Origin of the sequence: Erwinia sp. E602 (genome assembly GCF_018141005.1) — a bacterium.
Lineage (GTDB): Bacteria > Pseudomonadota > Gammaproteobacteria > Enterobacterales > Enterobacteriaceae > Erwinia.
This window is the reverse complement of record NZ_CP046582.1, coordinates 4,518,643-4,576,313: the sequence shown is the minus strand read 5'-3', so window position 1 is coordinate 4,576,313 and position 57,671 is coordinate 4,518,643. Positions and strand designations below refer to the sequence as shown.

The 57,671-nt window shown below is 58.5% G+C and carries 46 protein-coding genes, 6 tRNA genes and 4 rRNA genes (2 of these 56 only partly in view); 41 read left to right on the top strand and 15 right to left on the bottom strand.

The window, feature by feature from the left end; genetic code table 11:
• The 4 genes in view from hemY to hemC are tightly spaced (at most 26 nt apart) and all read right to left on the bottom strand, a layout consistent with a single transcriptional unit that may run on beyond the window.
• Nucleotides 1-292, bottom strand: partial view of a protoheme IX biogenesis protein HemY gene (gene hemY / locus GKQ23_RS22560; protein ID WP_212409479.1) — the start only. Its footprint begins 899 nt before the window's first position; 292 of the gene's 1,191 nt are visible here — the first part of the coding sequence; its start codon is at nt 290-292; its stop codon lies beyond the left edge, outside the window.
• Nucleotides 293-294: 2 nt separating this feature from the next.
• Nucleotides 295-1,479: a uroporphyrinogen-III C-methyltransferase gene (gene hemX / locus GKQ23_RS22555; protein ID WP_212409478.1), complete on the bottom strand. Its 1,185-nt coding sequence runs from the start codon at nt 1,477-1,479 to the stop codon at nt 295-297.
• A 26-nt stretch (nt 1,480-1,505) separates the two neighbouring features.
• Nucleotides 1,506-2,252 (bottom strand): uroporphyrinogen-III synthase, encoded by a 747-nt coding sequence (hemD, locus tag GKQ23_RS22550; RefSeq protein ID WP_056234746.1) that lies wholly within the window; start codon nt 2,250-2,252, stop codon nt 1,506-1,508.
• Nucleotides 2,249-3,190 carry a hydroxymethylbilane synthase gene (hemC, locus tag GKQ23_RS22545; RefSeq protein WP_212409477.1) on the bottom strand — a complete coding sequence of 314 codons (942 nt, stop codon included), beginning with the start codon at nt 3,188-3,190 and terminating at the stop codon, nt 2,249-2,251. The genes hemD and hemC overlap by 4 nt, the downstream gene beginning before the upstream one ends.
• 301 nt (nt 3,191-3,491) lie before the next feature.
• On the opposite strand from hemC, the gene GKQ23_RS22540 reads away from it, so the two are divergent.
• The 8 genes from GKQ23_RS22540 (at nt 3,492) to corA (ending at nt 13,114) form a co-directional block, all read left to right on the top strand.
• On the top strand, nt 3,492-6,044 hold the full coding sequence (locus GKQ23_RS22540) for a class I adenylate cyclase (protein WP_212409476.1): 2,553 nt from the start codon (nt 3,492-3,494) through the stop codon (nt 6,042-6,044).
• 225 nt (nt 6,045-6,269) lie between these two features.
• Nucleotides 6,270-6,464, top strand: a complete 195-nt coding sequence (locus GKQ23_RS22535; RefSeq protein ID WP_212409475.1) for a lipoprotein — start codon at nt 6,270-6,272, stop codon at nt 6,462-6,464.
• A 27-nt stretch (nt 6,465-6,491) separates the two neighbouring features.
• Nucleotides 6,492-7,316 carry a diaminopimelate epimerase gene (gene dapF, locus GKQ23_RS22530; RefSeq protein ID WP_212409474.1) on the top strand — a complete coding sequence of 275 codons (825 nt, stop codon included), beginning with the start codon at nt 6,492-6,494 and terminating at the stop codon, nt 7,314-7,316.
• On the top strand, nt 7,313-8,029 hold the full coding sequence (locus GKQ23_RS22525) for a DUF484 domain-containing protein (protein WP_212409473.1): 717 nt from the start codon (nt 7,313-7,315) through the stop codon (nt 8,027-8,029). The genes dapF and GKQ23_RS22525 overlap by 4 nt, the downstream gene beginning before the upstream one ends.
• The gene (gene xerC, locus GKQ23_RS22520) at nt 8,026-8,934 is read left to right on the top strand and encodes a tyrosine recombinase XerC (RefSeq protein WP_212409472.1); all 909 of its coding nucleotides are present in this window, start codon (nt 8,026-8,028) and stop codon (nt 8,932-8,934) included. The genes GKQ23_RS22525 and xerC overlap by 4 nt, the downstream gene beginning before the upstream one ends.
• Nucleotides 8,934-9,650: a 5-amino-6-(5-phospho-D-ribitylamino)uracil phosphatase YigB gene (yigB, locus tag GKQ23_RS22515; RefSeq protein WP_212409471.1), complete on the top strand. Its 717-nt coding sequence runs from the start codon at nt 8,934-8,936 to the stop codon at nt 9,648-9,650. The genes xerC and yigB overlap by 1 nt, the downstream gene beginning before the upstream one ends.
• A 54-nt stretch (nt 9,651-9,704) precedes the next feature.
• Nucleotides 9,705-11,867, top strand: coding sequence for a DNA helicase II (gene uvrD, locus GKQ23_RS22510; protein ID WP_056234781.1), 2,163 nt, complete (start codon nt 9,705-9,707; stop codon nt 11,865-11,867).
• Between the two features lie 293 nt (nt 11,868-12,160).
• Entirely contained in the window at nt 12,161-13,114 is a 954-nt protein-coding gene (gene corA / locus GKQ23_RS22505) for a magnesium/cobalt transporter CorA (RefSeq protein WP_056234783.1), read from the top strand.
• A 127-nt stretch (nt 13,115-13,241) separates the two neighbouring features.
• On the opposite strand, the gene rarD is transcribed toward corA, so the two are convergent.
• A complete protein-coding gene (gene rarD, locus GKQ23_RS22500; protein WP_056234786.1) occupies nt 13,242-14,141 on the bottom strand; it encodes an EamA family transporter RarD in 900 nt (299 codons plus the stop codon).
• 63 nt (nt 14,142-14,204) lie between these two features.
• Nucleotides 14,205-14,675, bottom strand: a complete 471-nt coding sequence (locus tag GKQ23_RS22495) for a thioesterase family protein (protein WP_056234867.1) — start codon at nt 14,673-14,675, stop codon at nt 14,205-14,207.
• 173 nt (nt 14,676-14,848) lie between these two features.
• Here GKQ23_RS22495 and pldA point away from each other — a divergent pair, with 173 nt between their 5' ends.
• Nucleotides 14,849-15,727, top strand: coding sequence for a phospholipase A (pldA, locus tag GKQ23_RS22490; protein ID WP_056234787.1), 879 nt, complete (start codon nt 14,849-14,851; stop codon nt 15,725-15,727).
• A 306-nt stretch (nt 15,728-16,033) separates the two neighbouring features.
• A complete protein-coding gene (gene recQ / locus GKQ23_RS22485) occupies nt 16,034-17,866 on the top strand; it encodes an ATP-dependent DNA helicase RecQ (protein WP_056234790.1) in 1,833 nt (610 codons plus the stop codon).
• 81 nt (nt 17,867-17,947) lie between these two features.
• Here the strand turns inward: recQ and rhtB are convergent, their stop codons facing one another.
• Nucleotides 17,948-18,571, bottom strand: coding sequence for a homoserine/homoserine lactone efflux protein (rhtB, locus tag GKQ23_RS22480; RefSeq protein ID WP_056234792.1), 624 nt, complete (start codon nt 18,569-18,571; stop codon nt 17,948-17,950).
• A 113-nt stretch (nt 18,572-18,684) separates the two neighbouring features.
• Here rhtB and pldB point away from each other — a divergent pair, with 113 nt between their 5' ends.
• Nucleotides 18,685-19,662, top strand: coding sequence for a lysophospholipase L2 (gene pldB, locus GKQ23_RS22475; protein ID WP_212409470.1), 978 nt, complete (start codon nt 18,685-18,687; stop codon nt 19,660-19,662).
• A 33-nt stretch (nt 19,663-19,695) separates the two neighbouring features.
• Nucleotides 19,696-20,496 carry a sugar/pyridoxal phosphate phosphatase YigL gene (gene yigL / locus GKQ23_RS22470; RefSeq protein ID WP_101506076.1) on the top strand — a complete coding sequence of 267 codons (801 nt, stop codon included), beginning with the start codon at nt 19,696-19,698 and terminating at the stop codon, nt 20,494-20,496.
• Between the two features lie 150 nt (nt 20,497-20,646).
• Here the strand turns inward: yigL and glpT are convergent, their stop codons facing one another.
• From glpT to metR, 3 genes are all read right to left on the bottom strand, one after another.
• On the bottom strand, nt 20,647-21,999 hold the full coding sequence (glpT, locus tag GKQ23_RS22465; RefSeq protein WP_056234797.1) for a glycerol-3-phosphate transporter: 1,353 nt from the start codon (nt 21,997-21,999) through the stop codon (nt 20,647-20,649).
• Nucleotides 22,000-22,449: 450 nt separating this feature from the next.
• The gene (locus GKQ23_RS22460) at nt 22,450-22,920 is read right to left on the bottom strand and encodes a DUF1456 family protein (protein WP_212409469.1); all 471 of its coding nucleotides are present in this window, start codon (nt 22,918-22,920) and stop codon (nt 22,450-22,452) included.
• Nucleotides 22,921-23,038: 118 nt separating this feature from the next.
• Nucleotides 23,039-23,980, bottom strand: a complete 942-nt coding sequence (gene metR, locus GKQ23_RS22455; protein WP_212409468.1) for an HTH-type transcriptional regulator MetR — start codon at nt 23,978-23,980, stop codon at nt 23,039-23,041.
• Nucleotides 23,981-24,201: 221 nt separating this feature from the next.
• On the opposite strand from metR, the gene metE reads away from it, so the two are divergent.
• On the top strand, nt 24,202-26,472 hold the full coding sequence (gene metE, locus GKQ23_RS22450; protein WP_212409467.1) for a 5-methyltetrahydropteroyltriglutamate--homocysteine S-methyltransferase: 2,271 nt from the start codon (nt 24,202-24,204) through the stop codon (nt 26,470-26,472).
• A 174-nt stretch (nt 26,473-26,646) separates the two neighbouring features.
• On the opposite strand, the gene GKQ23_RS22445 is transcribed toward metE, so the two are convergent.
• Complete coding sequence (locus tag GKQ23_RS22445) at nt 26,647-27,483, bottom strand: dienelactone hydrolase family protein (RefSeq protein WP_056234807.1); 837 nt, start codon at nt 27,481-27,483, stop codon at nt 26,647-26,649.
• Between the two features lie 285 nt (nt 27,484-27,768).
• Between GKQ23_RS22445 and udp the strand changes: the two genes are divergently transcribed.
• The 9 genes from udp (at nt 27,769) to tatD (ending at nt 36,159) form a co-directional block, all read left to right on the top strand.
• Complete coding sequence (udp, locus tag GKQ23_RS22440; RefSeq protein WP_056234809.1) at nt 27,769-28,530, top strand: uridine phosphorylase; 762 nt, start codon at nt 27,769-27,771, stop codon at nt 28,528-28,530.
• Nucleotides 28,531-28,914: 384 nt separating this feature from the next.
• Nucleotides 28,915-30,435 (top strand): DNA recombination protein RmuC, encoded by a 1,521-nt coding sequence (gene rmuC, locus GKQ23_RS22435; protein ID WP_212411940.1) that lies wholly within the window; start codon nt 28,915-28,917, stop codon nt 30,433-30,435.
• 74 nt (nt 30,436-30,509) lie between these two features.
• On the top strand, nt 30,510-31,265 hold the full coding sequence (gene ubiE, locus GKQ23_RS22430) for a bifunctional demethylmenaquinone methyltransferase/2-methoxy-6-polyprenyl-1,4-benzoquinol methylase UbiE (RefSeq protein WP_101506052.1): 756 nt from the start codon (nt 30,510-30,512) through the stop codon (nt 31,263-31,265).
• 12 nt (nt 31,266-31,277) lie between these two features.
• Nucleotides 31,278-31,883 (top strand): SCP2 domain-containing protein, encoded by a 606-nt coding sequence (locus tag GKQ23_RS22425; RefSeq protein ID WP_212411938.1) that lies wholly within the window; start codon nt 31,278-31,280, stop codon nt 31,881-31,883.
• The gene (ubiB, locus tag GKQ23_RS22420) at nt 31,880-33,517 is read left to right on the top strand and encodes a ubiquinone biosynthesis regulatory protein kinase UbiB (RefSeq protein WP_056234822.1); all 1,638 of its coding nucleotides are present in this window, start codon (nt 31,880-31,882) and stop codon (nt 33,515-33,517) included. Before GKQ23_RS22425 ends, ubiB begins: the two co-directional genes overlap by 4 nt.
• Before the next feature lie 118 nt (nt 33,518-33,635).
• Nucleotides 33,636-33,887 (top strand): twin-arginine translocase TatA/TatE family subunit, encoded by a 252-nt coding sequence (gene tatA, locus GKQ23_RS22415; protein WP_056234825.1) that lies wholly within the window; start codon nt 33,636-33,638, stop codon nt 33,885-33,887.
• Nucleotides 33,888-33,890: 3 nt separating this feature from the next.
• Nucleotides 33,891-34,538, top strand: a complete 648-nt coding sequence (gene tatB, locus GKQ23_RS22410; RefSeq protein WP_212409466.1) for a Sec-independent protein translocase protein TatB — start codon at nt 33,891-33,893, stop codon at nt 34,536-34,538.
• A 2-nt stretch (nt 34,539-34,540) separates the two neighbouring features.
• Nucleotides 34,541-35,302, top strand: coding sequence for a Sec-independent protein translocase subunit TatC (gene tatC, locus GKQ23_RS22405; protein WP_056234828.1), 762 nt, complete (start codon nt 34,541-34,543; stop codon nt 35,300-35,302).
• A gap of 77 nt (nt 35,303-35,379) precedes the next feature.
• A complete protein-coding gene (gene tatD / locus GKQ23_RS22400) occupies nt 35,380-36,159 on the top strand; it encodes a 3'-5' ssDNA/RNA exonuclease TatD (protein WP_056234831.1) in 780 nt (259 codons plus the stop codon).
• Nucleotides 36,160-36,200: 41 nt separating this feature from the next.
• Here the strand turns inward: tatD and rfaH are convergent, their stop codons facing one another.
• Nucleotides 36,201-36,692, bottom strand: a complete 492-nt coding sequence (rfaH, locus tag GKQ23_RS22395; protein ID WP_056234834.1) for a transcription/translation regulatory transformer protein RfaH — start codon at nt 36,690-36,692, stop codon at nt 36,201-36,203.
• A 228-nt stretch (nt 36,693-36,920) separates the two neighbouring features.
• On the opposite strand from rfaH, the gene ubiD reads away from it, so the two are divergent.
• Together ubiD and fre are read left to right on the top strand one after the other, a co-directional pair.
• Nucleotides 36,921-38,405 carry a 4-hydroxy-3-polyprenylbenzoate decarboxylase gene (gene ubiD / locus GKQ23_RS22390; protein ID WP_212409465.1) on the top strand — a complete coding sequence of 495 codons (1,485 nt, stop codon included), beginning with the start codon at nt 36,921-36,923 and terminating at the stop codon, nt 38,403-38,405.
• A gap of 43 nt (nt 38,406-38,448) precedes the next feature.
• On the top strand, nt 38,449-39,150 hold the full coding sequence (gene fre, locus GKQ23_RS22385) for an NAD(P)H-flavin reductase (protein WP_212409464.1): 702 nt from the start codon (nt 38,449-38,451) through the stop codon (nt 39,148-39,150).
• 56 nt (nt 39,151-39,206) lie between these two features.
• Here the strand turns inward: fre and fadA are convergent, their stop codons facing one another.
• Together fadA and fadB are read right to left on the bottom strand one after the other, a co-directional pair.
• Nucleotides 39,207-40,370, bottom strand: coding sequence for an acetyl-CoA C-acyltransferase FadA (gene fadA / locus GKQ23_RS22380; protein ID WP_056234842.1), 1,164 nt, complete (start codon nt 40,368-40,370; stop codon nt 39,207-39,209).
• A gap of 10 nt (nt 40,371-40,380) precedes the next feature.
• Nucleotides 40,381-42,567, bottom strand: a complete 2,187-nt coding sequence (fadB, locus tag GKQ23_RS22375; protein ID WP_212409463.1) for a fatty acid oxidation complex subunit alpha FadB — start codon at nt 42,565-42,567, stop codon at nt 40,381-40,383.
• Nucleotides 42,568-42,753: 186 nt separating this feature from the next.
• Here fadB and pepQ point away from each other — a divergent pair, with 186 nt between their 5' ends.
• The 12 genes from pepQ to birA all read left to right on the top strand — a co-directional run bounded on the left by pepQ (nt 42,754) and on the right by birA (nt 55,411).
• The gene (pepQ, locus tag GKQ23_RS22370) at nt 42,754-44,085 is read left to right on the top strand and encodes a Xaa-Pro dipeptidase (RefSeq protein WP_212411936.1); all 1,332 of its coding nucleotides are present in this window, start codon (nt 42,754-42,756) and stop codon (nt 44,083-44,085) included.
• Nucleotides 44,085-44,696 (top strand): IMPACT family protein, encoded by a 612-nt coding sequence (locus GKQ23_RS22365; RefSeq protein ID WP_212409462.1) that lies wholly within the window; start codon nt 44,085-44,087, stop codon nt 44,694-44,696. Before pepQ ends, GKQ23_RS22365 begins: the two co-directional genes overlap by 1 nt.
• A 28-nt stretch (nt 44,697-44,724) precedes the next feature.
• Nucleotides 44,725-46,176: a Trk system potassium transporter TrkH gene (gene trkH / locus GKQ23_RS22360; RefSeq protein WP_101506049.1), complete on the top strand. Its 1,452-nt coding sequence runs from the start codon at nt 44,725-44,727 to the stop codon at nt 46,174-46,176.
• Between the two features lie 14 nt (nt 46,177-46,190).
• Nucleotides 46,191-46,721, top strand: coding sequence for a menaquinone-dependent protoporphyrinogen IX dehydrogenase (gene hemG / locus GKQ23_RS22355; protein WP_056234875.1), 531 nt, complete (start codon nt 46,191-46,193; stop codon nt 46,719-46,721).
• Nucleotides 46,722-47,140: 419 nt separating this feature from the next.
• A 16S ribosomal RNA gene (locus GKQ23_RS22350) occupies nt 47,141-48,680 on the top strand.
• A 74-nt stretch (nt 48,681-48,754) separates the two neighbouring features.
• A tRNA-Ile gene (locus tag GKQ23_RS22345) sits at nt 48,755-48,831 on the top strand.
• 160 nt (nt 48,832-48,991) lie between these two features.
• Nucleotides 48,992-49,067, top strand: a tRNA-Ala gene (locus GKQ23_RS22340).
• Nucleotides 49,068-49,272: 205 nt separating this feature from the next.
• A 23S ribosomal RNA gene (locus GKQ23_RS22335) occupies nt 49,273-52,179 on the top strand.
• Between the two features lie 228 nt (nt 52,180-52,407).
• Nucleotides 52,408-52,523 (top strand): 5S ribosomal RNA (gene rrf / locus GKQ23_RS22330).
• Nucleotides 52,524-52,564: 41 nt separating this feature from the next.
• Nucleotides 52,565-52,675 (top strand): 5S ribosomal RNA (gene rrf, locus GKQ23_RS22325).
• Together the 16S, 23S and 5S rRNA genes with 2 tRNA genes alongside form the textbook arrangement of a ribosomal RNA operon.
• A gap of 739 nt (nt 52,676-53,414) precedes the next feature.
• Nucleotides 53,415-54,452 carry a UDP-N-acetylmuramate dehydrogenase gene (gene murB / locus GKQ23_RS22320; RefSeq protein ID WP_212409461.1) on the top strand — a complete coding sequence of 346 codons (1,038 nt, stop codon included), beginning with the start codon at nt 53,415-53,417 and terminating at the stop codon, nt 54,450-54,452.
• Nucleotides 54,449-55,411, top strand: coding sequence for a bifunctional biotin--[acetyl-CoA-carboxylase] ligase/biotin operon repressor BirA (gene birA / locus GKQ23_RS22315; RefSeq protein WP_056236414.1), 963 nt, complete (start codon nt 54,449-54,451; stop codon nt 55,409-55,411). Before murB ends, birA begins: the two co-directional genes overlap by 4 nt.
• Nucleotides 55,412-55,439: 28 nt before the next feature.
• On the opposite strand, the gene coaA is transcribed toward birA, so the two are convergent.
• A complete protein-coding gene (coaA, locus tag GKQ23_RS22310; RefSeq protein ID WP_101506836.1) occupies nt 55,440-56,396 on the bottom strand; it encodes a type I pantothenate kinase in 957 nt (318 codons plus the stop codon).
• A gap of 563 nt (nt 56,397-56,959) precedes the next feature.
• Between coaA and GKQ23_RS22305 the strand changes: the two genes are divergently transcribed.
• The 5 genes from GKQ23_RS22305 to tuf all read left to right on the top strand — a co-directional run.
• Nucleotides 56,960-57,035: transfer RNA gene (locus GKQ23_RS22305), tRNA-Thr, on the top strand.
• Nucleotides 57,036-57,055: 20 nt separating this feature from the next.
• Nucleotides 57,056-57,140: transfer RNA gene (locus tag GKQ23_RS22300), tRNA-Tyr, on the top strand.
• A gap of 211 nt (nt 57,141-57,351) precedes the next feature.
• Nucleotides 57,352-57,426, top strand: a tRNA-Gly gene (locus tag GKQ23_RS22295).
• Nucleotides 57,427-57,432: 6 nt separating this feature from the next.
• Nucleotides 57,433-57,508: transfer RNA gene (locus GKQ23_RS22290), tRNA-Thr, on the top strand.
• A 112-nt stretch (nt 57,509-57,620) separates the two neighbouring features.
• On the top strand, nt 57,621-57,671 hold the 5' portion of the coding sequence (gene tuf, locus GKQ23_RS22285) for an elongation factor Tu (protein WP_212409460.1). 1,134 nt of this gene lie beyond the right edge of the window; the window shows 51 of its 1,185 coding nt (coding positions 1-51); the start codon lies at nt 57,621-57,623; its stop codon lies beyond the right edge, outside the window.

Here is a 57,671-nt window from a genome sequence, read left to right as displayed (position 1 = left end):
CTTCGGCCAGCTTAACCAGCGCGGCGTGGGTTTGCCGACGCGCGCTGCGGCGCTTGCGACCGGTAAACCAGCCGCGGGTGCGTGCTCCGGTATGGAACAGGCGGCGCAGCAGCCATTCGACGCCGAGGATCACCAGCAGCGACAGGATCAGGACGATCGCCAGTCCGGTAACGCTGGTCTCAATGTTCCAGCTGTCGGTCTGGATCAGTACGTAGCCCTGGTGGCCGGCAATCATCGGACCCAGCACCACGCCGGCGATCAGCAGCAGAAATAACAGGAGAACTTTTAACATGATTATTTCTCCTGTGCCGGTGGTGACGCAGGTGCCGCGTTGGCAGACGGGGCTGCCGCACTTCCGGCCGGCTGCGCCAGCAGGTTACGTACGCGGGTCTGCATCAGTTTGTCGAGAACAGGCTGGCTCTCCAGCGCATCCGGCACGTCCATCGACACGCTCTGCTGGCTCAGCTCATCCAGCTGGCTGAGGAAGGCTTTGGTATTGGCATCGCTGGTGTCATACCAGGCGCGAACCCAGCCGGAGACGGTGTCGATCGACTGCTTGTAGATCTCATCCTGATGGCGCGGCACCGCCTGAGCGGCGATCAGCAGACGCGAACGGATGTTCTCGCGCAGATAGACGTCCTGATTTGGTGCCAGCAGCGGTTCAGCGGTGGCGTCGCGGCGGCGGATGGTAATAAAGTCATCCATAAAGTTATGCCAGCTTTTTACCAGGTTCTGCCGCCATTCGCGCAGCGAGGAGGAGAGCTCGCCGCTGTTAGCATCCATCGGTTCATCGTCGTTGTCGTTGTCGGCCAGACGCAGGTTGTCGATGCCGTTAGACAGCTGGTTGAGGCGAAGAATAATGCCGTCGTAATCCACCTGGCTTAAGGCGGACAGCGTGCTGATATCGGCAGTCAGGGCGCGGCGCGCGTCGATCAGGCTGGGATCGTGCATATCGGCGAGGCTGGCATCGGCACTTTTTAACAGCACCGCGGCCGTGGTGACGTCCTGATCGCTCCACAGTTTGCGTCCGGCCAGTTTAACCAGATAGTCGGCCTGAGCCAGCAGCCAGATTTGCGCATCGCTGCCTGAAATGGCGGTGACTTTCTCTTTTAACTCGTCAAGCTGCTGGCTTAAGGCGCTCTGCTGCTGACGCGCCGTCTCCAGCGCGCTGGCCTGAGTGGCGAGCTGTTTCAGCAGCGACTGGCGATCGCCGACCGACTGCTGTTGCAGCTCTGCCAGCTGCGCCGTGAGCGCCTCACTGGCCTCTGTCTGCAGTGCGGCCTGATGTTTGTCGTTCAGATACAGGCCGACACCCAGCGCCAGCGCGATAGCAATCGCCACTCCCCCTAACAGGGCTCCGCTGTTTCTCTGCCGGGCATCGCTGTTTTTCAGCGGCCGCGGCGGCGTCACCGGCGTCTCTTTTTCGACCGCAGGGGTGGTCTCTTCAACCATGGCGGAGGAATCTTTGTGTTCCGTCATTGTGGCTCATCCCATATTTAAGTGTGTTAGTGCGGGTGTAACGCGCGCAGCAGCGCGTCGTTATCGGCGCCCCCGGCAACCTCAATCGTTTTCCAGCCAAGCTGGCTGGCCAGTCCTGCCAGACGGTCGCTGACCACCACCAGCCGGCAGTGCAGCAACCACTGGTCACGGTCAACCGGCGGGAACAGCATATACAGCTGTTGCAGCATTTCGCCGCTGGTAACCACCAGCGTATCGATCGCCCGATCGCGCCAGCGGCGACCCTCTTCGGCCCCCTGATAGTGTTTAGCACAGCGTTGATAGCACTCGATAAACTCTACCTGAGCGCCACGGCTATGCAAGGTTTCCGCCAGCAATTCGCGGCCTCCGTTACCGCGCAGGATCAGCGCCCGGCGGCCAGCCACCTGCTGCAGAGCGGGGAGTTGTATCAGCACCTCACTGGTTTCCTGCTCGTGCGGCCAGGTGACCTGATGGCCGCTGGCCGCATGCAGCGCCAGTGCGGTGCTGCGCCCTATAGCATAATAGTTCAGGCTGGCGGGCCAGGTGAGCCCGGCGCGAATAACGGCAGGATGAGCATAATGCACCGCCTGTCCGGAGAGGGCAAAAACCAGGTCCCCTGCCGTCAGCGCGGCCAGCCGGGCTGGCAGGCTGCTCAGCTGTTGCCCGGGGGTAAATTCAATCAGCGGCATCGCCCAGGCAACCTGCCCGCGGCCGCGCAAACGGCTAACCAGCTCGTCGGCGGCCGGTGCCGGGCGGGTGACCAGAATGGTCATGCCGGGGGATTTCCCTGATAAACCTCGGCGAGGATGTCGCGCGCGCCTTTCTCCAGCAGCTCTTCCGCCAGCGAGATACCCATTTTTTCCGCGTCATCGCGCGGGCCACGGCGCTCGCCGCAGATCATCTGGCTGCCGTCAGGGGAGCCGACCAGGCCACGCAGCCACAGCCGATCGCCTTCCAGGATTGCATAACTGCCGATCGGCACCTGGCAACCGCCTTCCAGCCGCAGGTTCATCGCCCGCTCCGCGCGCACGCGGCAGGCGGTATCTTCGTCATTCAGCACCGCCAATAGCGCGATGGTATCAGCATCATCCAGGCGACACTCAATACCTACCGCGCCCTGGCCAACGGCCGGTAACGACTCTTCAGCCGGCATGACCTGACGGATGCGTGCGTGCAGACCCAGCCGCTTAAGGCCTGCCACCGCCAGAATAATCGCATCGTACTCGCCGGCATCCAGCTTGCCGAGGCGCGTGCCGACGTTGCCACGCAGCGAGCGGATCACCAGATCCGGACGGCGGGCGCTCAGCTGGCACTGGCGGCGCAGGCTGGAGGTGCCCACAATCGCGCCCTGCGGTAGCGCATCCACTGACTCATAGTGATGAGAAACAAAGGCATCGTGTGGGTCTTCACGCTCACAGATGGTCACCAGCCCCAGCCCTTCAGGGAACGCCACCGGCACATCTTTCATCGAGTGCACGGCAATGTCGGCACGGCCGTCGAGCATCGCCTGTTCCAGCTCTTTAACGAACAGCCCTTTGCCTCCGACCTTCGCCAGCGGCGTGTCGAGGATCACATCACCACGGGTGACCATCGGCACAAGTTCCACGCGCAGGCCGGGATGGCAGCTGAGTAAACGTTGCTGGACATACTCGGCCTGCCACAGCGCCAGCGGACTCTGCCGGGTGGCGATTCTTAAAATTTTATCTGACATGCTTGATACCGTTTTGATTGCTCACCGAATATCCTACCAAAGAACCGCCGTCGGCGTGAGGGATTCGCCTTTTTTAACCTTCTGGCAACATACAGCTGGTCAGGGTGACGGTAAAACGTGCTAAACTGTTAGCTAGCGCAACTTTCTTTACGGTCAATCTCTCTGATGTTAGATTGATCACGTTTCCAGCAATATTCTGCACAACTCACTCTAAAATAAGTGGCAGACGGCGGAAACAGGGTTCTTGACTACCTTTGCAGGCCCGAAGGGTAGAAGCACTGGGATAATCAGGCGAGACGTCTTGTACCTCTACATTGAGACACTGAAACAGAGACTGGATGCCATTAACCAGCTGCGCGTAGACCGCGCACTGGCTGCGATGGGACCTGCTTTCCAGCAGGTTTACAGTCTGCTGCCAACCTTATTACATTATCATCATCCGCTGATGCCGGGTTACCTTCAGGGTAGCGTTCCACATGGCATCAGCTTCTACACGCCTGATGATAATCAAAAGAAATATCTTGCTGATTTAGAAGAAGAATCAACGTCACCTGCGGCACTGCCTCCGCAGGGTGAAATGCCGATCACCGGCGTCTACTCGATGGGCAGCACCTCTTCGGTTGGGCAGAACAGCACCTCCGATCTCGACATCTGGGTCTGCCATCATTCTTGGCTGGATAACGATGAACGCCTGAACCTGCAGAAAAAATGTACGCGGCTTGAGAAATGGTGCGCGTCGATGGGCGTGGAGGTCAGCTTCTTCCTGATCGATGAAAACCGCTTCCGTCACAATGAAAGCGGCAGCCTCGGCGGGGAGGATTGCGGTTCTACGCAGCACATCCTGTTGCTGGACGAGTTTTACCGTACCGCGGTGCGGCTGGCCGGTAAACGTATTCTGTGGAATATGGTGCCGTGCGAGGAAGAAGAACATTACGACGACTACGTAATGTCGCTCTGGCAACAGGGCGTACTGACGCCGAACGAGTGGCTGGATCTTGGCGGGCTTGGCACGCTGTCCGCCGAAGAGTACTTCGGCGCCAGCCTGTGGCAGCTGTATAAAAGCATCGATTCGCCCTATAAGGCGGTGCTGAAAACGCTGCTGCTGGAAGCCTATTCGTGGGAGTATCCTGCTACCCGCCTGCTGGCGATGGATATTAAACAGCGCCTGCACAACGGTGAGATCGTCTGTTATGGCCTGGATGCCTACTGCATGATGCTGGAGAGGGTTACCCACTATCTGACCAGCATTGATGACCATGCCCGGCTGGATCTGGTGCGCCGCTGCTTTTATCTGAAGGTGTGTGAAAAACTGTCGCAGACGGGTGAAACCCCGGGGTGGCGACGTGAAATCCTCAGCCAGCTGGTGGCCGAATGGGGCTGGGATGCCGCCCGTCTGGCGGTGCTCGACAGCCGTGCCGACTGGAAAATTGCCCAGGTGCGCGAGGCGCATAATGAACTGCTGGATGCGATGATGCAGAGTTATCGCAACCTGATCCGCTTTGCCCGCCGCAACAATTTAAGCGTCAGCGCCAGCCCGCAGGATATCGGGGTGCTGACGCGTAAACTGTATGCCGCTTTTGAGGCGCTACCCGGTAAAGTCACGCTGCTTAACCCGCAGATCTCACCGGATCTCTCTGAACAGCATCTGACCTTTATTCACGTGCCAAACGGCCGCGCCAACCGTGCCGGCTGGTACCTGTATAACCAGTCACCGGATATGAGTTCGATCGTCAGCCATCAGCCGCTGGAGTATAACCGTTACCTGAATAAGCTGGTGGCGTGGGCGTGGTTCAACGGTTTGCTGACCAGCAAAACGCGCCTGCACATTAAAGGTAACGCCGTCTGCGACCTGGCGCGGTTACAGGAGCTGGTTGCCGACGTGTCGCACCATTTCCCGCTGCGTCTGCCGTCACCGACGCCGAAAGCGCTCTACAGCCCGTGCGAAATTCGCCATCTGGCGATCATCGTCAACCTGGAATATGACCCGACGATGGCGTTCCGCAATCAGGTGGTGCATTTCGATTTCCGCAAGCTTGATGTGTTCAGCTTCGGTCAGCAGCAGCAGTGCCTGGTCGGCAGCATTGACCTGCTGTACCGCAACTCGTGGAATGAGGTGCGTACCCTGCACTTCAACGGCGAGCAGGCGATGATTGAAGCGCTGAAAACCATTCTTGGCAAAATGCATCAGGATGCCTCGCCGCCGGATGCCGTCGAAGTGTTCTGCTACAGCCAGCATCTGCGCGGTTTAATTCGTACCCGTGTGCAACAGCTGGTCTCTGAATGCATTGAGCTACGGCTCTCCAGCACCCGTCAGGAACCGGGGCGCTTTAAGGCGCTGCGCGTAGCGGGGCAAACCTGGGGGCTGTTCTTCGAGCGCCTGAGCGTCTCCGTGCAGAAGCTGGAGAATGCGGTCGAATTTTACGGTGCCATCTCGAATAATAAACTGCACGGCCTGTCGCTGAAGGTGGAAACCAACCAGACCCACCTGCCGGCGGTGGTCGACGGGTACGCCAGTGAAGGCATTATTCAGTTCTTCTTTGAAGATACCGAAGACGATCACGGCTTTAATATCTATATCCTTGATGAAAGTAACCGGGTTGAGGTCTATCACCACTGTGAGGGCAGTAAAGAGGAACTGGTGCGTGACGTCAGCCGCTTCTATTCTTCCTCACACGATCGTTTCACCTACGGTTCAAGTTTTATCAACTTTAATCTGCCGCAGTTTTATCAGATAGTGCAGGAAGACGAGCGTATTCAGGTGATTCCGTTCCGTAACCAGGTGATTAACCCGCTGCGGGTGCAGGGGAATGAAAATGAACATGACGAGTATATCCGCCTTTACCAGGCTCATTGATAAATCGAGTTCAGGTGACCTGGCGATAGCGGCGTCACCTGTAGTGGCCAGTCTTCCTCCTTGCGAGAAATTGCTTTCGTCTGACGTCGTGTTAATGTCCTCTTTATACCGTGATACCGTCGTCACCCCAACCTGAGCCAGAAACCGCCTGCTTTTCCTGTTGCTTTTCATACTTCACCTGCGATTATAGAGAGCAAACAGGCATCACTATTGAGCAGAATGCGAATGAAGACACTGATATGCCGACTGGCGCTGATTCTGGCGGCGGCCAGCCTGGCGGGATGTGGCCTGAAGGGGCCGCTCTACTTCCCGAAAGATGAACCAACCCAGCCACAAACCGCCACGACGGCGAGCGCTACCGCGAACAACCCGCAGGCAGCCGTCACGTCCCCGGGGCAGAGTGTGCCAGCGGCCCAGTAAACGATGACGTACCCGGCGGAGCAGAACATGCAGTTCTCGAAAATGCACGGCCTTGGCAATGACTTTATGGTGGTCGATGCCGTCACCCAAAACGTTTATTTCTCCCCTGAGCTGATCCGCCGCCTGGCTGACCGGCATCTGGGGATCGGTTTCGATCAGCTGCTGATCGTCGAACCGCCTTACGATCCCGACCTTGATTTCCACTATCGCATCTTTAACGCCGACGGCAGTGAAGTGGCGCAGTGCGGCAACGGTGCGCGCTGTTTTGCCCGCTTCGTGCGCTTAAAAGGGCTGACCAACAAGAGCGACATCCGCGTCAGCACGCAAACCGGCCGCATGGTGCTGAGCGTCAGCCAGGATGAGCGGGTTTGTGTGAATATGGGCGAACCCAACTTCGAGCCTTCTCAGGTGCCGTTCCGCGCCAATAAAGCGGAAAATATCTACCTGATGCGCGCGGCCGAACAGACGGTGATGTGCGGTGTGGTGTCAATGGGCAACCCGCACTGCGTGCTGCAGGTCGACAGTGTGAAAACCGCTGCGGTGGAGACGCTGGGGCCGGTCCTTGAAAGCCATGAACGCTTCCCGGAGCGGGTCAACGTCGGCTTTATGGAAGTGGTCAGCCGCGAACATATTCGCCTGCGCGTCTATGAACGCGGCGCCGGCGAGACCCAGGCCTGCGGCAGCGGCGCCTGTGCGGCGGTTGCGGTGGGCATCCAGCAGGGGCTGCTGGCGGACACCGTGCGGGTCGACCTGCCCGGCGGTTCGCTGAATATCACCTGGCAAGGCCCGGGTCAGCCGCTGTTTATGACCGGCCCGGCCACCCACGTTTATGACGGATTTATCCACCTATGAAAACGGTCGGTGAGCCACAGCAGGCCAGCGCCGGCGGCGAAATGCTGCCGGACGATCGCAGCGTCAGCGAATACCTGCTGCAGAACCCGGACTTCTTTATCCGCAACGCCCGCCAGGTCGAGCAGATGATCGTGCCGCACCCGATCCGCGGCACCGTGTCGCTGGTGGAGTGGCAGCTCGCGCGTCAGCGTAATCACATCCGGGAACTGGAGGAAGAGATTACCCTGCTGATGCAGCAGGCCAGCGCCAACCAGCAGCTGTTTGACCGGCTGTTTGAGCTACAGGGGCGGCTGGCGTCGGCCCCCACCCTGCATGAGATGCTCAACCGCCTGCAGCGCTGGGCGCGCGATCTCGGGCTGGCAGGGGCCAATATCCGTCTGTTCAGCGAGCGCTGGCGCATCGGTGCGCCGTCCGACTTCACCCAGCTGGCGCTGCCACGGCAGGCGTTTGAGCCCGTGCGCATTCAGCGGCTGGGTAAGCAGAATCACTATCTTGGCAGCCTGAATGGCCCGGAGCTGCTGCTGCTGCTGCCGCAGGCGAAAGCGATCGGCTCGGTGGCGATGTCGTTACTCGGTGAGCGAGGCGATCTTGGCGTGCTGATTTTCAGCAGCCGGGACAGCCAGCACTACCAGACCGGCATGGGCACCACCCTGCTTCAGCACCTGTCGCTGATGCTGCCGCCGCTGCTGGAAAACTGGGTGGAACGGGCGTGACCAGCGACTCGCCGCTGCTGCCTGCCGTCGAGGGCTTTCTGCGTTACCTCAGGGTGGAGCGCCAGCTCAGCCCGCTGACACAAATTAACTACCGCCGCCAGCTGGAGGCGATCGTCCAGCTGCTGGATGCACTGAAGCTCGGCGACTGGGCGCAGCTGGATGCGGCCAAAGTGCGCGCGCTGGCCGCGCGCAGCAGCCGTAACGGTCTGAAGCCCGCCAGCCTTGCGCTGCGCCTCTCCGCGCTGCGCAGCTTTCTTGACTGGCTGATTGGCCAGGGCGCGATCGTCGCCAACCCGGCTAAGGGCGTGGCCACGCCGCGCGCGCCGCGCCATCTGCCGAAGAATATTGACGTTGATGAGGTCAATCGCCTGCTGGATATCGACCTCAACGATCCGCTGGCGGTGCGCGACCGCGCGATGCTGGAAGTGATGTACGGTGCCGGTTTACGTCTCTCCGAACTGGTCGGCATCGACCTTGGCCATCTCGAGCTGGCCTCCGGCGAAGTGTGGGTCACCGGTAAGGGCAGCAAAGAGCGCCGGCTGCCGGTGGGCCGCACCGCGGTCAGCTGGCTGGAGAACTGGCTGGTGCTGCGCGAGCTGTTTGTTCCACAGGATAACGCCCTGTTTCTGTCGAAGCAGGGTAAACGCATCTCCGCACGCAACGTGCAGAAGCGCTTCGCCGAGTGGGGCATTAAGCAGGGGCTGGCCAGTCACGTGCATCCGCACAAGCTGCGCCACTCGTTCGCCACGCATATGCTGGAATCCAGCGGCGATCTGCGCGCGGTGCAGGAGCTGTTAGGCCACGCCAATCTGACCACCACCCAGATCTACACCCATCTCGACTTTCAACACCTGGCGTCGGTTTACGATGCCGCCCATCCCCGTGCGAAACGAGGAAAATCCTGATGCACTTCTACCGACCGCTACGCCCGATCGCCGCGATGACCTTCGATCTCGACGATACCCTGTATGACAACGCGCCGGTGATCAGGCGCACCGCCATTGAGTCCCACGCCGCGCTGCAGGCCTGGCACCCGTCGCTGCAGGACGTCACTCCGGCGCAGTATCAGCAGGTGCGTAACCGCCTGCTGGCCGCCGAGCCGGAAATTTATCACGACGTCAGCGAATGGCGTCGTCGGGCCGTTGAGCAGGTGATGCTGGATGCCGGCATTGCCACCCCGCAGGCCGCCCGGGGCTCGCGTGAGGTGATGGCGATCTTTGCGCAGTGGCGCAGCAGGATTGAGATCGCGGATGAGACCCACCGCACGCTGGCCGCGCTGGCTGAGCGCCTGCCGCTGGTGGCCGTCACCAACGGCAATGCCGAACCGCACCTGTTCGGGCTGGATAAATACTTTCAGTTTATCCTGCGCGCCGGCCCGGACGGCCGCGCCAAACCGTATCAGGACATGTACCAGCTGGCGGCCGAACGGCTCAATCTGGCACCCCAGCAGATCCTGCACGTCGGTGACGACCTGACCACCGACGTGGCCGGTGCCGTGCGCTCTGGCCTGCAGGCGTGCTGGATCAACCTGCGTGAAGGCAACCTGATGCACATCAACGATGCGCGCCTGTTACCAACGCTGGAAATTTCACGGTTGGCATCGCTGACCGCGCTGATATAATAAGCTGGTTAAATAACCAGTAGAGCGCATGCCGCTCGCGACTCAACGGTGCCTATGGACGTTTCTGACCTGCTCGACAGCCTGAATGACAAACAACGCGACGCGGTAGCCGCCCCGCGCAGTAACCTGCTGGTACTGGCCGGTGCCGGCAGCGGTAAAACCCGCGTACTGGTGCACCGCATCGCCTGGCTGCTGTCGGTTGAGAACTGCTCCCCTTACTCGGTGATGGCGGTGACCTTCACCAACAAGGCGGCGGCGGAGATGCGTCACCGTATTGAGCAGCTGATCGGCACCAGCCAGGGCGGCATGTGGATCGGCACCTTCCACGGGCTGGCGCACCGCCTGCTGCGGGCACACCATCTGGACGCCAGCCTGCCGCAGGACTTCCAGATCCTCGACAGCGAAGACCAGCTGCGCCTGCTTAAGCGGCTGATCAAAGCGATGAACCTTGATGAGAAGCAGTGGCCCGCCCGTCAGGGGATGTGGTACATCAACGGCAAAAAAGACGAAGGGCTGCGGCCGAAGCACATCGAAAGCTACGGCAATCCGGTGGAACAGACCTGGCTGCGTATCTACCAGGCCTATCAGGAAGCCTGCGATCGCGCCGGTCTGGTGGACTTTGCCGAACTGCTGCTGCGCGCCCACGAGCTGTGGCTGAACAAGCCGCATATTCTCAACCACTACCGTGAGCGCTTCAGCAATATTCTGGTGGACGAATTCCAGGATACCAACAACATCCAGTACGCGTGGATCCGCATGCTGGCCGGCGACACCGGCAAGGTGATTATCGTTGGCGACGACGACCAGTCGATCTACGGCTGGCGCGGGGCGCAGGTGGAGAACATCCAGCGCTTCCTCAACGATTTCCCGGGGGCGGAAACCATCCGTCTCGAGCAGAACTACCGCTCAACCAACAACATTCTGAAGGCCGCGAATACCCTGATCGCCAACAACAACGGCCGTCTGGGGAAAGAGCTGTGGACCGACGGCAGCGACGGCGAACCGATTGCCATCTACTGTGCCTTTAACGAACTGGACGAATCGCGCTTTGTGGTCAACCGCATCAAGGTGTGGATGGAAAACGGCGGTGCGCTCAACGACTGCGCCATTCTCTACCGCAGCAACGCCCAGTCGCGCGTGCTGGAAGAGGCGCTGCTGCAGACCAGCCTGCCGTACCGCATTTACGGCGGCATGCGCTTCTTCGAACGCCAGGAGATTAAAGACGCGCTGGCCTACCTGCGGCTGATTGCCAACCGCAATGACGATGCGGCGTTTGAACGGGTCATTAACACCCCGACGCGCGGCATCGGCGATCGTACGCTGGACGTGGTGCGCCAGACCGCCCGCGAACGCCAGCTGACGCTGTGGCAAAGCAGCCGCGCGCTGCTGCAGGAGAAGGCGCTGGCCGGGCGGGCGGCGTCGGCGCTGCAGCGCTTTACCGAGCTGGTTGACGCGCTGGCGGTAGAGACCAGCGAACTGCCGCTGCACGTACAGACCGACCGGGTAATCAAAGACTCCGGCCTGTGGTTAATGTACGAGCAGGAGAAGGGTGAGAAGGGCCAGGCGCGGGTGGAAAACCTTGAGGAGCTGGTCAACGCCACGCGGCAGTACAGCTATCAGGATGAAGACGAAGACCTGATGCCGCTGCAGGCCTTCCTCTCCCACGCCGCGCTGGAGGCCGGTGAAGGCCAGGCCGACAAGTGGCAGGACGCCGTGCAGCTGATGACGCTGCACTCGGCGAAAGGGCTGGAGTTCAGCCAGGTGTTTATCGTCGGCATGGAAGAGGGAATGTTCCCCAGCCAGATGTCGCTGGACGAAGGCGGACGGCTGGAAGAGGAGCGCCGTCTGGCGTACGTTGGCGTCACCCGCGCGATGCAAAAGCTGACCCTGACCTATGCCGAAACCCGGCGACTTTATGGTAAGGAAGTGTATCACCGGCCGTCGCGCTTTATCGGCGAACTGCCGGAAGAGTGCGTGGAGGAGGTGCGCCTGCGCGCCAGCGTCAGCCGCCCGGTTAACCATCAGCGGATGGGCACGCCGGTGACGAAAAACGACAGCGGATTCACGCTGGGCCAGCGGGTGCAGCATGCCAAATTCGGCGAGGGGACCATCGTTAATATGGAAGGCAGCGGTGAACACAGCCGGCTGCAGGTCGCCTTCCAGGGGCAGGGCATCAAATGGCTGGTCGCCGCCTACGCCAGGCTCGAACCGCTCTGAGCCGCCGGTGGGCGCCTGGCCCCGCTTGACGCCTTTTTCGTCTCAGCGTAACATGCGCCCACCATTACCCTAAGAGGACATTCGCCTTGGACACACCCAGTACATACTGGCTCAACGACCTGGATCCCAGGTACAACTCCTAAGGCTATCCTCCTTTGCCGATAGCCTTCGAGGTTGTTGGCGACCGCATTACTCCCCGTCGCTCTGAGTCAGTGTTGCTCGCTGACTGAAACGCATGTTTCCCGTGTTCAAGCGCTTTGTCCCGATTGTTACTGTGAATTGGGAGTACTGCTATGCTGAGCGCATTTAAACTGGACCAGAGCCGTCTGACCCGTCTTGAGCTGGATGAACCCGGCGAAGCGATGACCGCCTCCGTCTGGGTCGACCTGATCGAACCGGAAGAAGCCGAGCGCGATCGGGTGCAGAGCGAGCTGGGCCAGAGCCTGGCCACCCGTCCTGAACTGGAAGACATTGAGGCGTCCGCGCGCTTCTTTGAAGACGAAGATGGCCTGCATATTCACTCCTTCTTCTTTTATGAAGATGCCGACGATCACGCCGGTAACTCCACCGTGGCCTTCACCATTCGCGAAGGGCGCCTGTACACGCTGCGCGAGCGCGAACTGCCGGCGTTTCGCCTCTATCGTATGCGCGCCCGCAACCAGGTGCTTACCGACGGTAACGCCTACGAGCTGCTGCTCGATCTGTTTGAAACCAAAATTGAACAGCTGGCGGACGAGATCGAAAACATCTACAGCGACCTGGAAAAGCTCAGCCGGGTGATTATGGAAGGGCAGCAGGGTGACGAGTTTGACTCGGCGCTGTCGACGCTGGCGGAGCTGGAAGATATCGGCTGGAAGGTGCGCCTGTGCCTGATGGATACCCAGCGCGCGCTGAACTTCCTGGTGCGCAAGGCACGCCTGCCGGGCAACCAGCTGGAGCAGGCCCGCGAGATCCTGCGCGATATCGAATCCCTGCTGCCGCACAACGAATCGCTGTTCCAGAAGGTCAACTTCCTGATGCAGGCGGCGATGGGCTTTATCAACATCGAGCAGAACCGGATTATTAAAATCTTCTCGGTGGTCTCGGTGGTGTTCCTGCCGCCAACGCTGGTGGCCTCCAGCTACGGCATGAACTTTGAGTTTATGCCGGAGCTGAAGTGGAGCTTTGGTTATCCGGGTGCGATTGGCCTGATGATCCTCGCCGGTCTGGCACCGTACGCTTACTTTAAGCGTAAGAACTGGCTGTAAGGCGATGAAAGCAGCATGCCCCGCCTCACCGGCGGGGTTTTTTATTTTACGTTACCACCAGCAGTGAATTAGCGGTTTTCCCTGCTGGCGCTGCCGCAGGATCGGGCCTCGACTCTTGGGTAAATTGTCAGCCTGCGCGCGAACCTGACCGGCGCAGGTTGAACAGCGCATCGATAATAAACAGCGCCAGCGCCGCCCAGATAAAGCCAAAGGTCACCGCCTTATCCGGGGTCATCTGCTCGCCGTAGAACAGCACCGCCAGCAGGAACATCAGCGTCGGGCCGAGATACTGGAAGAAGCCGACGGTGGAGAGGCGCAGCCGCGCGCAGGCGGCGGTAAACAGCAGCAGCGGCACGGTGGTCAGCACTCCGGCCGCCACCAGCAGCAGGTTGAGCGTCAGCGGGTTATTGCCCAGATGGCTGGTGCTGCTGTCCGCAACGCCAAACAGATAGACGGCGGCGGGGATCAGCAGCCAGCAGGTCTCAATCAGCATCCCGGTCTGGGCATCGACGGCGATCTTCTTTCGCAGCAGGCCATAGAACGAGAAACTGATTGCCAGCCCGAGCGCGATCAGCGGCAGTGACCCAAAGGTGATCAGCTGCACCAGCACCCCGCAGGCCGCCAGCGCCACCGCCAGCCACTGCAGGCGGCGGAAACGTTCCGCCAGAAACACCATCCCCACCAGCACGTTCAGCAGCGGATTAATAAAGTAGCCGAGGCTGGCCTCCAGCATATGGTGGTTATTCACCGCCCAGATATACAGCAGCCAGTTACTGCAGATCAGCACCGCTGACAGGGCCAGCAGCAGCACCTTCTTTGGCTGTCTCAGCACCGCGCTGACGCTGCGCCAGTTACGGCTGACGGTCAGCAGGATCAGCATAAAGAAGAACGACCAGATCACCCGGTGGGTCATGATTTCGCCGGCGGCCACCTGCTGGATTAGTTTGAAATAGGCGGGGGCCACGCCCCAGATAAAATAGGCGCCCAGCGCGAACAGGATGCCCCGGCGCGTCTCTTGTGCATTCATTGTGCAAGTACTCAATAAGTCAGACGATGGCCGGGCCTGAACCCGGCACCGGCGTGACGTGAATTAACCCACCATATAGGTCGCGTGCGCGCTGGCGATATGCAGGCCGGCCTCGTTATGCAGTTCTACCCGGGCGACGGAGACTTTGTTACCGCCGCGCAGCAGGCTGCTGCAGGCGATGAATCGCTCACCGCGCCCCGGCCGCAGATAGTCCACCCGCAGATCGATGGTGCCCATACGCGACAGGCGCTGGCGCAGCTCCTCTTCCGGGATGCTCTCATGGCGGGTCAGGGCGCTGGTGACGCACACCAGCCCTGCCGCGACGTCGAGCACCGAGGCAATCACCCCGCCGTGCAAAATTTTCTGGGCGGCGTTGCCGACCAGCATGGTCTGATTGCTCAGGCTGAGTTCGGCATAGTCGTTATCCAGCCGATCCAGCTCCAGCCCGAGCGCCCGGTTAAACGGCATATGATAGACAAAAATTTCACCGAGCAGCCGGCGCGCGGCCGCCTGATCAAGGGGTACAGCTGACATCATGAAGGGTCCTGATACGTCGCTAAGAGGTAAACAAAAGGTTAACAGAGCGCCTAGTTTATGCCGGGCGGCCCGCGCTTTCCACTTTCGGAAAACTGCGCTGATGATGGCAGCACTTTATGTGTAAAATGGCGCTCTTTTCCTTCCCTTAATTTTTCTCCCTGGAGAACACTATGGCTCTGCTGAAAGGGTGGCTGGCAACGGCGCTCCTGTTTCCCACGTTAGTACTGGCACAGGAAGCCACCGTTAAAGAGGTCCACGACCGCCCGGACGTGCCTGGCAGCATCATTGCCAACCTGCTGGAGAAGCACGACAATCCGTTTGTGCTCTATCCGTATGAAAACAACTATCTGCTCTATACCTGGACCAGCGACATCAATAAAGACGCGATCGCGTCCTACAACTGGGCCGATAAAGCCAAGCACGATGAGGTGAAGTTCCAGCTGAGCCTGGCGTTCCCACTGTGGCGCGGTATTCTCGGTGACAACTCGGTGCTGGCTGCCTCCTATACGCAAAAATCCTTCTGGCAGCTATCTAACCGTGGTGCTTCCTCGCCGTTCCGCGAAACGGACTATGAGCCGCAGATTTTCCTCGGCTGGTCTACAGACTACAGCCTGGGCGGCTGGACGCTGCGGGATGTGGAAACCGGCTTTAACCACCAGTCTAACGGCCGTTCGGAACCGACCTCGCGCAGCTGGAACCGCGTCTATGCGCGGCTGATGGCGGAGAACGGCAACTGGCTGGTGGAGGTAAAACCCTGGTATCGCCTGCCGGAGAGCGAGAGCAATGATGATAACCCGGATATCACCAAGTACATGGGCTACTACCGTCTGACGCTGGGCTACCAGGCAGGCGACAGTATCTTCAGCGTGCGCAGCAACTACAACTGGAACAGCGGTTATGGCGGCGCTGAACTGGGCTGGAGCTACCCGATCACCCAGCACGTCCGCTTCTACACTCAGGTGTTCAGCGGCTATGGCGAATCGCTGATTGACTATAATCACAAGCAGACCCGCGTTGGCGTTGGCGTCACGCTGAACGATCTGTTCTGACCTTAACTGGCGGGCAGGGAAGCCCGGTGACAGCGGTCAGACAGGGGCGTGCTGAGCCACGGGTGAGCCCACCGGCAGCGCCTGCGGCCGTGCGCAGAGTTATCTGTCCGGCCCGCCGCCCGCTTGCACCGTTCTGCGTAACGCCTTCCGGAAAAGAGAAAAAGCTCACGATAATCCTGATCTCCCCCGGCACATCGGGTATCATCGCAGCCTGGTTGAGTCTTGCTCAGCCACCGTTTCAGGCCACATCCGATCGGGTCTTTCACGCCCGGTTGCGCTTCACACCACTTCGAATTTGGGGACAACGTGTCTACGGCAGCAGTAATCAATCAGGAAACGCTGGCGCTTCAGGTTCTGCGCGATACCTTCGGCTACCAGCAGTTTCGTCCGGGACAGCAGACTATCATTCAGGAATCGCTGAACGGGCGTGACTGTCTGGTGGTGATGCCGACCGGCGGCGGTAAGTCACTCTGTTATCAGATCCCTGCGCTGGTGCGCGAGGGCCTGACGCTGGTGGTGTCGCCGCTTATCTCGCTGATGAAAGACCAGGTCGACCAGCTGCTGGCTAACGGCGTGGCGGCGGCGTGCCTGAACTCCACGCAGACGCGGGAGCAGCAGCAGGAGGTGATGGAGGGCTGCCGCAGCGGTCGCGTGCGCCTGCTGTACATCGCCCCGGAACGCCTGATGATGGACAACTTCATTGACCGGCTGAGCCAGTGTAACCCGGCGATGCTGGCGGTGGATGAGGCGCACTGTATTTCGCAGTGGGGCCACGATTTCCGTCCGGAATATGGCGCGCTGGGCCAGTTGAGAAAACGGCTGCCGCAGGTGCCGGTGATGGCGCTGACCGCCACCGCCGATGAAACCACCCGTAACGATATCGTGCGCCTGCTGGCGCTGGAAGATCCGCTGATTCAGATCAGCAGCTTTGACCGGCCGAATATTCGTTACACGCTGGTGGAAAAGTTTAAGCCGACCGAGCAGCTGCTGCGCTACGTGCAGGATCAGGGCGGCAAGTGCGGCATCATCTACTGTAACAGCCGCGCCAAGGTGGAAGACACCGCCGCGCGTCTGCAGAGTAAGGGGCTGAGCGTAGGTGCCTATCACGCCGGCATGGATAATGCCCACCGCTCGCAGGTGCAGGAAGGTTTCCAGCGCGACGATCTGCAGATCGTCGTCGCCACCGTGGCGTTTGGTATGGGTATCAACAAGCCCAACGTGCGCTTTGTGGTGCACTTCGACATCCCGCGTAATATCGAGTCCTACTACCAGGAGACCGGCCGCGCCGGGCGCGACGGCCTGCCGGCGGAAGCGATGCTGCTGTACGATCCGGCCGATATGGCCTGGCTGCGCCGCTGTCTGGAAGAGAAAGCGCCGGGGCCGCTGCAGGACATTGAACGCCACAAGCTGAACGCGATGGGGGCCTTTGCCGAAGCGCAAACCTGCCGCCGTCTGGTGCTGCTTAACTACTTCGGTGAAGGCCGCCAGCAGGCGTGCGGTAACTGTGACGTCTGCCTCGATCCGCCGCGCCGCTACGACGGGCTGGTGGAGGCGCAAAAGGCGCTCTCCTGCATCTATCGCGTCGGCCAGCGCTTTGGTATGGGTTACGTAGTGGAGATCCTGCGCGGTGCTAACAATCAGCGCATCCGTGACTTCCAGCATGACAAGCTGCCGGTGTACGGTATCGGCCGCGAGCACAGCCACGAGCACTGGACCAGCGTGCTGCGCCAGCTGATCCACCTGGGGCTGGTGACGCAGAACATCGCCATGCACTCCGCCCTGCAGCTGACCGAAGCCGCACGGCCGGTGCTGCGCGGCGAATTGCCGCTGCAGCTGGCGGTGCCGCGCCTGCCGAGCCTTAAACCGCGTCATACCAGTCAGAAGTCCTACGGCGGTAACTACGACCGTAAGCTGTTTGCCAAACTGCGTAAGCTGCGCAAGGCGATTGCGGATGAGGAGAACGTGCCGCCGTATGTGGTCTTTAACGACGCCACGCTGATTGAAATGGCGGAACAGATGCCGCTGACCGCATCTGAGATGCTGAGCGTCAACGGCATCGGGCAGAAGAAGCTGGAGCGCTTCGGTAAGCCGTTCCTGGTGATGATTAAAGAGCACGTCGACGGCGACGATGACGAATAACGTCCCGTAACCGGGCTGTGATTAGCCGGGGTGCGGCAGGCAGTACGCCCCGACTCCCGGCTTATCGTGACAAAGCGGTTTTCAGGCCGCGCGGCGCGCGGTGGCCAGCACCGCGCCAATCGCCATAAACATGCCGCCAAAGATGCGGTTCAGCAGCTTCATCTGGCGCGGGCCTTTGATCCAGCCGGCGATGCGCGTGGCCAGGGTGGCATAGCCAATCATTACGATGATGTCCATCACCACCGTGGTGACGCCCAGTACCAGGTACTGCATCGCCTGTGGCTGATGGGCAATGATAAACTGTGGAAACAGGGCGGCGAGAAACACGATGCTCTTCGGATTGGTCAGGTTGACCAGCACCGCCCGCTGAAACAGCTTACGGCGCGGCATCGCCTGGGCTACCGCATTCAGATCAATCGCGCCGGCAGAGCGCCACTGCTGGATCCCCAGCCAGATCAGGTAGGCTGCACCGGCCCATTTCAGCACCTCAAACGCCAGCAGCGACTGGGAGAACAGCGCGCCAAGGCCGATGCCCACCAGCAGGATATGAATTGACAGGCCGACCTGCAGGCCGGAAATAGAGGCCACCGCGCCGCGATAGCCGTGGCTGATGCCGGTGCTCATGGTGTTGATGGCGCCCGATCCCGGCGACAGGCTCAGGATGCTGGTTGTTAACAGATAGGTCAGCCACCATTCGATGGTCATGGTAAAACTCCCGGAAAACGCTTATTTGTGACACAATACGTCATTGTTGAACGTTGTGCTATCGGTAACAATAGCCCGCCCCCGACAGCGGTTTATCTTCTGGAAAAGGTCTGATGGAACATCGCAAACACAGCTGGTTAACGCGTGAAGCCGCCTTCTCGGCCTTCGCGACCGGCCCTTTGCTGGATTTCTGGCAGCGGCGGGAAGAGGGCGAATTTGCCGGCGTGGCCAACGTGCCGATCCGCTACGTGCGCTTCACCGATCCGCAACATGACAAGGTTATCCTGCTGATCACCGGGCGTATCGAAAGCTACGTCAAGTACCCGGAGCTGGCCTGGGATCTGTTCCACAGCGGGTACGACGTGATCGTTATCGATCATCGTGGCCAGGGACGATCGGGCCGCCTGCTGGACGATTCCCATCTTGGTCACGTTGAGTCGTTTGCCGACTACGTTGATGACCTGGAAACGCTGTATCTGCAGGAAATCGTGCCGCGCCATTACCGCCACCGCTACGCGCTGGCGCACTCAATGGGCGGCGCGGTGCTGGCGCTGATGCTGGCGCGCCAGCCGGCGGCGTTCAACGCGGTGGCACTGGCGTCACCGATGTTTGGCATCTGCCTGCCGATGCCGCTGTGGATGGCACATCGGATCCTTAACTGGGCCGAAGCGCGCCCTGTGATGCGTAACGGCTATGCGTTAGGCACCGGTAAGTGGCATCCGCGTCCGTTTTCCATCAATCAGCTGACCCACAGCCGCGAGCGCTACCGGCGCAACCTGCGCTTTTATGCCGACGATCCGCGTCTGCGCATGGGCGGCCCGACCTATCACTGGGTGGGGGAAGCGCTGCTGGCCTGCCAGCAGATACTCAGCCAGGCACCGAAGATTGTAACGCCGCTGCTGTTGCTGCAGGCGGCCGCTGATAAAGTGGTGGAAAACCGGGCGCAGGATCTGTTCTGCCAGGCGCTGCCCGGTCCTGGCCAGCGCCCGCGGGTGATTGCCGGTGCGCGCCACGAAATCCTGTTTGAGCAAGACCGGATGCGGGCCGAAGCCCTGGAAGCCATCCTGACATTTTTTGCCGGTCATCGCTGAATGGCCGCACCTGCCAAAATAATCAGAGGTATTATGTATCGTATTGTTGCTTCAGACCTCGACGGCACGCTGCTGTCGCCGGACCACACCCTCTCGCCGTTTGCCCGCGAAACGCTGCAGTTAGTCACCCGCAAGGGCATTCACTTCGTTTTCGCTACCGGGCGTCACTATATTGACGTGGCGCAGATGCGCGACAGCCTGGGTATCGATGCCTATATGATCACCTCGAACGGCGCCCGCGTGCACAATACCGCCGGTGAACTGATCTTCAGCCACAACCTGGAAGAAGAGATCGCCCTCGAGCTGTTTGCCATTCAGCACCATAACCCGGATATCTTCACCAACGTTTATCGCGATGAAGAGTGGTTCCTTAACCGCCATCGTCCGGAAGAGATGGACTTCTTCCGCGAGTCTGACTTCAACTATCAGGTCTACGAGCAGGGCCAGCTGGCGACCGACGGTATCAGCAAGGTGTTCTTTACCTGCGCCGATCCCGAGCTGCTGATCCCGCTGGAACAGGCGCTGACTGCCCGCTGGGGCGACCGGGTTAACGTCTGCTTCTCGCTGCCGACCTGTCTGGAAGTGATGGCCGGTGGCGTCTCCAAGGGGCATGCACTGGATGCGGTATCGAAGAAGTTAGGCTGTACGCTGCAGGACTGTATCGCCTTCGGCGACGGCATGAATGATACCGAGATGCTGAGCATGTCGGGTAAGGGCTGCGTGATGCAGAATGCCGACCCGCGCCTGAAAACACTGCTGCCGGAACTGGACGTGATCGGCAGCAACGCCGAGCAGGCGGTGCCGCACACCCTGCGTGCGCTGTACGCCGTTTAAGTTTTCGCTTAACGCCGCAGGCAACAAAAGGGCTGAGCCCGCACGGTTTCGTCACCGTCAGAGCGATCTGACCGGTGACGAGCCGTGCGGTAACTCAGCCCTTTTTTAATGGCGGCGGTTTCCCGCTGCCGTTACGCTTTCAGACCCGCCTTACTGCGAACCGGCTGCCAGCGCCTGCTTATGCTTGTTCTCGCTCAGCATGGTCATTATCAGCAGGATCACCGCCAGCACGCAGCCGCCGACCATCACCGCAAAGCCGCCGTTCCAGCCGAAGTAGTCAACGGTATAACCGACGATGGCGCTGGCGGCCACCGAGCCACCCAGGTAACCGAACAGCCCGGTAAAGCCTGCGGCGGTGCCGGCCGCTTTCTTCGGTGCCAGCTCAAGCGCATGCAGGCCAATCAGCATCACCGGACCGTAGATCAGGAAGCCAATGATGGTCATACAGGCCATATCAATGCCGGGGTTGCCCGCCGGGTTCATCCAGTAAACTACGGTGGCAATGGTCACCAGCGTCATAAAGAACACGCCGGTTGCGCCACGGTTGCCTTTGAACACCTTGTCAGACATCCAGCCGCACAGCAGCGTGCCGGGAATACCGGCGTACTCGTAGAAGAAGTAGGCCCACGACGACTTATCCAGCGTAAAGTGCTTCACCTCTTTCAGGTAGGTCGGTGACCAGTCGAGGATGCCGTAGCGCAGCAGATAGACGAAGACGTTAGCCAGCGCGATATACCACAGCAGCTTGTTTGGCAGGATGTACTGCATAAAGATCTGCTTCGCGGTCAGTTCTTCCTCATGCTTTTCGTTGTAATCCGGCGGGTAGTCGTTCTTGTACTCTTCAATCGGCGGCAGGCCGCAGGACTGTGGCGTGTCACGCATCAGGGCAAAGGCGATAATCGCTACCAGGATCGCGCCGAAGGCCGGCATATACAGGGCGGCCTTCCAGTCGTTAAACCACGCCATGCCGAGCAGGAACAGCAGCGGCGGCAGGCCACCGCCGACGTTATGCGCACAGTTCCATACCGATACGATGCCGCCGCGCTCTTTCTGCGACCACCAGTGCACCATGGTACGGCCACACGGCGGCCAGCCCATCCCCTGGAACCAGCCGCACAGGAACAGCAGCACGAACATCACCATGATGCTGGAGGTTGCCCACGGCACAAAGCCCATGATCAGCATCACCACGCCGGCCAGAATCAGCCCGGCTGGCAGGAAGACGCGCGGGTTAGAGCGGTCGGAGATCGAGCCCATCAGAAATTTGGAGAAGCCGTAGGCAATCGAGATCCCGGACAGCGCGAAGCCTAAATCACCGCGGGAGAACCCCTGCTCGATCAGGTAAGGCATGGCGAGGGTGAAGTTCTTGCGCACCAGGTAATAGGCCGCATAACCGAAGAAGATCCCCATAAAGATCTGCCAGCGCAGCTTGCGGTACAGCGGATCGACGCGGCTGTCATCAACGCGAGGCTGATGCGCGGCCGGCTTGAAAATACTTAGCATGACTAACTCCCGAGGTTCGAAAAATGACAGCCGCCGGCAGGCAAACTGACGCGCACGGAAACAGGTTAAGAAAAATGTTCCATTTCGCGCATTTTGCAGCGGATGTCAGGATAAGCACGGCGAATAAGGTCGCGGATGTTACAGTTTTATGACGAAATGGCTACATCTCCATCATTAAAACGGCAGGTATTTTCGAAGTGGAACTATATTATGTGATGTTAATCACATTTATTATCCATGACGGCGGTAGTGCTTTCGTTTGGTGAGTGTTTGCTTTCCAAAAGGAATATTAAGGCGATCGCACAGGGCAGGTCGCAGATCTTCATCGCCAACAGAGAGCGTTGTGCTGAGGCGTTTTTGGATTCAGCGGCCTGACGGGCACGGCGGAGAGTGCATAAATTAACGCCAGACAGCGTTAATTTATGCAGAGAGAGGGCTGAGGAAAAATAATTATGCCTTCGCCGGGCGGACTCTTTTGGTCAGCCCTTTAAGGAAGTTACGCAGGATCTGATCGCCGCACTCACGGTAGTTTTTATGCCCAGGTTTGCGAAAGATCGCGCCAATTTCCGACTGTCCGACGGCAAAGTCGGCCGATTTCAGCAGGTCGGTGATATCGGTGGTTTTCAGGTCAAAGGCGATGCGCAGCTTCTTCAGGATGATGTTGTTGGTCATTTTGCGCTCAATCGACGGCGCGGGGGCTTCGTCGCTTTTTCCGCGACGCAGGAAAATTAAACCGTTCAGAAAGTAGCCCATGACCACGTCGGGGCAGGGACGAAAACCGGCTTCGTCCTCTTTTTTCAGGAAGCTGTGCACTTCCGCTTCGCTGACTTCGCTCTCTGCCAGCGCCAGGATGCTGACGACTTTGGCATCGTTCAAATCCAGCATATAGCGCACGCTGCGCAGGACATCGTTATTGGTCATGGACATTCTCTTCAATAAAACTGTTTCAGTGTGCGCATTATAGAGACAATCGCCCGCTTAAACAGAAAAAACCGCCAGCGTTGTGCCGGCGGCAGGGAGAGCAGAGAAACCGCGCGGGTCAGGAGCGGGCGAGGGTCGTCGGCAGCGGCGTGCCCGGACGCGAGGCATCGCGCACCCGCGGCAGGTTGTTACAGGCGTGCTGGCGCGCCGAGTGGATAAAGGCTTCCACCACCGGCTGGCGCTGTTCACCGTCACGCACGGCCGCGTACAGGCGGCTCCACAGCCCGTCGCCCAGCGCTTTGGTTACTACCAGATTTTGTTGCTCGAAACTCTCTACCACCCAGTGCGGCAGGGCGGCAATGCCCATCTGCGCCGCTACCATCTGAATCAGCAGCAGCGTGTTATCGACGTTCTTCAGCGCGGGGCTGACGCCTGCGGGCTGCAGGAAGTGCCGCCAGATATCCAGACGCTGGCGCTGTACCGGATAGATTAACAGCACCTCCTGCGCCAGATCCTCCGGTGAAATATGCGCCTTTGCGGCCAGCGGATGATCGGGTGCCAGCACCAGGCGCACTTCGAAATCGAACATCGGTGCGTAGAACAGCCCGCTGCTGGTCAGAATATCGGAGGTCAGCACGATATCCAGCTCACCCTGCTGCAGCGACGGCTGCGGGTCGAAGGTGACGCCTGATTTAAAGTCCATCATCACCTGCGGCCAGCTCTTGCGGAAATTGTTCAGCGCCGGGGTCAGCCACTGAATGCAGCTGTGGCACTCAATGGCGATGCGCAGCGCGCTCTGCTGCGGCTCATGGCAGGCCTGGAGCGCCTGCTGGATCTGCGGCAGCACCTGCTCGGCCAGCTGCAGCAGGATCTCCCCCTGGGGGGTGAAACGCAGCGGCTGGCTCTTACGCACAAACAGGCGGAAGCCGAGACGCTGTTCCAGATCGCTGAACTGGTGAGATAACGCTGACTGCGTCTGGTGCAGCTGGGCGGCGGCGGCGGCCAGCGAACCGGTATTTTGCAGTGCCTGCAGCGTTCGCAGGTGTTTAAGTTCGATCATGAGGGTCCTTCACATCGACGGTGAACATTTTGCGCTTGTGGTGAATACAGTACCTGCGGATTATAGCGGTGTAAACATCTGGACGTCCAAATGAATCTGGCCGCAACGTTAATCGGGCGATTAACTCTCCGGGCAGGGCGCGAAATCTGCGCATAACCGCAGTCAGCATGACGGCCACGCGGACGCCGAACACTGAAAACGCTACAGGTAAGGAGTTGAAGATGACGATTCAGAACCATACGCTCGGCTTTCCCCGCGTCGGCCTGCGCCGTGAACTCAAAAAGGCTCTCGAGAGCTACTGGGCTGGTAACAGCAGCCAGGCCGATCTGCTGGCCGTCGGCCGTGAACTGCGCACCCGCCACTGGCAGCAGCAAAAAGACGCCGGTGTAGACCTGCTGCCGGTAGGCGACTTCGCCTGGTACGATCACGTGCTGACCACCAGTCTGATGCTCGGTAACGTGCCGCCGCGTCACCAGAATACAGACGGCTCCGTTGACCTCGACACTCTGTTCCGCCTCGGCCGTGGTCGTGCGCCAGGCGGCGAACCCGCCGCCGCCGCCGAGATGACCAAATGGTTTAACACCAACTACCACTACATGGTGCCGGAATTTGTGCAGGGCATGCAGTTCAGGCTGAGCTGGACCCAGCTGCTGGAAGAAGTCGACGAAGCGCTGGCGCTGGGCCACCGGGTGAAGCCGGTGCTGCTCGGCCCGGTCACTTACCTGTGGCTGGGCAAAGTAAAGGGCGAGCCGTTTAACCGGCTGAGCCTGCTGCCAGACATTCTGCCGGTGTACCAGCAGCTGCTGGCCGAACTGGCCAGACGCGGTATCGAATGGGTGCAGATTGACGAGCCGTCGCTGGCGCTGGAACTGCCCGCCGAGTGGCTGAATGCCTTCAGACCGGCTTACGCTTCGCTGCAGGGGCAGATTAAGCTGCTGCTGACCACCTATTTCGACAGCATCGGTCATAACCTTGAGACCATCACCGCGCTGCCGGTACAGGGCCTGCACGTCGATCTGGTGCAGGGGAAAGACGATATCGCCTCCCTGAACGCCAGCATCCCGGCCGACTGGCTACTCTCCCTCGGCGTGATCAACGGACGTAACGTCTGGCGCGCCGATCTCAGCAGCTGGTTTGACCGCCTGCAGCCGCTGGTCGGCCGGCGTCAACAGCTGTGGATTGGCTCTTCCTGCTCGCTGCTGCACAGCCCGATCGATCTGAGCGTGGAAACCCGCCTGGATGCGGAAGTGAAAAGCTGGTTCGCCTTTGCGCTGCAGAAGTGTGCCGAGCTGTCGCTGTTAAGCAACGCGCTGAACACAAACGATGCCGCGTCACTGGAAGCCTGGAGCGCGCCGATCCGCGCCCGGCAGACCTCAACCCGCGTGCACAATGCGGCCGTAGCGCAGCGTCTGGCGGCAGTCACCGCCAAAGAGAGCCTGCGCAATAACGGCTATCCGCTGCGTGCTGAAGCCCAGCGCCGGCGCTTCCGGCTGCCGGCCTGGCCGACCACCACCATCGGCTCCTTCCCGCAGACTCCTGAAATCCGCGGCCTGCGTCTCGACTTCAGGCAGGGGCGTCTTGACGGCGGTCGTTACCGCACCGGCATCGCTGAACATATTAAGCAGGCGATCGCCGAGCAGGAACGCCTTGGCCTGGACGTGCTGGTGCACGGTGAAGCCGAGCGTAACGATATGGTGGAGTACTTCGGTGAGAACCTTGACGGCTTCGTCTTCAGCCAGAACGGCTGGGTGCAGAGCTACGGTTCACGCTGCGTGAAGCCACCGGTGATTATCGGCGACGTCAGCCGCCCGGGGGCGATCACCGTGGAGTGGACGAAATACGCGCAGTCTCTGACCGACAAGCCGGTAAAAGGCATGCTGACCGGTCCGGTGACGATCCTCTGCTGGTCATTCCTGCGGGAAGACGTCAGCCGGGAAACCATTGCGCGGCAGATCGCGCTGGCGCTGCGTGATGAGGTGGCCGATCTGGAGAAGGCCGGGATCGGCATCATCCAGATTGACGAGCCTGCGCTGCGCGAAGGGCTGCCGCTGCACCAGTCTGACTGGGCGGCGTATCTGGCGTGGGCGGTGGAGGCCTTCCGGCTGAGCGCTGCGGTGGTGCGGGACGACACGCAGATCCACACCCACATGTGTTACTGCGAGTTCAACGACATTATGCCTGCGATCGCCGCGCTGGATGCAGACGTGATCACGATTGAAACCTCACGTTCCGATATGGAACTGCTGGAGTCGTTTGAGGAGTTTGCGTATCCGAATGAGATCGGTCCGGGGGTGTACGATATTCACTCGCCGAACGTGCCGGACGTCGGGGAGATCGAAGCGCTGCTGCTGAAGGCCGCGCAACGCATCCCGCCGGAACGTCTGTGGGTGAACCCTGACTGTGGCCTGAAAACCCGCGGCTGGGCCGAAACCCGCCAGGCGCTGGCCAATATGGTACAAGCGGCACAGAACCTGCGTAATGCGAAGGCCTGATTAAAATCCATCCTGCTTCAGGCCGCAGAGGAGGTTGCCCGCGTTTATTCCCTGCGGTATTCAGGTGTGCCGGGATCCCTTCACCGGCCGCCTGTCTGCAACGCAAAGGCGGCCGGCTGGAACGGTTGACGTTAAGCTGCGCGCGCTGGGGCACAGGTTACCGTGCCCCTTTTTTTATACTTTTGGTGCCACGCCATACTGGCGGAAAAAGGCCAGCATGCGCTGCCAGCCATCCTGGGCGGATTCGGCGTGATAGCTCGGGCGATAGTCGGCGTTAAACGCGTGTCCCGCGTCCGGATAAACGATGATTTCTGCTTTGGCATTAGCCGCCCGCACCGCCTGGCGCATGGTATCGACCGTCTCCTGAGGAATACCATCATCCTGGCCGCCGTAGAGGCCGAGCACCGGGGCATTCAGATTAACGGCGATATCGACCGGATGTTTCGGCTGTTTTAAGGTTTTCTCCCCCACCAGTTTACCGTACCAGGCAACCGCGGCTTTCAGCTGCGGGTTGTGTGCGGCATACAGCCAGCTGATGCGCCCGCCCCAGCAGAACCCGGTCACGGCCATATTGCGCATATCGCCGCCGTGGCGCGCCGCCCAGTTGGCCACGTGATCAAGGTCGGCCAGCACCTGGCTGTCCGGCACTTTGCTGACCAGCTCTTTCAGCAGGGTCGGGATGTCGTCGTAATCGCTGGCGTCGCCCTGACGGAAATAGAGCTCGGGTGCCACGGCCAGATAGCCGGCCTGTGCCAGGCGGCGACAGATATCGCGGATATGTTCATGTACGCCGAAGATCTCCTGCACTACCAGGATCACCGGTAACGGCTCTTCCGCCTGGCGCGGCCGGGCAAAAAACGCCGGCATATTATCGCCCTGGGTCGGCACCGAGGTTTCGCCGCAGGTGATATCCGCGCTGTCGGTGATCAGGGTGGTGGGGGCGGTCGCACCGGCCGCCGGGGCGAAGCCCGTGGTGCTGCGATCTTGAGTCGTGTTATCGTCGGTTTTCATTGTCCTCTCCGTGCGTGCACTAAAGCCGTCAGCTAAATATAGCCAGGAATGCGCCGGGGCCGCTCACCGCGCCCTATCTCTTTAACATCAGACCCGGCTCTGCCATAGCGCGGGTTGTGACATATTCAGCCGGTTCAGTGTTTATTTGTGAATCAGATCACCTTTTATAACTCTTGAAATGTAACTTTCATTTTAAGAGTGGATGTTTATCACATAAAAGTGTGCGACTTTTACGTAGAGTAGTCTTCAGTTAACTAATCCCGCTTTCCGCGACAGGAGTTTGAAATGGCACAGTCTGACGTATTCCACCTTGGTTTAACGCAAGCCGACCTGCAGGGCGCGACGCTGGCGATTGTGCCCGGCGATCCGGAGCGGGTGAAGAAAATTGCCGCGCTGATGGATAACCCGGTGCATCTGGCCTCGCACCGCGAGTTCACCACCTGGCGTGCGGAACTCTCCGGCACGCCGGTGATCGTCTGCTCCACCGGTATCGGCGGGCCGTCCACTTCGATTGCGGTGGAAGAGCTGGCGCAGCTGGGCATCCGTACCTTCCTGCGCGTGGGCACCACCGGTGCCATCCAGCCGGGCATCAACGTCGGCGACGTGCTGGTCACTACCGGATCGGTACGTCTGGACGGTGCCAGCCTGCACTTTGCCCCGCTGGAGTTCCCGGCGGTGGCGGACTTCGCCTGTACCACCGCGCTGGTGGCGGCCGCGCAGGCGGTAGGGGCGACGACCCACATCGGTATCACCGCGTCATCAGACACCTTCTATCCCGGTCAGGAGCGTTATGACACCTACTCCGGACGCGTGGTCAGCCGGTTCCAGGGCTCAATGCAGGAGTGGCAGCAGATGGGCGTACTGAACTATGAGATGGAGTCGGCGACGTTGCTGACCATGTGCGCCAGCCAGGGACTGCGTGCGGGAATGGTCGCCGGAGTGATCGTTAACCGTACCCAGCAGGAGATCCCGGATGCGGAAACCATGAAGAAAACCGAGAGTGATGCGGTGAAAATCGTGGTGGAAGCAGCGCGTCGCCTGATCTGACCCGCCTGACAACGGGCCACGTGTAATCAGGTGGCCCGCTGACGATGAACAACGTGATCTACCTGCCGCCTGCCGCCTGCCGCCTGCCGCCTGCCGCCTGCCACCTGCCACCTGCTACCTGCTACCTGTGACCCTGTGACCCTGTGACATGTGACTTCTGTCTGCTGCCCTTGTGTCTTTTGTTATTCATTCTCCGCTTTGTCCTGTGTCCGCTGCCGATAAGGCCTCTGACGTCATCACGCTTCTTGCGGCCTGGTATCCATTTTACCTTGCTACTTCCTATGCCCACCGGCATGCATGGCTTTTTGTCTGGACATTCATACAGTAGATCACTATTTTTTCAGCTGTTGGGTTATCAGCAGGAGAATCAGAGTGGACGAATTGATGGTCATTGGCGTCTGTAGCGGCCTCGCCGGAGCGCTGGCCGGCTGGCTGATCGCTCAGCTGCGCGGCCAGCGGCAGCTGGCACAAGGGGAAACGGAACGCCAGCTGCTGGTACAGGCCGCTGAGCAGTCGCAGGCGGAACGTCTGCGACTGCAACAGCAGCTGGAGGGGCAACTGCAACAGCAGAAAGCCAGCGAGCAGGAGCTGCGCCAGCTGCACGGCGGGATGGCCGCCGCCGGTGAGAAGCTGCAGCAGCTCGACCACTGGCGCGCGGAAGCGGAGCAACTGACGCGTGAGCTGCGCAACCAGCTGGAGATCAATGCGGCCCAGGAGGCAGAGCTTCGCGAAGTGACCATCCGCCTGGAAGAGACGCGAATGGCGACAGAAGAGAAACAGCGGCTGCTGGTAAACAGCGAGACGCGGCTGAACGCGCAGTTCGAGAATCTTGCCAACCGTATTTTTGAAAACAGCGGCCGCCGGGTGGATGAACAGAACCGGCAGAGCCTGCACGGCCTGATTACGCCGCTGCGCGAGCAGCTGGAAGGGTTCCGCCGCCAGGTGCAGGAGGGCTTCGGCCAGGAAGCGCGGGAGCGGCATACGCTGGCCCATGAGATCCGCAACCTGCAGCAGCTTAACGCGCAGATGGCGCAGGAAGCTATCAACCTGACCAAAGCCCTGAAAGGCGACAACAAAACGCAGGGTAACTGGGGGGAGGTGGTGCTCAGCCGGGTGCTGGAAGCCTCCGGCCTGCGTGAAGGTCACGAGTATGAGACTCAGGTCACCGTCCAGCTGGAGCAGAACGGCCGCATGCAGCCGGACGTGATTGTCCGTCTGCCGCAGGGCAAGGACGTGGTGATTGACGCCAAGATGACGCTGGTAGCCTACGAGCGCTATTTCAACGGTGAGGATCAGGCGGAACGGGAGCTGGCGATCGCCGAGCATATCGCGGCGATCCGCAACCACCTGCGTCTGCTCAGCCGCAAGGACTATCAGCAGCTGCCGGGCCTGCGTTCGCTGGACTACGTGCTGATGTTTATTCCTGTCGAGCCGGCGTTTCTGCTGGCGATTGACCGCCAGCCGGAGCTGATTAACGAAGCGCTGAACCAGAATATTATGCTGGTCAGCCCGACCACCCTGCTGGTGGCGCTGCGCACCATCAATAATCTGTGGCGTTATGAACACCAGAGCCGTCATGCCCAGCGCATTGCCGATCGCGCCGCGCGGCTTTATGACAAAATGCGGCTGTTTGTTGATGATATGAGCAGCATCGGGCAGAACCTCGATAAGGCGCAGGACAGCTACCGCCAGGCAATGAAGAAGCTGGCGGAAGGTCGCGGTAATCTGATCGCCCAGACCGAGGGGTTTCGCCAGATGGGGGTGGAGATCAAACGGCCGATCAACCCGAGGCTGGTGGAACAGGCGCAGCCGGACGACGACGAGGCCGGGCAGGACGACGGCTGGGACGATGCGCCGGATGAGGCTGCGGCAAGCCAGTCGCCCCCTCAGCGCATTAATGAATAAGCGTGCGGCAAGTGCCTGGCCTGCCTGACTCTGGTACACTTGGCCGATATTTGATGGCAGAACAGGCAAAACCCATGGCAGATGAATCTAAGGACACCACCGATTTCGGCTATCGCACCGTAGCGAAAAGCGAGAAAGCCGATATGGTGGCGGATGTGTTCCACTCCGTTGCGGCCAAATATGATTTGATGAACGACCTGATGTCGTTCGGCATTCACCGCGTCTGGAAGCGTTTCACCATTGATTGCAGCGGCGTGCGCCGCGGCCAGCGCGTGCTGGATCTGGCGGGCGGCACGGGCGACCTGACGGCGAAATTTTCTCGTCTGGTGGGGGAATCTGGTGAAGTGGTGCTGGCCGATATCAACAGTTCAATGTTGAAAGTAGGCCGCGAGAAGCTGCGTAACCGAGGCATCATTGGCAATGTCAACTACGTGCAGGCCAACGCGGAAGCGCTGCCGTTCCCGGACAACTACTTCGACTGCATCACCATCGCCTTTGGCCTGCGTAACGTGACCGATAAAGACAAGGCGCTGGCCTCGATGTTCCGCGTGCTGAAGCCGGGTGGTCGCCTGCTGGTGCTGGAGTTCTCCAAACCCGTACTGGAGCCGCTGAGCAAAGCCTACGATGCTTACTCCTTCCATATCCTGCCGCGCATCGGTGAGATCGTTGCGAAAGACGCCGGCAGCTACCGCTACCTGGCGGAATCCATCCGTATGCACCCCGATCAGGACACCCTGAAGCAGATGATGATGGACGTTGGCTTTGAAAACACCACTTATCACAATCTGACGGGCGGCATCGTTGCGTTGCACCGTGGATTCAAGTTCTGATCGGGAATGGCTATGACACTAACGCCGCTGTTAACCGCAGGCATGGAGACGGCGCTGAATCGGGTTCTGTATCGCGATCGCGGCCTGAGAGCGGCGCGCCAGCGTCTCACCAGTAAAAGCCTGACTATCGTGCTGACCGAGCTGAAGCAGCCGCTGACCTTCGTGTTCAGCGAACAGCAGGTCGACGTGGTGGGGGAGTGGGCCGGCCCGGCCGACTGCACGGTGACCACCCGACTGACCACGCTGCCAAAGCTGCGCGACCGCCAGCAGCTGACCGCGTTGATCCGTAGCGGTGAGCTGTCCGTTGCCGGTGACCTGCAGCTGGTGCAGCAGTTCTCTGCGCTGCTCGATATGGCCGAACTCGACCCGGCGGAATATCTCGCCCCATGGGTGGGGGATATTGCCGCCCAGGGCATTACGCGCTTTGCACAACGCGGTTTCAGCCTGGTGCGCCGTGATGTGGCCCGCAAGCAACAGTACCTGGCGCAAGCCGTGACCGAGGAGTGGCGCCTGGCGCCGGGCCAGCTTGAACTGGCCTGGTTTGCCGAAGAAGTCGACGCGCTGACCCGCTCGCTGGATGCGCTGGATGCCCGTTTCAGTAAGCTGGAGGAGCAATGACCTTTGGAGAACTTCGCCGTCTCTACCTGATTATCCGGGTGTTTCTGAGTTACGGGCTGGATGAACTGATTCCGCAAACACGCCTGACTCTGCCCCTGCGTCTGTGGCGTAAGTGCCTGTTCTGGCTGCCTAACCGCCATCATGACCTGCCGCTGGGCCAGCGTTTACGCCTGGCACTGGAGCAGCTGGGGCCGGTGTGGATCAAGTTTGGTCAGATGATGTCCACCCGTCGTGACCTGTTCCCGCCGCAGATTGCTGACCAGCTGGCGATGTTACAGGATCGCGTGGCTCCGTTTGACGGTGCCAAGGCGCTGAAGCTGATCGAGCAGTCGCTCGGTGCCCCGATTGACAGCCAGTTTGATGAGTTCGACATTGTCCCGCTGGCCTCTGCCTCTATCGCCCAGGTCCATACGGCTAAACTGAAAAAGAACGGCCGTGAAGTAGTGATTAAGGTGATCCGCCCGGACATCCTGCCGGTCATTAAAGCGGATATGCGGCTGATTTATCGGCTGGCCCGCTGGGTGCCGCGGCTGTTGCCGGACGGGCGGCGTCTGCGCCCGGTTGAAGTGGTGGCGGATTACGAGAAAACGCTGCTGGACGAGCTGAATCTGCTGCGCGAAGCCGCCAACGCTATTCAGCTGCGACGTAACTTTGACGGCAGCCGGATGCTGTACGTGCCGGAAGTTTACTCCGACTATGGCAGCGAAACCATGATGGTGATGGAGCGCATTTACGGCATTCCCATCTCTGATGTGGCAACGCTGGAGCAGCACGGGGTGAATATGAAACTGCTGGCCGAACGCGGCGTGCAGGTGTTCTTTACCCAGGTGTTCCGTGACAGCTTCTTCCACGCCGATATGCACCCGGGTAATATCTTCGTCAGCTACGATCGCCCGGAAGATCCGCAGTATATTGGTATTGACTGTGGCATCGTTGGTTCGCTGAACAAAGAAGACAAACGCTATCTGGCCGAGAACTTTATCGCCTTCTTCAACCGCGATTACCGTAAGGTGGCCGAGCTGCACGTTGACTCCGGCTGGGTGCCGCCGGATACCAACGTGGAAGACTTTGAATTCTCCATACGTACGGTCTGTGAACCGATTTTTGAGAAGCCGCTGGCTGAAATCTCCTTCGGTCATGTGTTGATGAACCTGTTTAACACCGCCCGCCGTTTCAATATGGAAGTGCAGCCGCAGCTGGTGCTACTGCAGAAAACGCTGCTCTACGTCGAGGGCGTGGGCCGCCAGCTCTACCCGCAGCTGGATCTGTGGAAAACGGCCAAGCCGTTCCTCGAGGACTGGATCAAAGATCAGATTGGTATTCCGGCGCTGGTGCGTGCGCTGAAAGATAAAGCGCCGTCATGGGCCGAAAAGTTGCCGGAGCTACCGGAGCTGTTTTATGACAGCCTGCGCCAGCACCGGCATTTGCGCCACAGCGTTGACCGGCTGGCTAATGATTTGAAAGGCGAACGCGTACGCCAGCATCAGTCCCGCTACCTGCTGGGCGTGGGTGCCACCCTGCTGCTCGGTGGTACGGCGATCCTGCTGCTGCGGCCTGAGGCGGAACTGCTGCCGGCGGTGCTGGTTGCCGCCGGACTGGTTGCCTGGCTGGTCGGCTGGCGCAAAACAAATTGATTGTCACGAAAGGTAAATCGGCACTTAATTCCGACTACTAAGGGGTTTGTGAATCGTCAGTGGTACACAGACTGTTATATACTGCGCAACTCGCATCATTTGTCGATATTCAGAGGTCATTATGGGCATTACTCTTCCGCACTTGTTAATCATCGCCGTGCTGGTGGTGCTGCTGTTTGGTACTAAGAAGCTGCGTTCGCTGGGCTCCGATCTGGGTTCGTCCATCAAGGGCTTTAAGAAAGCCATGAGTGATGAAGACGATAAGTCTAAGGACCGTTCCCAGGATGAAGACGCCGACTTCAACGCTCGCCTGGCTGAGAAACAGCCTGGTGAAGTGAAAAAAGAAGACGTTAAGAACGACAAGGTCTGATCCGTGTTCGACATAGGCTTTAGTGAACTGGTACTGGTTTTCGTGATTGGCCTGGTGGTACTGGGGCCGAAACGTCTGCCGGTAGCGGTCAGAACCGTAGTGGGTTGGATCCGCGCGATGCGCTCCCTCGCCAGCAACGTGCAAAACGAACTGGCACAGGAGCTCAAACTGCAGGAGCTGCAGGATGGCCTGAAAAAGATTGAGCAGGCCAGCATGGACAGCCTGTCGCCGGAGCTGAAAGCGTCGGTGGAAGAGCTGAAGCAGACCGCGGAATCAATGAAGCGCAGCTATCTCGGCGAGAACGAAAAAGCCGATGATGAAGCGCACACCATCCACAACCCGCTGGTGAAAAATTCGCAGGACGCCCACGATGGCGTGACCCCGGCTACCGCCGATCACCAGGCCAGCGCTCCGGCTCAGGCACCTGCCTCTGCAGTGCAGCAGGCCAGCGTACCGGTTCAGGCACCTGCCGCCGCTGTGCCGGAGCAGACCCTTGCCACTGATGCAACCGCAGAACCGCTGCCGCAAGCCACACCGTCGCCGCTGGCCGGGCATGATACCGCGCAGAGGCCTGACAGCGCAGTGCGGCTGTCTAAAACCGCTGAGGTTGCCCGTCCAGCCACCCCCACTCAACCGAGCGATGAACGTTAAACATGGCTGTTGAAGATACCCAACCGCTAATCAGTCATCTGATTGAGCTGCGTAAGCGCCTGCTGAACAGCATTATTGCTGTGCTGGTGATATTTCTTTGCCTGATCTACTTTGCCAACGACATTTACCAACTGGTTTCAGCACCGCTGATCAAGCAGCTGCCGGCCGGTGCCAGCATGATCGCCACCGATGTCGCTTCACCCTTTTTTACGCCGATTAAGCTGACCATTATCGTCTCGCTGTTCCTGGCCGTACCGGTGATCCTCTATCAGATCTGGGCGTTTATTGCACCGGCACTTTACCGCCATGAGCGCAGGCTGGTGATGCCGCTGCTGTTTTCCAGTTCATTCCTATTCTATCTCGGCATGGCTTTCGCTTACTTTATCGTCTTCCCGCTGGCGTTTGGCTTCTTTGCTAAAACCGCGCCTGCAGGGGTGCAGATTGCAACTGACATCAACAATTATCTCGACTTTGTGATGACGTTGTTTTTGGCCTTTGGCGTCTCCTTTGAAGTACCGATTGCGATAGTTCTGCTGTGCTGGACCGGTGTGACCACGCCACAGGACCTGCGAGAAAAGCGGCCGTACGTGCTGGTCGGGGCTTTTGTGGTGGGGATGCTGCTGACGCCGCCGGATATCTTCTCGCAGACGCTGCTGGCGATACCGATGTACTGCCTGTTTGAAGTCGGCATCCTGTGCTCGCGTTTCTACGTCGGTAAGAACCGTCGTGAAGAGGATGAAGAGCAGGAAGACCAGCCGGATTAATGGCGGTGCCCGGCTGCTCCGGCAGAACAGACCCTTAACTAACCGCCCGTCAGGGCGGTTATCGTTTGGAAAAGACTATGTTTGATATTGGTGTAAACCTGACCAGCACCCAGTTTGCGAAAGACCGTGAACAGGTGATAAAGCGCGCCCGCGAGGCAGGCGTCACCGGCATGTTAATTACCGGTACCAACGCGCTGGAGAGCCAGCAGGCACAGAGCCTGGCACGCCAGCATCCTGACTACTGCTGGTCGACGGCGGGGGTGCATCCGCATCACGCCAGTGAATGGTCGGCAGAAACCGCCGGTACCTTAAAGCGGCTGGCGGAGAGCCCACAGGTGGTGGCGATCGGCGAGTGCGGCCTGGACTTTAACCGTAACTTCTCCGAGCCTGAGCAGCAGGCCTACGCGTTTGAGGCCCAGCTGGCGCTGGCCGTCGAGCTCGGCCTGCCGGTATTCCTGCACTGTCGGGAAGCGCATGACCGTTTTGTTGAGATCCTGGCACCCTGGCTACCGCAGCTGCCAGCCGCGGTGCTGCACTGCTTTACCGGGACGCGCGCAGAGCTTGAAGCCTGCCTGGCGCTGGGGCTGTCGATCGGCATTACCGGCTGGGTCTGCGATGAGCGGCGCGGCCAGGAGCTGCGTGAACTGATGCCGCTGATCCCGGCAGAGCGGCTGTTGCTTGAGACCGATGCGCCCTGGCTGCTGCCGCGCGATATGCGTCCGCGTCCCGCTTCGCGGCGTAATGAGCCCTGCTTCCTGCCGCATATCGTGCAGCAGGTGGCGCTGTTACGGGGTGAAGAGACCAGTGAGCTGGGTGGGATCACCGCTGATAATGCGCGGCGGTTATTCCGTCTGTAGTCAGATTAGCCAGGTTCGTGTGGCTGCGGGTGAGCCGGCGGTTAAATCTTCTGGAACTGCCGGTTACCAATGCTGCGTACCACCTGCTTGTTAAGCAGGTTTAGCAGCAGCATGGAGCGGGCCTCGCCGTCTGGTTCGCTAAAGATCGCCTGTAACCCCTCAAAGGCTCCCGAGGTGATCAGCACCGTATCTCCAGGCTGCGGCAGCTCCGCATCGGGCAGGACTTCATGCAGCGGCCGATCCTGCAGCGCTTCAATCACCCCGACCGGCACCTGCGCCGGCTGATTGCCAAAGCGGATGAAATGGCTGACCCCACGCGTGGCGCTGATGGTGGTGGTATGAATAGATTCCGGGTCGAATTCAATAAACAGATAGTTAGGAAACAGAGGTTCACTGACCTCGGTGACTTTGCCGCGCACCGTTTTTTCCATCGCGATCATCGGGCTGAGGCAATGCACCGCCTGGCGCTCAAGATGCTCTTTCGCGCGTAGCAGCTGGCCTCGTTTGCAGTAAAGAAGATACCAGGATTCCATAACGTCACTTTCTAATTATCTGGACGTTCAGAATAGCAAAGTCACTAACAGAGAGATAGCGCGATCGGCGCGCCAGTCGCGGTTTTCAGGCCTTTCCCATGGTGTAAACCCGCCGTGCATTCCAGAGAGAATTGACGTCTTCTGCCGCCCGATGGGTGCACTTTTCCCTGCATTTGAGGCTGAACGGCATTATAATGGCCGCCACACTGACCGTTCTGATGGAAAGTCATGAAATACCACGACTTACGCGACTTCCTTGCCCTGCTTGAACAGCGTGGGGAATTAAAACGTATCAAACATGAGATCGATCCCGATCTGGAAATGACTGAGATTGCTGACCGCACCCTGCGTGCCGGTGGCCCGGCGCTGCTGTTCGAAAACCCAAAAGGTTATGACATGCCGGTGCTGTGTAACCTGTTTGGCACCCCTGACCGGGTGGCGCTGGGCATGGGCCAGGAAGATGTTAAAGCGTTGCGTGATGTTGGCCGGCTGCTGGCCTTCCTGAAAGAGCCGGAGCCGCCGCGCGGGTTCCGCGACTTCTTTGACAAAATGCCGCAGTGGAAGCAGGTGCTCAATATGCCGACCAAACGGCTGCGCAACGCCCCGTGTCAGGATGAGATCTGGCAGGGCGACGAGGTCGATCTGAGCCGTATCCCGGTCATGAAGTGCTGGCCTGGCGACGCCGCTCCGCTGATAACATGGGGATTGACCGTAACGCGCGGGCCGCTGAAAGAGCGCCAGAATCTGGGCATCTATCGTCAGCAGGTGATTGGCAAAAACAAGCTGATTATGCGCTGGCTCTCCCACCGCGGCGGTGCGCTGGATTTCCAGGAGTGGTGTCAGCAGCATCCCGGAGAACGCTTCCCGGTCTCCGTGGCGCTCGGGGCTGACCCGGCGACCATTCTCGGGGCGGTTACGCCGGTGCCGGACACGCTGTCAGAGTACGCTTTTGCGGGCCTGCTGCGCGGGACTAAAACCGAAGTGGTAAAATGCATCTCCAACGACCTTGAAGTGCCGGCCAGCGCGGAGATCGTGCTGGAAGGCTATATTGAGCCCGGTGAGATGGCGCCTGAAGGTCCTTATGGCGACCATACCGGCTACTATAATGAGGTGGACAGCTTCCCGGTTTTCACCATTACGCACATCACCCAACGGCGTAATGCGATTTACCACTCCACCTACACCGGCCGGCCGCCGGATGAACCGGCGGTGCTGGGCGTGGCACTGAATGAAGTTTTCGTGCCGATCTTACAGAAGCAGTTCCCGGAAATTGTCGACTTCTACCTGCCGCCGGAAGGCTGCTCATACCGGCTGGCGGTGGTGACGATCAAGAAACAGTATGCCGGGCATGCCAAACGCGTGATGATGGGCGTCTGGTCGTTCCTGCGTCAGTTTATGTACACCAAATTTGTGATTGTGTGCGACGATGATGTCAACGCACGCGACTGGAATGATGTAATCTGGGCGATCACCACACGAATGGATCCGGCAAGGGATACCGTTCTGGTTGAGAATACGCCGATTGATTACCTCGATTTCGCTTCTCCGGTGTCGGGCCTTGGCTCCAAAATGGGGCTGGACGCGACCAATAAATGGCCGGGCGAAACGCAGCGCGAATGGGGCACCCCGATCCGTAAGGATCCGGCGGTTACCGCCCGCATTGATGCTATATGGGATGAGCTGGGAATTTTAAGTGACACGCCGGCGCGCTGACGCGCCGGGTCAAATGATAATGACGACCCGACAGAGGGAACGCATGACAATCTTAAGCTGTAAAGTGACCTCGGTAGAGGCGATTACCGATACCGTATACCGAGTCCGTATGATCCCTGAAGCGGATTTTAGCTTCAAAGCCGGGCAGTACCTGATGGTGATCATGGATGAAAATGATAAGCGTCCATTCTCACTGGCCTCCACGCCGATGGAAAAAGAGATCATCGAGCTGCATATTGGTGCCTCTGAGCTGAACCTCTACGCTATGGCGGTGATGGAACGTATTCAACAGCAGCGGCAGATTACCGTGGATATTCCCCACGGTGACGCCTGGCTGCGTGAGGAGGGCGACCGTCCTCTGGTGCTGATCGCCGGCGGTACCGGTTTCTCCTACGCCCGTTCGATCCTGCTGACCGCGCTGTCCCAGCAGCCTGACCGCCATATCGCCATCTACTGGGGCGGGCGCGAGCTGAAACACCTGTATGATCTGGAAGAGCTGAACGCGCTGGCGATCAAGCATCCAAACCTGAAGGTGGTGCCGGTGGTTGAGCAGCCGGAAGCGGGTTATACCGGACGCAACGGCACCGTGCTGACGGCCGTCATGCAGGATTACGGCAGCCTGGCAGATCATGACATCTATATTGCCGGCCGTTTTGAGATGGCGAAGATTGCCCGTGAGCGTTTCTGTGCGGAACGTGGCGCGCAGGAAGCGCGGATGTTTGGCGATGCGTTTGCCTTCATCTGATCAAAAATGCCGCCCCCGATCGGGGGCGGTGTAACGCGTCTTCTGCCTGCTACGGCTTACGGACGTTCGAATACCGTCGCGATGCCCTGGCCGAGGCCGATGCACATCGTTGCCAGACCAAACTGCGCGTCGCGCCGCTCCATCAGGTTGAGCAGCGTGGTGCTGATGCGGGCACCGGAGCAGCCGAGCGGATGGCCCAGCGCAATGGCCCCCCCATTCAGGTTCACCTTCTCTTCTGTCTTCTCCATCAGCCCGAGATCCTTTATGCAAGGCAGTACCTGAGCGGCAAAGGCTTCGTTCAGTTCAAACAGGTCAATATCGTCTGCCGTCAGGCCGGCGCGTTTCAACGCCAGCTGCGACGCGGGCACCGGGCCGTAGCCCATAATCGACGGATCGCAGCCGACCACTGCCATGGCGCGGATGCGTGCCCGCGGCGTCAGGCCCAGTTCCCGGGCGCGTGACTCGCTCATCACCAGCATCGCCGCCGCGCCGTCGGACAGCGCTGAGCTGCTGCCCGCCGTGACGCTGCCGTTAACCGGATCGAACGCCGGACGCAGCGCCGCCAGACTTTCCAGACGGGTATCCGGGCGGATCACTTCGTCACGGTCATAGCAGGTCAGCCCACCGTCGGCATTGTGTCCGTTAGTGGCGACAATCTCGCTGGCGAAATGCCCGGCTTCGGTGGCGGCCCAGGCCCGCTGGTGCGAACGTGCGGCAAAGCGATCCTGCATTTCACGGCTGATGCCGTGCATGCGGGCCAGCATTTCAGCGGTCAGACCCATCATCCCCGCCGCTTTCGCCACGCTGCGCCCCAGCCCCGGGTGGAAATCCACCCCATGGTTCATCGGCACATGGCCCATATGCTCTACGCCGCCGATCAGGCAGGCACGCGCATCGCCGACCATAATGGCGCGGGCGGCGTCATGCAGCGCCTGCATAGAGGAACCGCACAGGCGATTCACCGTGGTGGCCGGCACCCGGTGGGGGATGTCGGCCAGCAGCGCCGCGTTGCGGGCAATGTTAAACCCCTGCTCCAGCGTCTGCTGAACGCAGCCCCAGTAAATATCATCCAGTTCGGCGGCCGCCAGCGCCGGATTACGCAACAGCAGGCTGCGCATCAGGTGGGCGGAAAGATCCTCGGCCCGCACGTGGCGGAAGGCACCACCTTTAGAGCGGCCCATCGGCGTGCGGATGGCATCAACAATTACGACATTTTCCATATTGCGCTCCTCACGCCGTTTTCAGAATGGCATCACCCGCTGGGGTGGCCTGTGGGTACCAGCTTGCGGCACTGGCGGCTTTGTCGGCCAGGCTCTGCGGGATGTGATACAGCGGACCCAGTGCGTGGAAGGCTTCTGCCTCTGCCACCACGCGGTCGCTGCCCAGCGTATCCAGATAGCGGAACACGCCACCACGGAATGGCGGGAAGCCCAGCCCGTAAACCAGCGCCATATCGGCTTCTGCCACGCTGGCGATGATGCCTTCTTCCAGGCAACGCACCACTTCGTTGATCATCGGGATCATCATGCGGCTGACGATCTCCTCGTCGCTAAAGGATCGTGCAGATGCCACCACCGTTTGCAGCAGCATATCGATTCCGTCGTCAGCGACCTTTTTCGTTTTACCCTTTGCATCGGTTTCCCAGCGCCAGAAGCCGAGCTGGTTCTTCTGGCCGTAACGCCCGGCATCAAACAGCACGTCGATGGCATCGCGATCGGTTTTCTTCATTCGAGCCGGGAAACCATCGGCCATCACCTGCTGGGCGTGATGCGCGGTATCAATCCCTACCACGTCCAGCAGCCACGACGGCCCCATCGGCCAGCCGAAGCGTTTTTCCATTACCCGGTCGATCTGGCGAAAATCCGCTCCGTCCCGGAGCAGCAGGCTGAATGCGGCAAAGTAGGGGAACAGCACCCGGTTCACGAAGAAGCCGGGGCAGTCATTGACTACGATCGGGGTTTTTCCCATCTGGCTGGCCCACGCCATCACGGTGGCGATGGTCCTGTCGGCGGTTTTACTGCCGCGGATCACCTCCACCAGTGGCATACGCGGTACCGGATTGAAAAAGTGCATGCCGCAGAAATTTTCCGGACGCTGCAGTGAACCGGCCAGCAGGCTGATGGGAATGGTGGAGGTGTTGGACGCCAGAATCGCGTCCGGGCGCAGCTGTGCCTCAGTCTCCTGCAGCACCGCCGCTTTGATTTTCGGGTTCTCCACCACCGCCTCCACCACCACGTCCACCCGGTCGAAACCGGCGTAGTTCAGCGTCGGCTGAATGGCTCCGATCACGCTGGCCAGCTTCAGGCCGTCGATGCGGCCGCGCTCCAGCTGTTTAGTCGACAGCTTCGCGGCTTCACCCATGCCCAGCGCCAGCGCTTTCTCACTGATGTCCTTCATCAGCACCGGCACGCCTTTCCAGGCAGACTGCCAGGCGATACCGCCCCCCATAATGCCGGCACCGAGCACGGCAGCACGTTGTGGCACCACCACGTCACGGGTCAGCTGGCGGGCTTTAGCTTTCAGCGCCTGCTCGTTAAGGAAGATGCCTACCAGTGCACGGGCCTCTGGTGAACGCGCCAGCGGGACAAACGCCGCCGTTTCCAGCGCCAGCGCCTGTTCACGCCCCATACCGGCGGCAGCCTCAATGGTTTTCACCGCGGTAAGCGGGGCGGGGTAGTGTTTACCGGCGGTTTGCTGCACCATCGCTTTGGCGGTGGTAAAGCTCATCGCCGCCTCAATTCTGCTCAGTTTCAGCGGCTGCAGTTTACACTGCCGCTTTTCACGCCACGCCTGCCTGCCGTCGATCGCTTCGTTCAGTAGCGCGATTGCCGCCGTCTGCAGCTTCTCTGGTGCGACGATGGCATCGATCAGCCCGATTTTTAGCGCCTGTGGCGCATCGACATCTTTTCCGGCGGCGATAATCTCCAGCGCGCCGTCGGCACCCAGCAGACGGGGCAGGCGCACCGAACCGCCAAAGCCGGGCATGATCCCAAGCCGGGTTTCCGGCAGGCCGATGCGCAGGTCGGCGCTGGCGATACGGTAGTCGGTCGCCAGCACGCACTCGCAGCCGCCGCCCAGCGCATAGCCGCTGATGGCCGAGACGGTCGGCACCGGCAGGTCTTCCAGTCGGTTGAAGATGCTGTTGGCGAAGCCCAGCCAGTCGGTCAGTTTTTGCGCCGGTGCGGCGAACAGCGAGAGAAATTCGGTAATGTCGGCCCCGACGATAAAGGCGGGTTTGGCCGAGCGCAGCAGCAGGCCGCGCAGCGCCGGCTGCTGCTCCAGCACGGCAATCGCCTCGCCGAGGCTGGCAACGGTGCGGGTATCAAGCTTATTCACTGAACCGGGGGCATCAAAAACCAGCTCGGCGATGCCGTCCGCCAGCCAGTTGAGGGTAAGTGTTTCGCCTTGGTAGAGCATGTCTGTCTCCTGAGCCACGATGGAATGAACTGGTCATACCAGATGTCAATCAGTGTGGGAGCTATGTTAAATATTTGCAAACAGCACTTTGCTTTTTTGCAAACAAGATCACAGCCACCGCATAACGCCATCCCTTCCGAGGCTGTGCTAAAATGCCCTCAATTTCGCCAACACGGAGACAGGATGATGGAATCGCTGGTCACGCTCTATCAGGAGCATGTTAAAACGCTGCAGCAGCGCGCGCAGCAGGTGCTGGCGCGTCATAAGCTTGATGCGATGTTGATCCATTCCGGGGAGCTGCTGACGGTCTTCCTTGACGATCATACCTACCCGTTTAAGGTCAACCCGCAGTTTAAAGCCTGGGTGCCGGTGACCAGCGTGCCGAACTGCTGGTTATGGGTGGACGGTGTGAATAAGCCGAAACTGTGGTTCTACTCTCCGGTGGACTACTGGCATAACGTTGAGCCATTACCCCGCAGCTTCTGGACCGATGAGATTGAGGTGGTCGGGCTGAAGAGTGTGGATGAGATCGCGCAGCTGCTGCCGGCCAGCCGACAGAACGTCGCCTACATCGGGCCGGTACCCTCACGCGCCAGCGCGCTGGGCTTCAGCAGCGGACAGATCAACCCGCAGGGGGTGATCGACTATCTGCACTATCATCGCGCTTACAAAACTCACTACGAGCTGTACTGCCTGCGTCAGGCGCAGAAAATTGCGGTTAACGGCCATCGCGCGGCTAAAGAGGCGTTTTTGTCGGGGCTGAGCGAGTTCGATATCAATAATGCCTATCTCAGCGCCACCGGGCACCGTGATACTGACGTCCCTTACGGCAATATTATTGCTCTCAACGAGCACGCCGCCGTGCTGCACTACACCAGACTCGATCATCAGCCGCCGGAAAAACGTCGCAGTTTTCTGATTGATGCGGGTGCTGAGTATCACGGTTACGCGGCGGACCTGACCCGCAGCTATGCCGCCAGCGAGGGCAGCGACTACGCGCAGCTGGTAAAAGACATGAATGCGGAAGAGCTGGCGCTGGTGGGCACCCTGAAAGCCGGCGTGCGCTATACCGACTATCACCAGCAGATGCACTTTCGTCTGGCCAGCCTGCTGCTGAAGCATCAGCTGGTGAAGAACATCAGCGCAGAAGCGATGGTTAAAGAAGATCTGACCGGGCCGTTTATGCCGCACGGCATCGGGCATCCCCTTGGCCTGCAGGTCCATGACGTCGCCGGCTTTATGCAGGACGAGGGCGGTACGCATCTGGCCGCACCTCAGCAGTACCCGTATCTGCGCTGCACCCGCATGCTGGAGCCGCGCATGGTGCTGACCATTGAACCCGGCATCTATTTCATTGATTCCCTGCTGGCACCGTGGCGGGCGGGCAAGTTCAGCCACCATTTCGACTGGACGAAAATTGATGCGCTCAAGCCGTATGGGGGCATCCGCATCGAGGATAACGTGGTTATCCATGCCGGCAGCATCGAAAATATGACCCGCGACCTGCATCTCGCCTGATGGATGCCTGGGATATTCCGGCTGAGTCGTTCAGCTTCAGCGAGGAGATTAAGAAAAGCCGCTTTATCACCCTGCTGGCCCACACCGATGGCGTCGAGGCGGCGCGGGCGTTTGTTCAGCAGGTAAAACTGGCGCACCCGACGGCGCGCCATCACTGCTGGGCGTGGGTAGCGGGCGCGCCGGACGACTCACAGCAGCTCGGCTTCTCCGACGATGGTGAACCTTCCGGTACGGCGGGCAAGCCGATGCTGGCGCAGTTGATGGGCAGTCAGATTGGTGAGATCGCGGCGGTGGTAGTGCGTTACTATGGCGGCATTCAGTTGGGAACCGGCGGGCTGGTGAAAGCCTATGGCGGTGGCGTCCAGCAGGCGTTGCGGGCGTTATCGCGTCGGGTGAAGGTGCCGATGCTGCCGTTTCGGGTGATCTGCGACTATGCCCAGCTGGCTGACGTTGAGCGGCTGGCCAGCCGGTTTGACGGACAGATCGTCAGCAGTGAATTTCTGCACAATGTCATCGTCACGCTGGCGCTGCCGCAGGCCCGGGTAGTAGGCTTCAGGCAAAACTTGTCGGATATGAGCCGGGGCGCGTTACAACTCCTCCCGCTTGATTAATCGTTTATTGTAGGAAAGGAACGGCAGCATGCATCTTCGTGCCATTACCCGCATCGTGGGTTTACTGGTTATTTTATTCTCCGGCACGATGATCGTGCCCGGGCTGGTCGCGCTGATTTACCGTGACGGGGCCGGACGGGCATTCACCCAGACCTTCTTTATGGCGCTGATGATCGGCACGCTGTTATGGTGGCCGAACCGCAAGCAGAAGCGCGAGCTGAAGCCGCGGGAAGGATTTCTGATCGTGGTGCTGTTCTGGACGGTGCTGGGCAGCGTGGGGGCGATGCCGTTTATTTTTGCCGAACAGCCGAACCTCTCGCTGACCGATGCCTTCTTTGAGTCATTTTCCGGGCTGACCACCACCGGGGCGACTACGCTGGTGGGGCTGGATTCACTGCCCAAAGCGATTCTGTTTTACCGACAGATGCTGCAGTGGCTGGGCGGCATGGGGATCATCGTGCTGGCGGTAGCGATTTTGCCTATTCTGGGGGTCGGGGGCATGCAGCTCTATCGTGCTGAAATGCCCGGGCCGCTGAAGGATAATAAAATGCGGCCGCGTATCGCCGAAACCGCCAAGACGCTGTGGCTGATCTACGTTTTACTCACCGTTGCCTGCGCGGTCTCGCTCTGGGTGGCGGGTATGTCACTGTTTGATGCGATCGGCCACAGCTTTGCCACCATCGCCATCGGTGGCTTTTCAACCCATGATGCCAGCATCGGCTATTTTAACAGCCCGACGATTAACACTATCATCGCCATCTTCCTGCTGATCTCCGGCTGTAACTACGGTCTGCACTTCTCATTACTTAGCGGGCGTAATCTGCGCGTCTACTGGCGGGACCCGGAGTTCCGCATGTTTATTGGCGTGCAGCTGACGCTGGTAATCGTCTGTACCCTGGTGCTTTATTTCCATGACGTCTATAAAACGGGGATGCAGACGCTGAACCAGGCGTTTTTCCAGGTGGTGTCGATGGCGACCACTGCCGGCTTCACCACCGACAGTATCGCCAACTGGCCGCTGTTCCTGCCGGTGCTGCTGCTCTGCTCGGCGTTTATCGGCGGTTGTGCCGGTTCCACCGGCGGTGGATTGAAGGTGATCCGCATTCTGCTGCTGTTCAAGCAGGGTTCCCGCGAACTGAAAAGGTTGGTTCACCCCAATGCCGTCTATACCATCAAGCTTGGTACCCGTGCGTTGCCCGAGCGTATTCTTGAAGCCGTATGGGGATTCTTCTCCGCCTACGCGCTGGTGTTTATTCTGAGTATGCTGGCGATCATTGCTACCGGCGTGGATGACTTCTCTGCTTTTGCGGCGGTGGTGGCCACGCTGAACAATCTCGGGCCGGGCCTGGGCGTAGTGGCCGACAACTTTACTTCGATGAACGATGCAGCCAAGTGGATCCTGATTTTAACGATGCTTTTCGGGCGTCTTGAAGTCTTTACCCTGTTAGTGTTGTTTACGCCGACCTTCTGGCGTGAATAAGTGAGAGTGAAATGATGAAAGCGTTAATCCTCTATTCCAGCCGTGACGGCCAGACCCGTGAGATCGCCACCTGTATTGCCAGCGCGCTTAAACAGCAGCAGGAGTGTGACGTGGTTAATCTGCATCATATGCAGCAGCCCGACTGGGCGCAGTACGACCGGGTGCTGATCGGTGCTTCCATTCGCTACGGCCATTTTCAGCCGCAGGTTGAGAAGTTTGTCAAAATGCACGGTAATGAACTGCAGGCTCGGGTAAGCGGCTTCTTTTCCGTAAACCTCACCGCGCGTAAAGCAGAGAAGCGTACGCCGCAGACCAATCCTTATACCCGTAAGTTTCTGCTGCGCTCACCCTGGGAACCTGACTGCTGCGCCGTTTTTGCCGGGGCGCTGCGTTATCCACGCTATGGACTGTTTGACCGGGTAATGATTCAGCTGATTATGCGAATGACCGGCGGTGAAACGGATAGCAGTAAAGAAGTAGAGTATACGGACTGGGAACAGGTGACCCGTTTTGCCCAGGAATTTGCTGATTTACCGAGCAAATAGCGGTGAAAACAGACGCTTCGTTGAAAAAAAGCGCTGTCAGCGTTTTTTTTTAAATAAACACTTGTCACCCGTCGGGAACTCCCTATAATGCGCCTCCATCGACACGGAACAACGGCTTACAGGCCAGCGTGTTGAGAGGTTCAGGAAGTACTCTGAACCGCCGGAAAAACTTCTCAAAAAGAAGTTGACTCCGAAGGAGGAAAGCGTAATATACGCCACCTCGCAACAGGAAGCTTCGGCACTGATTGCACCGCTCTTTAACAATTTATCAGACAATCTGTGTGGGCACTCGCAGGATTGATATCAGACACCTTCGGGTGTCAAAAAAATATCAAGTCTCACGAGTGAACACATAATGAAATTCATTATGACGTTTTACAGATGAGCATCGCTGCACTTGTTGCAGCAAATCGAACTTTTAATTGAAGAGTTTGATCATGGCTCAGATTGAACGCTGGCGGCAGGCCTAACACATGCAAGTCGAACGGTAGCACAGAGAGCTTGCTCTTGGGTGACGAGTGGCGGACGGGTGAGTAATGTCTGGGAAACTGCCCGATAGAGGGGGATAACTACTGGAAACGGTAGCTAATACCGCATAACCTCGTAAGAGCAAAGTGGGGGACCTTCGGGCCTCACGCTATCGGATGTGCCCAGATGGGATTAGCTAGTAGGTGGGGTAATGGCTCACCTAGGCGACGATCCCTAGCTGGTCTGAGAGGATGACCAGCCACACTGGAACTGAGACACGGTCCAGACTCCTACGGGAGGCAGCAGTGGGGAATATTGCACAATGGGCGCAAGCCTGATGCAGCCATGCCGCGTGTATGAAGAAGGCCTTCGGGTTGTAAAGTACTTTCAGCGGGGAGGAAGGCGCTGTGGTTAATAACCACGGCGATTGACGTTACCCGCAGAAGAAGCACCGGCTAACTCCGTGCCAGCAGCCGCGGTAATACGGAGGGTGCAAGCGTTAATCGGAATTACTGGGCGTAAAGCGCACGCAGGCGGTCTGTCAAGTCAGATGTGAAATCCCCGGGCTTAACCTGGGAACTGCATTTGAAACTGGCAGGCTAGAGTCTTGTAGAGGGGGGTAGAATTCCAGGTGTAGCGGTGAAATGCGTAGAGATCTGGAGGAATACCGGTGGCGAAGGCGGCCCCCTGGACAAAGACTGACGCTCAGGTGCGAAAGCGTGGGGAGCAAACAGGATTAGATACCCTGGTAGTCCACGCTGTAAACGATGTCGACTTGGAGGTTGTGCCCTTGAGGCGTGGCTTCCGGAGCTAACGCGTTAAGTCGACCGCCTGGGGAGTACGGCCGCAAGGTTAAAACTCAAATGAATTGACGGGGGCCCGCACAAGCGGTGGAGCATGTGGTTTAATTCGATGCAACGCGAAGAACCTTACCTGGCCTTGACATCCACGGAATTCGGCAGAGATGCCTTAGTGCCTTCGGGAACCGTGAGACAGGTGCTGCATGGCTGTCGTCAGCTCGTGTTGTGAAATGTTGGGTTAAGTCCCGCAACGAGCGCAACCCTTATCCTTTGTTGCCAGCGATTCGGTCGGGAACTCAAAGGAGACTGCCGGTGATAAACCGGAGGAAGGTGGGGATGACGTCAAGTCATCATGGCCCTTACGGCCAGGGCTACACACGTGCTACAATGGCGCATACAAAGAGAAGCGAACTCGCGAGAGCAAGCGGACCTCATAAAGTGCGTCGTAGTCCGGATCGGAGTCTGCAACTCGACTCCGTGAAGTCGGAATCGCTAGTAATCGTAGATCAGAATGCTACGGTGAATACGTTCCCGGGCCTTGTACACACCGCCCGTCACACCATGGGAGTGGGTTGCAAAAGAAGTAGGTAGCTTAACCTTCGGGAGGGCGCTTACCACTTTGTGATTCATGACTGGGGTGAAGTCGTAACAAGGTAACCGTAGGGGAACCTGCGGTTGGATCACCTCCTTACCTCAAGATACATTCCCGCGTAGTGCTCACACAGATTGTCTGATGAAAAAGTAACGAGCAGAAAACACCTCGACAGGCTTGTAGCTCAGGTGGTTAGAGCGCACCCCTGATAAGGGTGAGGTCGGTGGTTCAAGTCCACTCAGGCCTACCAAATTTCGCCTCATGCTGCGTTGTTCGGCCGTCTCGCATAGTTCACTATGCTTCGCGACCTCACGCCTTGCCTGAGACAAAATTACATTTTCTCTTTCTGAAAAGAAAAGGAAAATAACTCTCCGGAGTTGGTACTGGAAAGGTTTACTGCACGACTGTATGGGGCTATAGCTCAGCTGGGAGAGCGCCTGCCTTGCACGCAGGAGGTCAGCGGTTCGATCCCGCTTAGCTCCACCATATTGTCTGTTTTCAATACTTCAGAGTGTACTGGTTAACAGTATGCTGCGAAGTATTACGCTCTTTAAAAATCCGGAACAAGCTGAAAATTGAAACGACGTATCGTTATTCATTCTCCGTAATAAGAATGAAGTCAACGATATGTTCGAGTCTCTCAAATGCTTGCAGCTTTCGAGCTGTCCTGCGGGACGCTTGTGGGTTGTGAGGTTAAGCGACTAAGCGTACACGGTGGATGCCTAGGCAGTCAGAGGCGATGAAGGGCGTGCTAATCTGCGATAAGCGTCGGTAAGGTGATATGAACCGTTACAACCGACGATACCCGAATGGGGAAACCCAGTGTGTTTCGACACACTATCATGTCATGAATACATAGTGGCATGAGGCGAACCGGGGGAACTGAAACATCTAAGTACCCCGAGGAAAAGAAATCAACCGAGATTCCCCCAGTAGCGGCGAGCGAACGGGGAACAGCCCAGAACCTGAATCAGTTTGTGCGTTAGTGGAAGCGTCTGGAAAGTCGCAGGGTACAGGGTGATACTCCCGTACACAAAAACGCACATTCTGTGAGTTCGATGAGTAGGGCGGGACACGTGACATCCTGTCTGAATATGGGGGGACCATCCTCCAAGGCTAAATACTCCTGACTGACCGATAGTGAACCAGTACCGTGAGGGAAAGGCGAAAAGAACCCCGGCGAGGGGAGTGAAACAGAACCTGAAACCGTGTACGTACAAGCAGTGGGAGCACCTTCGTGGTGTGACTGCGTACCTTTTGTATAATGGGTCAGCGACTTATATTCTGTAGCAAGGTTAACCGTATAGGGGAGCCGAAGGGAAACCGAGTCTTAACTGGGCGTTAAGTTGCAGGGTATAGACCCGAAACCCGGTGATCTAGCCATGGGCAGGTTGAAGGTTGGGTAACACTAACTGGAGGACCGAACCGACTAATGTTGAAAAATTAGCGGATGACTTGTGGCTGGGGGTGAAAGGCCAATCAAACCGGGAGATAGCTGGTTCTCCCCGAAAGCTATTTAGGTAGCGCCTCGTGAACTCATCTTCGGGGGTAGAGCACTGTTTCGGCTAGGGGGCCATCCCGGCTTACCAACCCGATGCAAACTGCGAATACCGAAGAATGTTATCACGGGAGACACACGGCGGGTGCTAACGTCCGTCGTGAAGAGGGAAACAACCCAGACCGCCAGCTAAGGTCCCAAAGTCATGGTTAAGTGGGAAACGATGTGGGAAGGCACAGACAGCCAGGATGTTGGCTTAGAAGCAGCCATCATTTAAAGAAAGCGTAATAGCTCACTGGTCGAGTCGGCCTGCGCGGAAGATGTAACGGGGCTAAACCATGCACCGAAGCTGCGGCAGCGACATGTAAATGTTGTTGGGTAGGGGAGCGTTCTGTAAGCCGTCGAAGGTGGACTGTGAGGTCTGCTGGAGGTATCAGAAGTGCGAATGCTGACATAAGTAACGATAAAGCGGGTGAAAAGCCCGCTCGCCGGAAGACCAAGGGTTCCTGTCCAACGTTAATCGGGGCAGGGTGAGTCGACCCCTAAGGCGAGGCCGAAAGGCGTAGTCGATGGGAAACGGGTTAATATTCCCGTACTCGGTGTTACTGCGAAGGGGGGACGGAGAAGGCTATGTTAGCCGGGCGACGGTTGTCCCGGTTTAAGCATGTAGGCGGAGGTCTTAGGTAAATCCGGGACCTTACTAACGCTGAGGTGTGATGACGAGGCACTACGGTGCTGAAGTAACAAATGCCCTGCTTCCAGGAAAAGCCTCTAAGCATCAGGTAACATCGAATCGTACCCCAAACCGACACAGGTGGTCAGGTAGAGAATACCAAGGCGCTTGAGAGAACTCGGGTGAAGGAACTAGGCAAAATGGTGCCGTAACTTCGGGAGAAGGCACGCTGTCGGTAGGTGAACCCCCTCGCGGGTGGAGCCGAAGGCAGTCGAAGATACCAGCTGGCTGCAACTGTTTATTAAAAACACAGCACTGTGCAAACACGAAAGTGGACGTATACGGTGTGACGCCTGCCCGGTGCCGGAAGGTTAATTGATGGGGTTATCCGCAAGGAGAAGCTCTTGATCGAAGCCCCGGTAAACGGCGGCCGTAACTATAACGGTCCTAAGGTAGCGAAATTCCTTGTCGGGTAAGTTCCGACCTGCACGAATGGCGTAATGATGGCCAGGCTGTCTCCACCCGAGACTCAGTGAAATTGAACTCGCTGTGAAGATGCAGTGTACCCGCGGCAAGACGGAAAGACCCCGTGAACCTTTACTATAGCTTGACACTGAACATTGAGCCTTGATGTGTAGGATAGGTGGGAGGCTTTGAAGCGTGGACGCCAGTCTGCGTGGAGCCATCCTTGAAATACCACCCTTTAACGTTTGATGTTCTAACCTGGCGCCGTAATCCGGCGTGGGGACAGTGTCTGGTGGGTAGTTTGACTGGGGCGGTCTCCTCCCAAAGAGTAACGGAGGAGCACGAAGGTTAGCTAATCACGGTCGGACATCGTGAGGTTAGTGCAATGGCATAAGCTAGCTTGACTGCGAGAGTGACGGCTCGAGCAGGTGCGAAAGCAGGTCATAGTGATCCGGTGGTTCTGAATGGAAGGGCCATCGCTCAACGGATAAAAGGTACTCCGGGGATAACAGGCTGATACCGCCCAAGAGTTCATATCGACGGCGGTGTTTGGCACCTCGATGTCGGCTCATCACATCCTGGGGCTGAAGTAGGTCCCAAGGGTACGGCTGTTCGCCGTTTAAAGTGGTACGCGAGCTGGGTTTAGAACGTCGTGAGACAGTTCGGTCCCTATCTGCCGTGGGCGCTGGAGAATTGAGAGGGGTTGCTCCTAGTACGAGAGGACCGGAGTGAACGCACCACTGGTGTTCGGGTTGTCATGCCAATGGCATTGCCCGGTAGCTAAGTGCGGAAAAGATAAGCGCTGAAAGCATCTAAGCGCGAAACTTGCCTCGAGATGAGTTCTCCCTGGGTCCCTGAGACCCCTGAAGGGACGTTGAAGACTACGACGTTGATAGGCCGGGTGTGTAAGCGCAGCGATGCGTTGAGCTAACCGGTACTAATGACCCGTGAGGCTTAACCTTACAACGCCAGAAGCGTTCTGGTAGCGTTATGAGAGACGCAAAGATTTTCAGCTTGTTTTACCGGATAAAGAATTCAGTTGTTCTGCGGACTATAGTCCGAAGGATTTTGTACTGAGGCAAGGCGGCAAGCGAAGGCAGTGAAGGAGCATACACCAGTATGTGACTGAGGTGACGAGCGCAGCCAACGCAGCATCAGTGCAAAAGACACAGGACGGCACAAAAGATTTGCCTGGCGGCTTTAGCGCGGTGGTCCCACCTGACCCCATGCCGAACTCAGAAGTGAAACGCCGTAGCGCCGATGGTAGTGTGGGGCCTCCCCATGCGAGAGTAGGGAACTGCCAGGCATCAAATTAAGCAATAAGCCTCATGCGAAAGCATGGGGCTTTTTTGCGTCTTCAGCCCGGTGGTCCCGCCTGACCCCATGCCGGACTCAGAAGTGAAACGCCGTAGCGCCGATGGTAGTGTGGGGCCTCCCCATGCGAGAGCAGGACAAAATGGCCGGGAGCCATTTTGAACGGCGCGCAGCGCCGGCCCGAAGGGTGGCCCACAGGGATGTGGGCCATAAACTGCCAGGCATCAAACAAAGAATAACCCCGACCGAAAGGCCGGGGTTTTTTCTTTTGCAAAAAACACGATAAAAAACCCCTGCCGTAACGGCTCATTCCCCTCCGTTTTCCCTCTTCACTGGTCAAAAAATCAGATTTTAAACGCAAAACCCGCCGCTCCGGACCGGGCTGATGACTCATCCGTGGCCGGTAACCCGCCCCGTACGTGCATGTTTCTCTCGTGCCGGCGGCTCTGGCGATGGCCCGAATAAAAAGTGATGGCGATTAATTGCACTCCCGAATAGGAGCACCTGGCACGAACCCCGTTGATTGCTACGTTCTGACGTATTTACCCATACCTTATGAAAGATCTCCGATCGCATACGTTGAGACTGATGGCGCTTTATTGTGCTCAGGGTACAAAATTACCGCCCAAAAGGGACTGAGTTGGGCTAAGTAAGCGTACAATTCAGTGATCTAACGTTTTACTTGAGTCGTTAAGCGATAAATCCTCTTTTTGAGATTTCTTTTTCAATTAAATCAGTTAGATGAATTAAATAAAATGTGAGTATTCCATGTCCTCGGTAAGCGTTGTTGTCCCACATGCCCACCCTGGAAAACGTCATAATATCGCCAATAACCCGCCTAATCAGGTAAACTAGCCCCAGTTTAACCCGCAAAGGCCCTGTTATGTCCTGCCAGAATCATTCATTAAAACCCTGGAATACCTTTAGTCTGGAAGCGTCAGCTGCCGGGATCTGTGTGGCTGACAGCGTGGAAGCACTGTGCCGCGCCTGGCTGCAAAGCCAGCAGCGTTCAGAGCCGGTATTGCTGTTGGGAGAGGGCAGCAATGTCCTGTTTCTGGAAGACTTTCAGGGTCAGGTTATTGTTAACCGCATCATGGGGATTGAGGTAACGGAATCCAGTGACGCCTGGCATCTGCACGTTGGGTCAGGAGAAAACTGGCACGCGCTGGTGCAATCCACCTTACGCGACGGCTATCCCGGGTTAGAGAATCTGGCGATGATCCCCGGTTGCGCGGGTTCGGCGCCTATTCAGAACATTGGGGCCTACGGCGTCGAGCTGGAGAAAGTATGTGAATACGTCGATATTGTCAGGCTGGCTGACGGCTCCCGACAGCGCCTGAGTGCAGAAGAGTGCCGGTTTGCCTACCGGGACAGCGTTTTTAAGCATCAGTACCGTGAAGGCTATGCCCTTATCGCGCTGGGTTTGCGCCTTAACAAAATCTGGCAGCCGGTGCTGACCTATGGCGAGCTCAGAGAGCTCGATCGTGACCGGGTGACCCCGCAGCAGGTGTTTGAAACGGTATGCCGCATGCGGAGCAGCAAGCTGCCCGACCCTGCGGTGACCGGTAATGCCGGCAGCTTCTTTAAAAATCCGCTGGTGAGCGCGGAAATGGCCCGCCAGCTGAAGGAGCAGTACGACACTATACCGTTCTATCCGCAGGAGAACGGCGAGATGAAGCTGGCCGCGGGCTGGTTAATCGACCGCTGCAACCTGAAGGGGTTCAGGATGGGCGGAGCAGCCGTGCATCAGCAGCAGGCGCTGGTGCTGATTAATACCGGCAATGCGACCGGGCAGGATGTGGTGGCGCTGGCCCGTGAAGTCCGTCAGCGCGTTGGCAAAAAATTTAACGTGTGGCTTGAGCCGGAAGTACGCTTTATCAGCGCGCAGGGCGAGACAGACGCCGTCGAGGTGATTGCATGAAAGATTACACCGTACCCCTGAAACTGGTCGCTCTGCTGGCCGACGGTGAGTTCCACTCGGGTGAACAGCTCGGTGAGCAGCTGGGCATGAGCCGTGCTGCTATCAATAAGCACGTCAATACGCTGAAAGAGTGGGGGATCGATGTTTTCACCGTCACCGGCAAAGGCTACAGTCTGTCGGCTAAAATGCAGCTACTCAATGAGCAGGCGATCAACGCTCAGCTTGAGAATGGCCGGCTGGCGGTGGTGCCGGTGATTGACTCAACTAACCAGTATCTGCTGGACAGGATGAACAGCCTGCAGTCGGGCGACGCCTGCGTGGCTGAGTATCAACAGGCTGGCCGCGGCAGGCGAGGCCGGCAGTGGTTCTCTCCCTTTGGTGCCAACCTGTATCTCTCCATGTACTGGCGTCTGGAGCAGGGGCCGGCGGCGGCGATGGGCATGAGCCTGGTAATCGGTATCGTGCTGGCTGAAGCGCTGCAGGAGCTGGGCGCACCGGATATTCGCGTAAAGTGGCCAAATGACATTTATCTCGACGATCGCAAACTTGCCGGTATTTTGATTGAACTGACGGGTAAAACCGGCGAAGCTGCACAGATCGTGATTGGTGCAGGCATCAATCTGGCGATGCGTGCACCCGCTGCGGATGTCATTAACCAGGGGTGGATTAACCTGCAGGAAGCCGGTGTCACCATTGACAGAAATGCACTTTCAGCGCTGATCGTTAACAAGATGCGTGACGCGTTATTTGCCTTTGAGCAGGATGGTCTGCATCCGTTTGTTGAACGTTGGGCTGCGCTGGATAACTTCATCAACCGCCCGGTTAAGCTACTCATTGGTGACAGAGAGATCTATGGCATTGCACGGGGTATTGATGCTCAGGGCGGGTTAATTCTCGAGCAGGATGGGGTGCGAAAATCCTGGGTTGGGGGAGAGATTTCTTTGCGGCCGCAGGGCTGATATCGGCAGGGGCACTGGCCCCTGCGATCTATTTCCTGAGCCTCACCAGATCGACCGCATGGTCGCTGCTTTTGGTCATGATCAGGCTGGCACGTTCGCGCGTCGGTAGGATATTTTCCATCAAATTCTTGTGGTTAATCTCTTTCCATAGCTGGGTGGCGATACCCACGGCTTCCTGTTCCGGTAGCTGGGAATAGTGATGGAAATAGGAGTCCGGATCGCTGAATGCCCCCTCGCGGAATTTCAGGAAGCGATGAATGTACCAGTGTTCCAGTAACGCCTCCGGGGCATCGACATAGATAGAAAAGTCGACGAAGTCAGAGACAAACACGTGGTGGGGATCGTGGGGATAGTCCATTCCGCTCTGTAATACGTTCAATCCTTCAAGTATCAGGATATCGGGCTGCTGAACCACCTTATCGCCGTCGGGAATAACGTCATAAATCAGGTGTGAGTAAACCGGCGCCGTCACCTGGGCCGCGCCTGACTTTAGCTCCGAGACAAAATTCACCAGCCGGTGCATATCATACGACAGGGGAAAGCCTTTCTTCTTCATCAGCCCGCGCTCGTTGAGCACGGCATTCGGGTGCAGAAAGCCGTCAGTAGTAATGAGCTCGACTTTACGGTGCTCGGGCCAGCGGCTAAGCAGGGCCTGCAGCACGCGCGCGGTAGTGCTTTTCCCGACGGCAACGCTGCCGGCAATGCTGATGATATAGGGGATTTTCTGCCCCTTATCTTTGGTGCCGAGGAACTGCTCCAGCACGGCCTGACGCCCGGCGTTGGCGCTGATATAGAAATTCAGCAGGCGTGACAATGGCAAATAGATCTCAGCCACCTCTTCCATGGAGAGATCTTCGTTAATGCCTTTCAGCTGGGCAATTTCGCCCTCTGACAGGGTCATTGGGACGGAGTCACGCAGTGCCGCCCATTCATTACGGGTGAACTGCAGATAAGGGGTCGTTAACGATAAATCTTTTTTGCTCATATGCATGCTTCTGCCAGCAAGTAGTTACCCATCAGAAGGTTAGCCCGTTGATATCCGCAACATCGTGTCGCAGTCAGGCTGAATTACCCTGGGGATTTCAGAACACAATGGGCAGGAGGTTAACACCAGACGGGCCTGAATAAGAAGGAAAAAAGCGCTAACAGGCTGGCAAACGTTACGTCACTCGCATTAACTGGCTACGGTGTATCGCACGAGAGATGTGCATGGGCCATCAAATCCGATCGCCGCGGTTCGCCACGGCGGTAGCATCTGACGCGTTAGATACGATTTACGATTCTCACGTGGGTAGCCGGTGTTATGTGCTATTCAGAAATTAGTGTGGCATTGAGGGCGGGTGAGTACCCTCGCGGGTTCACTCGCCGCATCGGTAGGGCGTGCTTAAAAAGAAAAACATACCGCGCCATTGCGCTTTTTTTCAGCAAAAAAACGCGAAAGAGGGGCCGTTTTAAGGTGAATTGCACAAAGAGTGAGCGTAAGAACAATTATCGCAATTTTTTTGTTGCATCCCGGGCGCGGTCTTCCTAAAATGCGCACCACTTGATGCCGGCTTAGCTCAGTTGGTAGAGCAACTGACTTGTAATCAGTAGGTCACCAGTTCGATTCCGGTAGCCGGCACCATCAAGTAACGAAATACCCCAGGTGGGGTTCCCGAGCGGCCAAAGGGAGCAGACTGTAAATCTGCCGTCATCGACTTCGAAGGTTCGAATCCTTCCCCCACCACCATTTCGACTCAGATGTTGGGAGTTGAAAGCAGAATAAGTGAGCAATCACCGAGGCTGCAAAGATGACAAGCTAGCAAAGTTTGTTCATCAGGATTTCAGACTGAGCTCAAGCCCAGTCAAGGTCATCAGGTAAATGCGTGATGACTTGAGTAAACGGAGACTTTCCAGATACTCAAAAGCTACAGACAGAACAGGTAGCCGAGTTCCAGGATGCGGGCATCGTATAATGGCTATTACCTCAGCCTTCCAAGCTGATGATGCGGGTTCGATTCCCGCTGCCCGCTCCAAGCCGTGCTGATATGGCTCAGTTGGTAGAGCGCACCCTTGGTAAGGGTGAGGTCCCCAGTTCGACTCTGGGTATCAGCACCACTTTCAAAATCTCCCTCCCTGCTTCTTCTCTGTTACAAAATTCAACGATTCAGGCAATGCCTGGTTGATGTGGTGATATCACCGATTAATCCGTGTCTTAGAGGGACAAGCGATGTCTAAAGAAAAATTTGAACGTTCCAAACCGCACGTCAACGTTGGTACT

Coding starts and splice junctions, on each gene's coding strand:
- hemX (WP_212409478.1), bottom strand. CDS start 1,479: ATGACGGAACACAAAGATTCCTCCGCCATGGTTGAAGAGACCACCCCT.
- hemD (WP_056234746.1), bottom strand. CDS start 2,252: ATGACCATTCTGGTCACCCGCCCGGCACCGGCCGCCGACGAGCTGGTT.
- hemC (WP_212409477.1), bottom strand. CDS start 3,190: ATGTCAGATAAAATTTTAAGAATCGCCACCCGGCAGAGTCCGCTGGCG.
- GKQ23_RS22535 (WP_212409475.1), top strand. CDS start 6,270: ATGAAGACACTGATATGCCGACTGGCGCTGATTCTGGCGGCGGCCAGC.
- dapF (WP_212409474.1), top strand. CDS start 6,492: ATGCAGTTCTCGAAAATGCACGGCCTTGGCAATGACTTTATGGTGGTC.
- GKQ23_RS22525 (WP_212409473.1), top strand. CDS start 7,313: ATGAAAACGGTCGGTGAGCCACAGCAGGCCAGCGCCGGCGGCGAAATG.
- yigB (WP_212409471.1), top strand. CDS start 8,934: ATGCACTTCTACCGACCGCTACGCCCGATCGCCGCGATGACCTTCGAT.
- uvrD (WP_056234781.1), top strand. CDS start 9,705: ATGGACGTTTCTGACCTGCTCGACAGCCTGAATGACAAACAACGCGAC.
- corA (WP_056234783.1), top strand. CDS start 12,161: ATGCTGAGCGCATTTAAACTGGACCAGAGCCGTCTGACCCGTCTTGAG.
- rarD (WP_056234786.1), bottom strand. CDS start 14,141: ATGAATGCACAAGAGACGCGCCGGGGCATCCTGTTCGCGCTGGGCGCC.
- GKQ23_RS22495 (WP_056234867.1), bottom strand. CDS start 14,675: ATGTCAGCTGTACCCCTTGATCAGGCGGCCGCGCGCCGGCTGCTCGGT.
- pldA (WP_056234787.1), top strand. CDS start 14,849: ATGGCTCTGCTGAAAGGGTGGCTGGCAACGGCGCTCCTGTTTCCCACG.
- rhtB (WP_056234792.1), bottom strand. CDS start 18,571: ATGACCATCGAATGGTGGCTGACCTATCTGTTAACAACCAGCATCCTG.
- pldB (WP_212409470.1), top strand. CDS start 18,685: ATGGAACATCGCAAACACAGCTGGTTAACGCGTGAAGCCGCCTTCTCG.
- yigL (WP_101506076.1), top strand. CDS start 19,696: ATGTATCGTATTGTTGCTTCAGACCTCGACGGCACGCTGCTGTCGCCG.
- glpT (WP_056234797.1), bottom strand. CDS start 21,999: ATGCTAAGTATTTTCAAGCCGGCCGCGCATCAGCCTCGCGTTGATGAC.
- GKQ23_RS22460 (WP_212409469.1), bottom strand. CDS start 22,920: ATGACCAATAACGATGTCCTGCGCAGCGTGCGCTATATGCTGGATTTG.
- metR (WP_212409468.1), bottom strand. CDS start 23,980: ATGATCGAACTTAAACACCTGCGAACGCTGCAGGCACTGCAAAATACC.
- metE (WP_212409467.1), top strand. CDS start 24,202: ATGACGATTCAGAACCATACGCTCGGCTTTCCCCGCGTCGGCCTGCGC.
- GKQ23_RS22445 (WP_056234807.1), bottom strand. CDS start 27,483: ATGAAAACCGACGATAACACGACTCAAGATCGCAGCACCACGGGCTTC.
- udp (WP_056234809.1), top strand. CDS start 27,769: ATGGCACAGTCTGACGTATTCCACCTTGGTTTAACGCAAGCCGACCTG.
- rmuC (WP_212411940.1), top strand. CDS start 28,915: ATGGTCATTGGCGTCTGTAGCGGCCTCGCCGGAGCGCTGGCCGGCTGG.
- ubiE (WP_101506052.1), top strand. CDS start 30,510: ATGGCAGATGAATCTAAGGACACCACCGATTTCGGCTATCGCACCGTA.
- GKQ23_RS22425 (WP_212411938.1), top strand. CDS start 31,278: ATGACACTAACGCCGCTGTTAACCGCAGGCATGGAGACGGCGCTGAAT.
- ubiB (WP_056234822.1), top strand. CDS start 31,880: ATGACCTTTGGAGAACTTCGCCGTCTCTACCTGATTATCCGGGTGTTT.
- tatC (WP_056234828.1), top strand. CDS start 34,541: ATGGCTGTTGAAGATACCCAACCGCTAATCAGTCATCTGATTGAGCTG.
- tatD (WP_056234831.1), top strand. CDS start 35,380: ATGTTTGATATTGGTGTAAACCTGACCAGCACCCAGTTTGCGAAAGAC.
- rfaH (WP_056234834.1), bottom strand. CDS start 36,692: ATGGAATCCTGGTATCTTCTTTACTGCAAACGAGGCCAGCTGCTACGC.
- ubiD (WP_212409465.1), top strand. CDS start 36,921: ATGAAATACCACGACTTACGCGACTTCCTTGCCCTGCTTGAACAGCGT.
- fre (WP_212409464.1), top strand. CDS start 38,449: ATGACAATCTTAAGCTGTAAAGTGACCTCGGTAGAGGCGATTACCGAT.
- fadA (WP_056234842.1), bottom strand. CDS start 40,370: ATGGAAAATGTCGTAATTGTTGATGCCATCCGCACGCCGATGGGCCGC.
- fadB (WP_212409463.1), bottom strand. CDS start 42,567: ATGCTCTACCAAGGCGAAACACTTACCCTCAACTGGCTGGCGGACGGC.
- pepQ (WP_212411936.1), top strand. CDS start 42,754: ATGGAATCGCTGGTCACGCTCTATCAGGAGCATGTTAAAACGCTGCAG.
- GKQ23_RS22365 (WP_212409462.1), top strand. CDS start 44,085: ATGGATGCCTGGGATATTCCGGCTGAGTCGTTCAGCTTCAGCGAGGAG.
- trkH (WP_101506049.1), top strand. CDS start 44,725: ATGCATCTTCGTGCCATTACCCGCATCGTGGGTTTACTGGTTATTTTA.
- hemG (WP_056234875.1), top strand. CDS start 46,191: ATGAAAGCGTTAATCCTCTATTCCAGCCGTGACGGCCAGACCCGTGAG.
- murB (WP_212409461.1), top strand. CDS start 53,415: ATGTCCTGCCAGAATCATTCATTAAAACCCTGGAATACCTTTAGTCTG.
- birA (WP_056236414.1), top strand. CDS start 54,449: ATGAAAGATTACACCGTACCCCTGAAACTGGTCGCTCTGCTGGCCGAC.
- coaA (WP_101506836.1), bottom strand. CDS start 56,396: ATGAGCAAAAAAGATTTATCGTTAACGACCCCTTATCTGCAGTTCACC.